Origin of the sequence: Bartonella sp. AS69XJJH, assembly GCF_042195585.1 — a bacterium.
GTDB lineage: Bacteria > Pseudomonadota > Alphaproteobacteria > Rhizobiales > Rhizobiaceae > Bartonella.
In genome coordinates, this window is sequence record NZ_JBHIOO010000001.1 from 57,672 (window position 1) to 115,342 (window position 57,671).

Here is a 57,671-nt window from a genome sequence, read left to right on the forward strand (position 1 = left end):
ATTCACTTTCAAATCAGCAATCATCCCTGTCATTGCTGCTAGTGATAATTCCAAACTCAAAGCCCCATCAAACACATATTCTTTATCTTCTTGCATATCCTTCGAATAAGCAAGGGGTAACCCTTTCATCACCGTTAACAGCCCCATTAATGCACCATTCAACCGGCCTACTTTAGCCCGAACAAGTTCGGCCGCATCAGGATTTCTCTTTTGTGGCATAATAGATGAACCCGTTGAAAAGGCATCTGATAAATGAATAAAACAAAATTGTTCACTTGACCAAAGAATTATTTCTTCTGCTAAACGCGAAAGATGCGTTGCACAAAGAGCGCCAGCGCTTAAAAATTCCAATGCAAAGTCACGATCCGAAACACTATCAATTGAATTGCGTGTAGGTTCTCGAAAGCCTAGCGCTTTTGCTGTCATAAAACGATCAATCGGAAAGCCTGTCCCCGCTAAAGCAGCCGCCCCTAAAGGCGATTCATTCATTCGCTCAAGGGCATCATGCATCCGCGATAAATCTCGACCAAACATTTCAACATAAGCCATCATATAATGACCAAATGTTACGGGTTGAGCCAATTGTAAATGCGTAAAGCCTGGCATAAAAGTATCAACATTTTGTTCTGCTCGAATAAGCAATTGCTCTATCAATCCTTTTAAAGCTTGTGCTATCTTTTGCGTTGCTTCACGCACCCACAAGCGAAAATCAACAGCAACTTGATCATTGCGTGAACGCGCCGTATGCAAACGCCCTGCTACAGGACCAATCAATTCGCTCAGTCGTGCTTCAATATTCATATGAATATCTTCAAGCTTTCGTGAAAAAACAAATTTACCGTCTTCAATTTCTTGGCGAATAAGTTTCAAACCATGAGCAATTTTTTCATAATCTGATTGTGAAATGATTTTCGTTTGCGCTAACATAGCCGCATGAGAAAGAGAACCTTCAATATCTTGTCGATAAAGTTTTTGATCAAAATCAATAGAAGCATTAATTTCTTCCATAATTGCAGCAGGACCTGCCGCAAACCGACCACCCCACATTTGGTTCTTTAACTTCTCATCTGTCATATTCTGAAAACACCTATTTAAAGGACAAAATTATGATTTTTCAAATTTTCATCAGCGAAAAAAACAATAAAAAAAGGCAACTCTCCCTTGCTTTCTTTATCATTGCATTGAGTTTATACGCAACCATAAACTACGATACCAAAAGAGAGTCTTTTCTTTTCAATTTCATTTCAGCAGCACAAGCACAAGAAATAAACATTAATAAAGCACGAACAGAAAAAATGATGGCGATACGAAAAGCAGCAAAAGGCTTTTTTAGCCACATACGATTTGCTGATACGCCCTCAGATATGAATAAACTCTCTTTCAAGGATATTCAAGGAAAAGAGCACTCTCTCAGCGAATTTACTGGAAAACCAATGCTGGTCAATCTATGGGCTATTTGGTGTGCACCTTGCCGCACAGAAATGCCCGAACTTGCGCAATTAAAACGTGAATTAGGTGGAGAAAACTTTGATGTCATAGCTATTAATATTGATAAAACTGCTTCTCCTGAAAAAATTCAGCAATTTTTACAGAATATTCATTCAGATAATTTGCTTTACTATCGCGATGAAACAATGGATATTTTCAACAATGTTAGAAAACAAGGGCTCGCTTTAGGACTCCCCGTTACATTGCTCATCGATAAAGAGGGATATCTCATTGCTTCCTTCAATGGTGCTGCTCCATGGGCCAATGACGATGCCAAAGCACTTATAAAAGCAGTTATTAAAGAAGCCCTATAATTTTAATAGCCGCGTCTTTTTAAACGTTGTATAATGAGATCCAGTGCTGATAAAAAAGCAGAACGGTCTTTACGGCAAAAAGGACGGGGACCACCTGTTATACTGCCCTGTCCACGCAAATCTTCCATCAAATTGCGCATCGCCAAAGCCTGCCCCATTGAATTTACATCAAAAATACGCCCCGTTGGCGAAAGACAAAAACCCCCAGCTTGCACAACCCGTGCTGCCAAAGGAATATCACTGGTAATAACGATACTTGCCTCATGCACATGTTCTACAATCCAATCATCAGCACCATTGAATTCACCAGCAACGACCACTCTTTCAATGAGTGCTTCATCTGGAAGAGACAAAAAACGATTTGCCACAACAAATGTCTTAAGCTGATAACGATTCATCACACGATAAACTTCATCTTTTACAGGACAAGCATCCGCATCAATCAACAAAGTGATAGCAGGCTTTATTGGGATACTCATACCTTGGCTTTCAAGCAATAATAAGCTCTTTCATTCATCTGAATGTTGCAAATCCTTGCGATAAAACATTATCGCCGCGTTTATTTCTCCTCCCAAAATAAAAATTGCACTCAATATGTAAAGAAAAATAATAGCAACCATAATAGATGCCAACCCTGCATAGGTTGAAATATAATCAAACATCGTTAAATATTGCGCAAAAGCGATAGAAGCCATAAACCATATAAACATTGTCACCACTATTCCTGGTAAAATATCTATAAATTTCCGCCGCCCTGCTGGAAGCCACTTATGAACAATCAAAAGACTAATAAACAAAATAACGATTGCAACTGTATAACGCCATACACGAATAGCAGCAATATATTCAGTCATAAAAAAAGAATGGTTTTGCATAATTTTGATCAACAAAGGCGTCAGAATCAATAAAAAGCTAATCACAACAAGACCAACAGCTCCAAGGATTACAAAAAACAGACTTTGAAAACGACAAAATAACAAACTCCGTCGATCAGTAACACGGTAAGCTTTATTTAAAGCCGTACGCAAAGCCTCTATCCCATTAGAAGCAAAATAAGCCGCTCCAATGACAGAAAGCGTCAACACACCTCCTCGATGAATGGTTAAAACATTGACAATTTCCTGAGATAAAGGCTCTGCAATAACATCAGGCAATAACTGCACCAGTGCTTTAATTTTTTGCGGTGTATAAGTAAAAGCACCTAGAAAACGAGCAAACGATGTTCCAAAAATAAAAAAAGGGAAAAATGCTAAAAGCCCCGATAGCGCAACATGGCTTGCAAAAGCACTACCATTATCACGCCAATAATGACTTACTGCGTCACCAAAAATACGATAGCTATACCAAAAGATATTTTTTAACAAAACTCAATACTTTCTGGTAAAACTCTTCCTCAGTCTATTTCAAGTTTTATAAAAATCATCAAAACTCTGCAAATAAATATTTTGCAATGTTGTAGTATAAAGGGCAATAATCAATACGGTCAAGCCTGCTTTATACCAAAACCAAAACAATAACCCACTCTATGAAGTTCTACAACGATTTCATTTTTTTGTCTCTTCTACAGATCAGTAAACTCTTCTGTACATCATATGCCCTATAGCGATCTAAGCAAGATGATCGTGCACACATAAGACCTTTTGAAGTCATGGTTATCTGTATCGAAGCAATCGCCACTCTTTTTTATTGCAATCTATGACTGAGTAGAGAAAAAACTTCTTATCGATTTCTAGAAAAAACAAACGAAATTCAACAAAAACCCCTTGCTTTTACTCACCCTTTTTTAGCAACACTTTGACGTCCAAAATCAGGAGCATCAATTTCCTGTCCAGCATCAATAATATTGCGACGTACAGCACGCGTACGTGTAAAAAAGTTAAACAGTGTCTCACCATCTCCTAAATGAATTGCCCGTTCTAAAAAAGCAAGCCCCTCACTAAAACGGCTCAACATTTCTAAAATAGCATCCTTATTATGCAAACAAATATCTCGCCACATAATGGGATCAGAAGATGCTAAACGCGTAAAATCACGAAAACCGGAAGCGGAATAAGCAATCACTTCCGAATTTGTTACTTTTTCTAAATCACTCGCTGTCCCAACAGTATTATACGCAATCAAATGCGGTAAATGCGAAACAATAGCCAAAACAAGATCATGATGTTTAGGTTCCATCTTTTCGACACGCGCACCACAAGCTTCCCAAAACGCTGTTAATTGTGTGACAGCAGCAGCATCGCTCTCAGCAAAAGGCGTTAAAATACACCAACGATTCATAAATAAATCAGCAAAACCAGCATCCGGTCCTGAATATTCCGTTCCAGCAATTGGATGCCCTGGAATAAAATGAACCGTTTTTGGCAATAAAGGTGCCATTTCCACAACAACCAACGATTTCGTAGAACCAACATCACTCACAATCGCTCCAGGTTTTAAATGATCACGAATGGTTTTTGCTACTTCTGCACTAGCCCCAACAGGAACAGAAAGAATAACCAAATCTGCTCCTTCAACAGCTTTTGCATTATCTGTCGTATAAAAGTCCCCAAGCTCCAATTCACGCGCTCTTTCCAATGTTTCTTGACGACGTGTTGCAATAGAAATCTGAGCCGCAAGTTTTTTCTTTTTAATCACTCTTGCTAAAGAGGACCCAATCAGGCCGATTCCAATGAGTGCTATTTTTTCAAACTGAATATGGGGCATCTTTCACCTTTAAAAACTCTTTGAAAACGACAACTAAAGAATAACGCAAGTTACCAATCATTACCTGCACAAGCTAACAACAGATCATTTTACCTAGAAAACACATAAAATATAAATGCACTCTCAATTAAGATAACAACGACTCTACATAAAATCCCATCAGTTTACTTTATCTTACTAATTTACTCACAAAAAAACACATAAAAAGCGTAAGCAGACACCAACTCTTCCCCAATTATCCCGATACGTCCAATTAATTTATACATTAGACCTATATAAGAACGTATTATGCCTCCACCTACAACATCAACACAAGTTTTGCGAATATTGAAAACACCGTAAAACAACGCATACAAAAAAATACCATTAAAAACATTTTCCCCTCCCGATTTCTGATACCGTAAATCAAACAAATACGAGAAAAACACGCCCTCTTAATAAAGAAAAAGTTTGATAACAAAAACACCGAATATCCCTTCAATGGAGTCACAACCCTCACGTAAAATAGAACGCCCTAAACAGAATAGATTTGGACTACAAATTCATGCGTTTATTTTAAAAAGGCATCTCGCTCCCCAGCCTATCTCACGACAGTGTTCGTAAATGTTATAACTATAAATCCATTAAGCACGACCCTCTTTACACCTAATAAAACACTATCATTATATTTGACTACCCCAAATGTTGCGAAAACCCTTGGAATTTGAGAGCATTCATAAGAGACATTTTTAGTGCTTCCTTGTACAGTTTTTATTCACACGCCCCCCCCCACTTATGACGTGCAAAAGACATTGTTCTGATTGATTCAATATGAAAAATTATGAATTATTAATAATAAACAATAGCTAGCTCTGTTTATGAAACACATTCATTGCTAAGAAATCATTTCTGTATCAAACATAAAAGTCTCCCCATAGGTACTGTCGTTTTCATCATAATCTATTTTGACTTTCTCCTCATCCCACGAAGATTCTTAATTCATACCGATCTGCAAACAATTCATTTTCTTGTCTAAAAGATTCCGCTGGATTACTATTTTAAGTGATTCAATTAATCTATAATATATTGATTTATAAAAATAATTATTTTTTTCAATTTGAATCATGACTTCGAATACTGTAAAATTCTTCCATCACAACCCCTCTTATCAATTAAAATCCCTTATCTGTACGTCACAAGAAGACATGTAAGCAAAAAATGATGAAAAACGCTCTCAATGCTAAAAACTGCAGCAACATTAGAGGCTAGCAAAGTATATAATGAATGTCGACTTGCACTTTTATTAAGCGTAACGATAGAGTTGCTCTATGGATTTTATATTCTTCACAAGGAACTTTACTTCTACACCATTCACAAACGTCGTCATAAAATAGATATGACGCACATTGAAAAATATTTCTAAGAAAGCGTATGAATTTACCATACAAGTGTCTTCTGTTGTTTGAGATGCTCTGTTTTGCATGAGGGGTGTTACCCCTATTAAGGCGCTATGAACTAGCCTAATATTCACCACATACTCACACAAAAACACCGAATGCGTAAAATTTTACCTGAGCTCTATATCACGAACCAACAGTGTTTTTCGACACAACAAAATAATAAAACCCTGTAAAAACTGCCTTTCGAAGAAAAATAATTTTTCTGAAGAAAAGTTTCTATAAAACTTTCAAGCTCTTCAAACGCATCCTCAAAAATACAACTAACCTCCACTTGATTAACACAAAAGTTTTAATTGCTGAAAATACCTCTGTGGCGTACTAAAAATAAAAAACCATCATATTTTTAAACTGTTAAGCTGCCATCTGGCGTCGTGCAATAATTGTAAGCCCTAACAAAACTTGACGAATGATAGCCTCGCCCAAAAGTGGATTTTTACGACTGTCTAAAACAGCACTCTGAATTCTTTCCATTGCATAAGAAATTTGTTCTAACTTCCAATATTTTAAAGCTTGTTCAACGATCTTTTTCCGTTGAAAAAAAATGGGAGGCCGCGCTTGAGAAACCACCGTAAAAGGTGATTTTCCTTCAACCTCTACCTGATAACGCAATAGCTGTAATTGCTGAAAATGCCTTTGAGCTGTATTCAAAATAAAAAAAAGCGCCCCATGCACTGCTGCATGTCGGTTAAAATGCGCTTCAAAGCCTGATATATCACCCAATAAAAGAGCATCAATGACTTCATCTTGAGAAAGAGCACTGACATCGCTTACAACAGCTTTTACATCTTCAAGAGTAATATGAACATTTGCAGCGTAAAGACAAAGCTTTTCTAATTCACCTCGTGATACAAGGCGATCCGCCCCTAAACTTTCATGCAACCATCTACGTGCATCCAAAGAAAGAGTCTTCTTAAACTGTCCCAAAACCTCATCAATCAAACCGTCAAGAGAACGCATATCATCTGCAAAACAGGGCAAAGCCATTGCTTTTGATGCCGTCTCAACAGCATTGCGCAACCCTGTTCCTTTTTTTAAATCCCCAGCCTCAATGAGAATAAAACAAGCCTCTGGTGGCTTCTCAATTAAAAGCTTCAAGGCAGAAAGAAAACCTTTTTGGTTAGCAGCATTAGAGATCCATATCAAACGATCTCCCCCAAAAAGCGATAACGTACGCGCTTCATTTTCCAAACGTGCGGGATCTTTATCAATTTCAGCAGCATCCAAACGAATTGTCGAAAATGGATCTTCTATTGCTACCTGTGTAAGTTTTGCAAAACGTTGTGCACGCTCACAAATAAGACCACGATCTGGCCCATAAATGAGAACAACAGGAAAAACACGCGAAAAACGCATTAAAAACTGATCAACTTCATGTGCTTTTTTCTGAACCACACTATTAATCCATTAACAGTTCATCATCATCAAGAACTTCCCCGCGAACTTTCTGAAACATGCCAATTAAATCATTGACATCCAAGCCCTTACGCTCTTCATGACAGACATCCAAAATCACTTTTCCACCATGCAACATCAAGGTGCGATCGCCATAATCAAGAGCCTGACGCATAGAATGAGTCACCATGATAGTCGTTAATTTTTTCTCTTCAACGATTTTTTCAGTCAATCGCATCACAAAATCAGCCATTCCAGGATCAAGCGCTGAGGTATGTTCATCAAGCAATAAAACATCCGCATGGGCTAATGTTGCCATCACAAGGCAAACAGCTTGACGTTGCCCACCTGATAAACTGTCCATAGGATTATGAATATATGCTTCAAGACCAATGCCTAATTGAGCAATTTTCTCTCGAAAAAATTGCCGTTTCTCATGGTTTAAAGCCGAGCGCAAACCTCGACGATTTCCTCGAAGAGCAGCAAGAGCCAAATTTTCTTCAATTGTTAAAGAACCACAACTGCCTATTAAAGAATCTTGGAAAACACAAGCAACCTTTCCAGCGCGTTCACTGACTGATTGCCTAGAAACATTTTGGCCATTGATAACCACTTTCCCTGTTGAGGGAAGCGTTGCACCCGCTAAAACACTGAGCAAGGTTGATTTACCAGCGCCATTTGAACCGATAACCGTAACAAAACTACCCTGATCAATTTTAAGGTTAATATCAATCAAAGCCTGTTTTTCCAAAGGTGTTTGCGGTTTAAATGTAACCCCAACATGAGAAAACTCAATCACGTTTACGCCTCCTAAAATAGCGTGGCACAATAAGGGTTAAAATAACCAACAGTGAAGTAATCAACTGAAGATCTGTCGACGTATCAATACCAATTCCATTTGCTTCAAATGCAAATTGTACCGCCACACGATAAAGCACAGATCCCACAATACAGCTGATTATAATCCAAAAAATATTACGCGTACGAAAGAGAGTTTCACCGATAATCACAGCTGCCAACCCAAAAACAATTGTTCCAATTCCACCGGTAATATCCGTTGCAATCGCAGTTTGAATATAAAGAGAACCACCAAGTGCAACACAGGCATTTGAAAGCCCCATACCAAAATAAATTAACGCCGACGTATGGACCCCTTGCGCCGTCGCCATGCGTGGATTAGCTCCCATTGCACGCATAGCAAGACCAATTTCACTTTCCAAAAAACGCCAAATCAAAAACGCCATAATCAGCAATACAGTACCAATGAAAAGAGGACGCACAAAAATATCAGACAAACCAAACAGATTATAAAAGGGCGTTAACGCCGTATCAGCAAGCGCTAAATTAACATTAGATCCTCCCATAATTCCCATAATACGAAGATTAACCGTATAGAGTGCTGACATTGTTAAAATGGAAGCCAAAAGATTCAAAATACCAAAACGCAAATTCAACATAGCTGTTAATAAACCAGCTACCATGCCTGCACAAAAAGCACATGCCATAGCTGCCCATGCATTAAAACCTAAAAGAATCAAGACGCCGCAGACACAAGACCCAAGAAGAAATGAGCCATCAACTGTTAAATCAGGAAAGTCCAAAACACGAAAAGAGAGATAAACCCCTATAGCCACAAACGCATAAATAAGACCTAATTCCACAGCGCCAGAAAACGCAAATATATTCATGTAAAGACAATCCCCATGAAAACTTAACGTATTTTATTGTATCAATATCCTATCAATGAAAGTTATCGTATCACTTTTGTCGCACGATCAATAACTGCCTGCGGAATAACAATCCCCGCTTTTTCTGCTGCTTTCATATCAATTCGAATGTCATTATTAGCCGCCTGCACAACATCAATATCACCAGGCTTTTCACCCTTTAGAATACGCACAACCAACTTCCCAGCATCAGCCCCTACATCATAGAAATTCACACCTTGCGTCATAAAGGGACCGCGCCCAATAGTATTAGCATCAACAGTAAATATAGGAACATTTGCTTCCTGTGAGACCTTTACTGCACCCTCCAAAACAGAAAGAACCGTATTATCAGCGGGAATAAAAATGATATCTACTTTACCGATTAAAGCCCGTGTTGCTGCTTGGACATCTGAAGGTTTTGGTGCTGATGAAGGAATGATTTCAATTCCAACCTTTTTTGCTACATCCTTTAACACTTTAAGTGTTGAAACAGAATTTGCTTCAGAAGCATTATAGAGATAACCTATTTTTTTCAAATTTGGTTTTACTTCTTGTAAAAGTTTAACACTTTCTGCAACATCTATACGATCAGAACTCCCCGTCATATTACCGCCAGGTTTGGTAAGCGAAGAAACGATTTTAGCTCCGATCGGATCAGAAATCGCCGCAAAGACGATAGGTATTGTTTTTGTTGCCGCAAGCATTGTTTGTGCTGAAGGCGTGGTAATCGCTACAATAACATCAGGTTTATCACCAACAAATTTACGTGCAATTTGCGTTGCTGTTGAAATATTGCCCTGTGCTGATAAAAAAGTAAGTTGAAAATTTTCACCTTGCTTATAACCATTTTCTGCAAGAACATCTTCCACACCTTTACGAACAGCATCCGCAGCAGGATGAATCATAATTTGTGTGAGTGCAACTTTAATGTGTTTAACTTGGTCATCCGCTTTTGCAACACTGTTCATCATAAAAACAGCTGCAATGATAATCCCTAATATATTTATTCTCTTCAACATTATACTCCACCCCTCTCTATGCAAAATTAAAAAAGGAATAATCTATTACTGAAGAATCTTCTAAAATCAATCTTTATTTCATTTTATTAAAACATGGACAAAATAAATCAAACTAAAATGATATTTTTTTGTTGCAATTCGTAGAAGCCTACGCCATACAGACAGGACATATATCGAATCGGTAAGCGGGTGTAGCTCAGGGGTAGAGCACAACCTTGCCAAGGTTGGGGTCGTGGGTTCGAATCCCATCGCCCGCTCCATTGAATTTTGTATTTATTCGTTCTTGTGTGGAGTTATAGCTTGTCATCGGTTGTTGTAGCTGTATGTACGTAGCTTGCCAGTGTAGCTTGCCAGCGGGTTTTGTATATTTTGCCACTAGGTTTTGTAGCAATTTATTTTTTCTCAAAGAGTTTTAAAGGTGTTTTCAAAGGATCTTCAAAGGTCTTTCAAAGATCATTTAAAACCTCTTCCATGAATCTTTTTTTCTTCCTCTAAAAGTCGCAATTTGAGATGATGAGTTCTTGAGCCAGAATCGGATTATTTGAGACGCGGCATTTAATTTATAAGATGCAGTGACCTCTTTTAAAATAAATTGAGTGATAATTTTTCTGTATTCTAAGCACATTATTAAAGAGAGAAATGTTTAAGCAATTCGGTCAAGTTGATCCTATTGCTCCTTTTAGCAATTGGTGCAGCTTGCACCAAATGCTCTAAATGTTCATCATCACCGATCAAAGGATCAAGTTGACCCTTTGATTTTCTGTCACTCAGAGGTTTCCTTTTCTCCTGTTTTGTTTCCCTTGTTTGGTGCTTCAAGTGTGATTTCTGTGGTATATCCGCTTTGCTTTTCATAGCGGTGGGTGACGGTAGAAGCTTTCCATGGACCACTGATTTGCCCACGAAACCCTTGCAATAAAAGAGGTTGGTCCGCCATGATTTCGGGGCGCCCCGCAAGGATCAAAGAACCACTGCCCACAGCACGACACAACCTATCCGACTCGGAAGCAGCAGCAGCCAAAGCCTCTTCCTCACAAGTGTAACAAGTCCGTAAACGCCGCACGGGACCGCTAAATCCTGTCTGATGCTTGACTTGGCATTGTTGCCCTTTTGAGCGATCAAAATAAGAAGCTTCAATGGCGCCATATTGCGTGCGTGGCTCTAACGTGAACTCCCAGTTGGAACAGTCGTGTTTATGAAGTTGGAGTGCTGGTAAATTATCTCCGCTTAAAAACAAAAACTTATTGTCCTTGATCAAAAAACGTGCCTGCATGCGGTCGGCAAGGCGGGTTAAAAAATCAACAGCCGATTGATCCGTACGAATCACATAAGGCAAAGGTTTTTTAGTGAACTGGGGACTGACCTTTGCTTGATAGCCATGGCGTTTGGCGAGTGTCTCAACAATCTCCCCAACAGTTTTGTGATCAAAATGTTCACTCATCTGTTCTTTGAGCTCTTTACGCATCGAGGCGCTTTTACCACAAAGGCGCAAAATCTCTCCATCACTGCCCCCACAATTTACAACCGATTCGACAACAAAACACCCCATAAAAGCACTGATGCTGTTCTCATAGCCAAAGATCACCTGGAGCGCACTGTTGCTCTGTGGAACCTCTAAATCATTGCCGTTATCATCAAATTCTGCTTCAAATGTATCGGCTTCATTACCGGCATGGTCCGTAATGGTTGCGGTTAAAAGACGTTGGTAAAAAACCGCGTGAACAGGTTTGTCTCCCACCTTGACCACAATAAAGGGGTGTGTACGCATTAATCCCATAGTCGCTTCACCGTGCTTTGGGGATTAGACAACACAAATTCAGGCAGAATGACCTTCAAGCCCCGCGGTAAAAGCACACCATATTGGGCAATCTCTGGATTGGCTTCCAATGTAGCTTCTAAAAAGAGGTATTGGAATAGTAATGACAAAAATTGCTATTGAGCATTTAAAAAGAAAGAAATATCATGTTATTGGTATGCAAGCCTCTCACGAGGGAATTGGCATTTATAAAAAATTGGGTTTTATAAAATTTGGTGAATTCAAAGTTTGTTCCAATAAACACATAGCGGTTTAGCTATGAACTCTTTTTTTGCTAATCTACAAGAGAATTTATTATTTTCAGCAAAACTCAAATATAGAAAACAAATCTATACAACCAAGAAAGTTTAGCCAATCTCCTTTAATACTGATAGTGAAAAGCTAACAGCAGTTATTACAAATATAATTATTTCAAATGACTCACTCAAATTTTCTTACTTTCATGATTTTCAGGGTCATTGTCTTAAAAAAGATATCTATCACAGATCTAAGCTTAACAAGTGAATTTTTTTATTTGATATGATCGATAATTTACTGTTTGTTACTCATATTTATGAAGAACTCGAAAGCAAATATTTAAAAATACAGTTGCATCATATTTTTTAGATAGTTACTCTGTTAGTCAATTAATAGAAAAAATCAATGTTAGATATATTCAATAATTTTGATACCGATTTTGGCTCATTCTGTTTTTCAACCAATATAATAAACAGCAAATATAGTGGGATCAGCCAACTTCAATATCACTTTGTAAAAGGTCTTTCCTTCTATCCTTTTTGCTATCAAATTCTGATTTTACAATTCCTAGCTTTCTTTTTTATACTCAAAATTGCCTCTGAAACAGGGTACATTAGTCTTAAAAAATATATAAAAGAAGCAAATTATAACATTTTTCTCATCCTTCTTAATACAAAATAACTGTTAAACTACAATGCGCTAATACTTATCAGTCATAAGTCCAAAACAGCATATAATGACGAAACAAATTCATAAAGTGAAGATTTTTCACAATCAATTGTTGTATTAATCTTTCCATAATGCATAAAAATGATGAAGCGGCCCTCGCCCTTTCCCTACTTTTAAAGCATTTGAAGCAGTTAAAGCGCCATGCAAATAATCTTTTGCTTGTTTAACAGCGCAATCCAAAGGTTGGGTAGGTAACAGAGCTGCAATAGCGGCAGAAATGGTACACCCTGTCCCGTGATCATGAGTGGTTGAAAGACGAGAAGCTTCAAGCACAACAAGGTTTTCACAATCACAATAAAGATCTGGACTAGAACAATCGTAATTTTCTGTACTATTTCTGCTAAGCGTATTCAAATGTCCCCCTTTTAACAAAACTGCATGACACCCTAGCGCCAAAAGTCGTGGGGCATATTGATACATAGTCTCTAAAGACCATTGCACTTCACCTCCCAATAACAGTGCAGCTTCAGGCAAATTTGGCGTGATCAAAGTTGACATCGGCACAAGAACGTCACGCATAATTTCAATTGCATCAAACTTTAAAAGAACATCACCACTTTTTGCAACCATAACCGGATCAAAAACAATGAAACGCGCTTTATGATAAGCAAGACGCTCTGCAATAACCTGTGCAATCTGAGCATTTGCAACCATACCAATTTTAACGGCATCAACATGGATATCCTCAAAAACAGAATCAATTTGATCTGCAACAAAAGAAGCATCTAATGCCTGAAAAGAACGCACACCCTGAGTATTTTGTGCAACAACAGCTGTAACCACACTCATACCATAAGTTTTCATAGCTGAAAAAACCTTCAAATCCGCCTGCATTCCAGCGCCACCAGAAGGATCTGTTCCCGCAATAGATAAAATCCGTGGAATAAAAAGTTTATCTTTTTGTAATTCCATCAACCTCTTTCCTTCTGTTTTTAAATATCGGAAAATAAGTTACCGAAAAAATAGATGTTTGAAAAAACATAAAGAAGATGTTTTCTCATGTGAGTTATATTATATATGAAGTCTTCTTATAGATATAAAATGGAAAATGTAGTGCTTATCCTTCGTTCTATTCTTTTTACGTTCGCTTTTTATACAACAACTCTCATACAAATGATTCTTTACGCTCCCGTTTATTTTTTAATGCCCCGCAAAAAGGCATGGATTGTCCCTAAAACATGGGCGCGCGTTACACTCTTTTTGCAAAAATACATCGCAGGTACAAGTTATGAGATTGAAGGTTTAGAAAATCTTCCCAAAGGAGCCTATATCATTGCTCCAAAGCATCAATCGGCTTGGGAAACTTTCAGTCTTGTTCCCTATTTAGATGATCCCACTCTCATTTTAAAACGTGAATTGATGTGGATTCCATTGTTTGGCTGGTATATGGCAAAAACACAAATTATCCCCATTAACCGTACAACACCCATCAAAGCCTTAAAAATGGTTATACAAAAAGCAAAAGAGAAAGTAAAACAAGGGCGCCAAATCTTGATTTTTCCCGAAGGAACACGCCGACAACCCGGTCAAGAACCAGATTATAAGTCAGGAATTGTCGCGCTCTATAATGAATTAGGACTTCAAGTTGTCCCTATTGCACACAATGCGGGTTTATATTGGCCACGCAATAATTTTCGCCGTTATCCCGGAACAATTCGTGTCCGTATTCTTCCCCCGATAGAGGCTGGTTTAAGCAAACGTGATTTTCTAGATCAACTTGTCCAAAAAACTGAAAAAGCGTGTGATGAACTGCTTCTCTTAGCAGCTCAAGATCCTACCCCTCCCCCTATGCCACCATACGCTGTTCAGAAGCTTCAAAAACTAAATCATCATGAAACAATGCACTAATTGGTCAGAATAACGTATCACTTTGTATATTAAACGCAGCATATGGAAAAAAATATAAGAAAGATACCTCAAACTTTCTAATTCAAAATTATAAAACACATGTACATTACAAAAAAATGATCAATGTGTGAATTTTTTTTGAGAAAGAATTCTTCCTCTCTTTAAAATCATTTAAAAAACATACATCACATTGATTTACAATGATATTTTATAGCCTTTCAACTTGAATGGGAATCCTGGATACCGTAAGATTCTCTCATTTCAAATCTATTTGATGTTGAATCAATTAGAACCATTTGCTTGCACATTACAAGCGAGGATACCTCATGTGAATAAAATGATATAAGAAAAGATTAAAATTCTTTTTACGAACCGTCTCAATCTCAAGTGCCAAGGGCTATTCTAACAGGAGGACAAGAAAAATGTATGATTATGCCGATTTGTTTCTTCCTGAGAAACATAAATCCCCCCAAATATCTGAAATCCTGCACAATCTTCATCATTTAAAAAGTATTTCTTGAGATGCTTAAGTCATCAAACCAAATTCAAGGGGAAAATAAAAGATGAGTGTTGGTTTTTATCTCTGAGACACAACGGATACAGCAATTAACCATCTTTCCTCCCTATCCTAGACTTAAAAGCTTTGTGTGCTACATTAAAACAATTCTAAATAACGAATAAGAGGGAACTCAATTTAAATTAATGCAACGTCTCTTCTATAATTTATTTTTTTCTTTCATTTTGATTTTATCCAGCGCTGTTGCTCAAGCGCAGCCTTTTATTTCTGTTGATGTTACAACGGGGCATATCTTAAAACATAATCAAGCTTTTGAGCGTTGGTATCCTGCTTCCTTGACAAAGTTAATGACCGCTTATGTTATTTTTCGTGCCATGAGCCGAGGGGAAATTTCACCAGACAAACATATCACCATCAGCGACTACGCCGCAAAAGCTCCCTCATATCGTTCAGGCTATAAAGCTGGTTCTGTACTCACACTTGATACAGCTTTAAGTATCACCATGGTTAAATCGACCAATGATTTGGCCATTGCCATGAGTGAAGCTGTTGCAGGTTCACAGAAAGATTTTGTACGTAAAATGAATAGCGAAGCTAAACGTTTAGGCATGTTTGGCACCCATTTTGCGAACGCAAGTGGTTTACCAGACCCTCAAAACTACTCCACGGCACGCGATATTGCTCTCTTAGCTGTTCAAATACGTCGAGAATTTCCACAATATGCTCATTATTTTTCTATTCCAGCCATTGATTTTGGTAATAATCGAAAAATCCAGCATAACTCAAACAATCTCATTGGCCGTTTTTATGGAATAGACGGTATGAAAACAGGCTTTATTTGTGCCTCTGGTTTTAATCTTGTTGCCTCAGCCACCCGCAATAAACGTACAATTATTGCTGTCATTCTGGGTGCTAACAACATAAGTGAAAGAGAAGAAAAAGCTGCACAACTTCTTGAAATAGGATTTTTGCACCAAGGAAGCCCCCAATTAACACTAGCAACATTAAAACCTTATGGGAGCAACATAACACAAGCCAACAATATGAGACAACAAACATGCACACCTGAAGCCATAAAAATGCATGCAAATTCATATGATGATCAAGGAAATATTATTCTCACTTCTCCTTTTATCACTGCTCCACCTTCTTTTTCTCATCCTTTATCAGTACACCTCATTCGTACGCCACAAACACCTAAAATGACAGTAAAACCACTAAGAAAACCCTATATTCCGTATAAAAGGCACGCAAACCATTCTATAAAAAACCATAAATCATAACCTTACAATTCATTATAATACTTTGATTTATAATGATAAATTAATTATTTTGTACCTTATGTCAGCACCACAAGTATGTAAAATTCTCTCATTTCAAATCTGTATTTGTTGAATCAATAAAAACCAGTCACTTGCGCGCCACAAGGTGGATGAACATGTAGATAAAATAATAAAAACAAAGAATAAAAATTCTTCCTATAAGTCCTTTCAAGAACCAAGAATTATCATAACATTGACGCTAAAAAGTGTATGATATACCATGTGCACTTAACCTTATAAGCGTAAAGATAGTGGTACAATGGATTCATAGGAGATTGACCATTATATCCCTCGTGAATACCATTATAAATTGGTTAGACGTACTAAGATATGTTTTTTTAAACAAAACCATGATTGATGATTAACATGAAAATAAAGCGCATCCCTCTCACGCTTATTACTGGTTTTTTAGGCTCTGGCAAAACAACTTTGCTCAACCGTATGCTACAAGACCCTCTTTTAAGAGAATGTGCTATTATCATCAATGAATTCGGTGAAATCAGTATTGATCACCTTCTAGTTGAAAAAACGACAGAAGGAATTATTGAGCTTGCCAATGGTTGCTTATGCTGCAATTTACGTAGTGATCTCATCGATACATTAATTGATTTAATAAATCGCGTTCAGACAGGACAGATCAAACAACTCCATCATATTATCATTGAAACCACAGGGATGGCTGATCCCGCCCCTATTTTACAAATACTTTTAAGCCACCCGTTATTTATTCAAACATTGTCTATAAATGCTGTTCTTGCAACATTTGATACATTAAGCACACTTTCCATATGTGAGCGCTATCCTGAAATATATAAACAATTAATATTTGCTGATAAAATTATTCTCACCAAAACAGATCTTAGAGACCCACAAACGCTTTCAGATACACTCCTTAACACACTTAAAACAATGAATCCTACAGCACAAATCATTGACGCCCATTCTGAAGATTTCTGTTCAAATCTATTAATAAATAACACATTATGGGATGAAAAAGTAGAAAATACAAAACTTAAACAAAATCTTACGACCACCCCACATAATCATACCCCCCATAAAACCATTCGTACCTTTTCACTAAACTGTGAAGGTCCTGTTGATTACGCCACAATTGAAGCTTTTTTAGATATTCTACAAGAGCGTTATGGTACAAAATTATTACGTATTAAAGCAATTATCGCATTGCGTGATGACCCTTATCGCCCACTTATATTACATGGCGTACAAGCATTTTTTTATCCTCCCATAAGATTGCCCGAATGGCCAAAAGGAATAAAACAAACACGTTTTGTCATCATTGCCGATGGTGTTGAAAAAGAAGCAATACAAAAACTCCTTAATGCTTTTTTTAATAAACCAGCAATAGATACTGCAGACAAAACAGCTCTCTTAGAAAACCCTCTGGTCATTCCAGGAATAAAATTTTAATTTTTTCTCCCCTTCAATGATACAACATTAAATTCATTGGCACCACCATCTTTATGCTTTTAAAGGAGCAAACCGACACCATAAAGCACTTTGCTAATCGCCAATGTTGAAATGAGAGAATCTTACGGTATTCAGGGTTCTAATTTAAGTTGAATAATACTAAATTATCTTTATAATCAATATATTATAAATTTATAAAAACCTTTCATAAATATTCCTATTCAAGTTTATTCACATAATGAAATAAAAAATAAGAAAATACACATTTTTAACAATGCTTTCTACACCATAATGCCTCCCATAAAATTATTCGTACCTTTTCACTAGACGGCAAAATCTCCATAGACTACCACAATTGAAACTTTTTAGCTCTCTTACAAAACCGCATGACGCAAAATGACCACGTAGTAAAACACTCCAGCGCTAACATATTACCTTTATTTGTAAAATAATCGCCCTCACACAAAATAGAACATCATTGTATCACGAATTCACGCATTCATTTAAAAACACCGTCTCTCAATACGCATCATCCCTATTTCAAGACGCTACCCATAAATAATATAATACAAAATTCTCCATAAAACATATAAGCCCCATTCTTCATCTTTACTCCATAAATATGCAAGCTGGTAGCCTCATGCTCTTGCCAGTTGAAAATGCTTTAGAAAACCTTGGTACTTTAGAGTACTCACGAGAAATATCTGTACTCCTTTCTTTAAGAGTTTTATTCACATACCAATCCAATTTTATGGCGTGCAAAAAACGGTTTCGATTAATTCATCATAAACAGATTTTAAGATAAAAGAATCTGATGATATTGAGTCCATCAACTCAAATTGCAAAATGATAAATTATTATAAATCAAATTGTTATGATGAAAAATTTAATATCCATCAATCTGTAATCAGATTGTTTTCTCTCTAAATGCACTTCATCTGTAAACCACTTCATGTGATTCATTTCACAAACCGATTGGACAAATTCTTGGCTCTAAAATATTCTGCTCAACTCTATGATTTACTCCAGCTAATTGAAATCAAAATCCCTGTTGAGGCAAAAAACCAAAATCAGACAGAGGCAATATCGCATTTTAAAATATGTGAATGTATCTTATATAGCAGCATGAAAGAATAAAACTCTTTGAGAGAAATAAAAAAGAGAGGTACATTTTATGTTAACTTACTCTTCACTAAAAACGAAGATTGAAACCAGTGCCGATGTGCAAACAATCCAACTTCTTTGAGAAAATTCCTCTTGGCTTCCCACTTCATCTGATTTACTCACGTAAGGCTCTATGAAAAAACTCTGCGCTTTAGAATATTGACTACTCACTTAAAAACCTTATGCGTAAAGTTTTTGCATATCCTGTATCGCCATTTATAAGTGATAGTGTTTACGGTGCAGCAGGATACTCTAACACTCACTGTATTAGAGAAACTGAAGTTTTATCAATATCGCGATTAAAAACGTAACGTTTTCCATAAACTTCAACAGTTGGAGGTTGACGATTTTTTTCAAAAAAATCATAACCTTTCTTAAGCATAACCCAGAATTGATAATGAGGATCATTGCTATGACGTGACATATTATCCTCGGTCATGCGGAAAGGAAAAGCCTGCAACTGAAACTCTCTTTGTCCTCCTTTAAAAGCATCCCGTGCAAACGCATAAATCTGAGCCATGTTCTTATCACTCATAGAATAACAACCTGCGGAAAAGCAAGAACCATGCACCATAAGATTGCTTCCTGTGCGACCATTTTCCTGATCATAAAGGTTAGGAAATCCTATATTAAAAGAAAGATAATATTTTGAATAAGGATTCATTTGGTTTGCGCTAATAGTATAAAAACCCTCTGGTGTCTGCAGATCCCCTTCTTTATATTTAGGTCCAAGCTTACCAGACCATTTGCAAATGCCATAGCGAGCAACCAAGATAAAAGGTCCTGAACGAGATTGTTTCCAAACTTCAGCAAGATTTTCTTCCTTGAAAAATCGCATTACAATTGGTGCATAAGGATCAATATCATACAAAGCCATTCTATTCCGGATTTCTTGCGGCAACGGCTGCTCAACTTTGGCACGAATAGAAGCTGGTAATCTTCCTTCACATGCCGTCAATATTCCCATTACAACCAACACACACACAGCGAGGAATCTGCTAAATGTCATCGAATAAAACTCCAATCCAACACCCCTCATAAAAAATAACCTATGTTAGAGATCGACCAATTTGAAGGTATTTTTCCCTTCGCTCTTGTTTAAGAGCTTCACCATCTTTTCCAGTCATAGCTTTTAAAGCCTCTGAAATAACATCACCCGTTGCATCAATGACAATCTCTTTGCCACGATGCGCTCCCCCTAAAGGTTCCGAAATAATGCCATCAATAATCTTTAAGCGATACAAATCTTGAGCGGTAATACGCATATTCATTGCAGCATCTTTTGCACGAGCTGGATCACGCCATAAGATAGAAGCTGCTCCTTCTGGTGAAATAACAGAATAAATTGCGTGCTCCAACATATAAACTTTGTTGGCAGCCGCGATTGCTATCGCCCCTCCAGAACCGCCTTCTCCAATAACAACGGAAACCACAGGAACTTTTAGGCGCAAAGTTGCAGCTGTTGATTGAGCAATTGCTTCCGCTTGCCCACGTTCTTCAGCGCTTACCCCAGGATAAGCACCTGCTGTATCAATAAAAGTGAGGAGAGGCAAACCAAAGCGGTCAGCCATTTCCATAATACGTACAGCTTTACGATAGCCTTCTGGACGTGCAGAACCAAAATTATAACGCAAACGTGTTTGCGTATCGTGACCTTTCTCTTGACCGATATAAGCAACGGCCTCACCTTTAAAGCGTGCAAACCCCGCTTGAATAGCCTCATCTTCAGCAAACTTGCGATCTCCGGCCAAAGGCGTAACATCACTCAATAGGCGTTTAGAATAGTCCATAAAATGGGGACGATCAGGATGACGAGCGACTTGTGTTTTTTGCCACGGCGATAATTTTTTATAAATATCGCGCAACGCTGTTTGAGATCGCGCTTCAAGACGAGCAATCTCATCGCTCATATCAAGACTGCCTTTTTCCTGAGAAATTTTTTTTAATTCAAGAATTTTCCCATCAAGATCAGCAACGGGTTTTTCAAAATCAAGATAATTATACATTTGTACCAACTCATTCAGTGTCACTTATACACTTATAATTTGCTTTATAAAGTCTTTTTCAAAAACATCACCTTTTCTTTAACGAGCCTTTTGCTCATCGGCAAGTGGATGATGCTCATTGACTAAACGATAAAGTCCCTCTTCCAACACGTGGGTATAAATCTGAGTAGTAGAAATATCAGAATGACCTAACAAATGTTGAACTGCACGCAAATCAGCACCATTTTGCAAAAGATGGCTAGCAAAAGCATGGCGCAACACATGGGGAGAAAAGCTATCACTTTCTACCCCTGCTCTTCTAGCGAGATTTTTCAACTCCCGCGCAACGACTTGACGAGCAATATATCCTGTCTCGGAATGCGCAGGAAAAAGATAAGGACTTGCGGCATCCTTCCCATGATCACGCAAATCCAACCACTGTAAAAGCACTTGGCATGCTTTTTTTGATAACAGCACCATTCGTTCTTTTTTGCCCTTACCACGAACCAAAACGCTGTACTCCTTCCTTCGAACAGACTGAACCGGCAAACTCACCAATTCACTGATGCGCAAACCCGTTGCATACAGCATTTCAATCAATAGCTGAAGACGCAGTGAACGGAAATACTCTTTGGACCCATAATCTGCTTGATTAACCTCCAACTGTGCCAAATCAAGCAATTTTATCACTGCATCTTCACTCATGATTTTGGGCAAAGGACGCCCCTGACGAGGTGCATCAATATCATGAGAGGGATCATCTGCTCTCAACCCTTCAGCATAAAGAAATTGATAAAACTGACGCAAAGTCGATAAACGTCGCGCTTGCGAAGATGCCGCAAAACCAAAAGTATGCATAAGCGACAAAAGGGTAATTAAATCTTCTTTTTGTGCTGAAAAAAGCGAAACAGAATGTGAAGACAATTCGTCTTGTGCCCACTGCAAATCATGCTGATAAGCCGCAAGCGTATGAGGTGAAGCCCCTCTCTCCGCGCTCATCATCTCAAGAAAATGATCTATCACAGCACCACTTTTCATTTCATTGATTCGCTTCTGTAGAAAGATTCCATGAATCCAAGGGAACATCAATGTACATATCCACACTTACTGGTTCAACCCAAACCACAAGAGCACCCATTATAATGAAAAGAACAGAAAGCAAAATGAAAAGAATCATCAAAAATCTGGTCAATGTTGGCATAAGACAATAACCTACCCAAAAATATTCTATCTTGTATTATGCCTCACAAAGATTAACAGGAATTGACTTTAAGATGGATAAATGCCGAAATAAAGTTATGAAAAGCAATCGACCAAAACGCGTTCCCATAACACAAATAAAGAATCAGCTCTTATCGTCCCTTGATAAAAGAGCTCTTGTCCTTGTTGGTCTTATGGGGGCAGGCAAATCAGTGATCGGAAAACGCGTTGCCACCATGCTTCGTTTACCCTTTTATGATTCTGACCAAGAAATTGAAAAAGCTGCACAAATGACAATCACTGAACTCTTTGAAATTTATGGTGAATCCGAATTTCGTGCTCTTGAACAGCGTGTTATTCTAAACCTCATGAAAAAAAGTCCCCTTGTTTTAGCAACAGGTGGTGGTGCCTACATAAATGAAAATATCCGAAAAGCCATTCACAAAAATGGTATATCCATATGGCTAAAAGTCGATCTTGATATCCTCATGCAACGTGTCTCAAAGCACCCAACACGCCCCCTGCTTCAAACAGCCAATCCTAAAGAAACCATGCAAAAACTCATGGAACAGCGTTATCCTATCTATGAAAAGGCAAATTTAACAATTAACAGCCATAAAGAAAGCCGTCATACCGTAGCACAAAATGTTATACGATCTGTACAGCACTACCTATACACAGAAATTAACAATAGGGATAACCAGCATGCAAACTAAAACAGTCACCGTTAAACTGGACAAACGCTGTTACGATATCATCATTGGTCCGGGTCTAATTGCACAAGCTGCTTCACAGATTAAAAATGCTCTTAACAAAAAAGATCCTCATCCAACGCGCTTGGCACTTGTTACAGATACAAATGTCGCGTCCCTTCATTTGGAGATACTACAAGCAGAGTTAACAAAAAATAACATTCATACTATCCCTATTATTGTAGAAGCGGGAGAACAATCAAAATCATTTTCAACCCTGCAAGTTGTCATCGATCAAATTCTTGCCGCGCGTTTAGAAAGAGGCGACTGTGTTATTGCTTTTGGCGGTGGTGTCATTGGCGATTTAGCAGGATTTGCTGCAAGTATAATCCGCCGTGGTATGAACTTCATTCAAATGCCCACAACGCTTCTTGCACAAATTGATTCCTCTGTCGGTGGAAAAACAGGCATCAACAGCCGATATGGCAAAAATCTTATTGGTACTTTTTATCAACCGCAATGCGTTATTGCTGACACCTGTGTCCTTGATACCCTATCGCTGCGCGAATTTCGTGCTGGTTACGCGGAAATGGTCAAATATGGACTCATTAACCAGCCTGATTTTTTTGAATGGCTTGAAAAAAATGGACAAGAAGTCTTTTCTAATGGCCCTATGCGAACAGAGGCCATTGTCCGCTCCTGCCAATTTAAAGCTGACATTGTAGCACGTGACGAACACGAAACAGGAGAGCGCGCACTCTTAAATCTCGGCCATACATTTGGACACATGCTTGAAACAGCAACCGCTTATGACTCAAAACGTTTAATTCACGGTGAAGCTGTATCAATTGGAATGATTCTAGCGCATCAATTTTCTGCTCAACTAAATTTAATAAGCCCCGCACTTACACAACGCATTGAAGCGCACTTCAAATCTATAGGATTACCTACACAATTAAAGGATATCCCAGGGTCTCTACCAGATTCTGAAACTTTAATGACTCTCATTGCTCAAGATAAAAAAGTTTCTCAAAACAATTTGACCTTCATCTTAACACGCGGACTTGGTCAATCATTTATTGCAAAAAATGTTTCACCAGATGCAGTTTTGACTTTTCTGGAACAAAAATTAGCAGAAATCCGTTAATTCATATTGAATATAATTGATTCGTTTTTATACTTCTATTAAAGGTTAAATATGATGATGTCTGCGTAGCTCAGTAGGATAGAGCACAGGATTCCTAAAGAAATTGGGCACTTTAAGGAGAAATCCTCAAAGTGGATCTGCTCAAATTCGGGGAAAGCTTCATGGGAAACTATATGCCAATCCCGAGCCAAGTCTCTCTTAAAATGAGAGAAAGGTGTAGAGACTGAACGGGCAGCACCTAAAGAGCTAAAAGCTTCAAGGTGAAGAGACAGTCCAGACCACAAACAGTCGATAAGGCTGGCGGTGAAAATCGAAGTGGTATGAATCCTGGGGTCGCAGGTTCGAATCCTGCCGTAGACACCATCGTATCAATCAATTATTCTTTGTGCGCAATATAGGAATATAGGGAAGCATCATGAAAAAAACTTTACACTTTTTAGGATTTTTCACCGCTTTAAGTTTATCGCTCTTCAGCTCAAACAATAGCTTAGCTGGTTCTTTAATCATTGAAGTACCAGATAATCCAGAACCAACAACCCAGACTGTTACCTACCAATGCGATACTGGAACAACTAAAGAACGCGTTGAGGCAGTCTATCTTAATGCTGACAATATTTCGTTGGTTGATTTCAAATGGAAAGGTGATCGCGTCATTGCTGCTAATGTCATCGCTGCGACAGGAGCAAAATTTGCAGGAGCTCAGTATATCTGGTGGGAGAAGAACAACGAAGTCACGCTTTATGACCTTGCTCAGGATCCAGAAGAAAAAACACCTATCCTCTGTAAAGATGAGTCAACATTATTATTTTAAATAACACGGGAAATATTATGAAAAAAATTTCTTTTACTAAACAATTTTTCATTACGTTAAGTGTGTTCCTCCTAGGTTCAATTAATGCATTAGCAAGTTCTTTAGTCATTGAAGTACCAGATGATCTAGAACCAACAACAGAGACCGTCTCCTATCAATGCGATATGGGAACAAGCAAAGAGCATGTTGAGGCAACTTATCATAATGCTGGCAATATTGCGCTTGTTGATTTAAAATGGAACGATAAGCGCATCATTGGTTCTAATGTAATTGCCGCTTCTGGAGGAAAATATGTGGGTGGTCAATACATTTGGTGGGTAACTAAAAATGAAGCCATATTTTACGATCTTATTAATGATCCAAAAGAAGAAAAGCCCATCCACTGTGTAGAAGAAAAAAGCACAGAATAAGGAAGGTTCTTACATTTCAAGAACCGCGCTGGCTCTCATCGCTTGATGTTCCTTCTGACATGGATAATTTTTCCTCCGTCTGGTGTGATAAAAGAGCCAGCGGTTTTTCTGACTGTTCTTCTGAATGATGTCGATAAGCTGCTGTATGTGAAAGCAACATAGAAGCTACTGGTGCTGTTAAAAACAAAAAAAACATCAGCAAAACTTCATGAAAAGCAAAATAATGATCCACAAATATTGAATAAAGAAATGAAGAAATGAGAATGCTATAAGCGCCCCAACTCGTACATATTGAAAGCATATGCAAACGCTTATAAAAATTGGAAAAACGCACCAAGCCTATCGTTGCGATCAGAGTCAGTCCAGACCCTAATATTAAGAAAACTGTGATAGCAATAGCAACTACAAGCGATACATCATCTTTCATTCAATAATCTCCCCCCGCATGAGAAATTTCGCCAAAGCAATACTCGAGACAGGACCCAACAACCCAATAATGAGAGCTGCTACGAAATAAATGGTTGTTCCTGAACGGATATCGAATGTAAGAAATAAAAGAATAGTGGTTATATAAAGAGCATCCAAACCAACAATCCGATCCTGCGCCCGCGGACCACGAATCAACCGAAACAGCGCGAAAATCACCGCTAAACTTAAAAAAAACTGTGAAAAGAAAAGCCCCCAATAAAGAATCACCATACTCATTAAAAAATCTCCAAAAGCAATTGCTCATACCGTTGTTTGATCAACTGTTTGTAATCATACCCATTTTTAAAATTTAAGACATGGAGCAAAAGTTCACCCTTTTTACTATTATAGGCAACCCAAGCCGTTCCAGGAGTTACCGAAAGGATGCATGCTAAAATAGCCAAAGCAGTGCGATTATGAAGCAGAAGAGGTACTACAATAAAACCAGATTTCTGCTCTCGAGACCTCTTTGTTAAAACAAACCAAGCCACCGAAACATTTGAGAATATAGAATCTATAAATACTCGAAAACCCAGACGAAAAACCGCACTCCAGCTTTTAATAACAGCCTTCTCTGGCTCCAGAAGCCATATCATCCAACCACAAAACAAAGCGGTTAAAATCCCTAAAAGCAATTGCCCTAAACTAAAACCATTTAAAATAAGCCACATAAGGACAATGACACCGCTGAAAAAGGGGGAAGGACAAAAACGATTCATTTATTCATCTCCCTATTTTCGAGAGAAAAATCCGTTAAAACGCCCTCAATATAATTTTGAGGTTCATACAAAGACTTAGCGGTTTCAGACATATAATGACTAACAGGACCGGCTACAATTGTTATAAGAAAACACAAAGCAAGGAGAACGGCAATAGGTGCAAATTCTATCACCTGCACACGGGGAACGCGCCCTTCAAGAGAAACCCAAAAAGTTCGGATACCCGTTCGTGTCAATGCAATCAAAGCCGCAAAACCAGAAAGAGTGACAAAAACAACAAAAAGCCAATCTTGGTAAACTGGAAGAGAAGCAGAAAAATCCTCTCTACTGTGGTTTAAAATTGCCATGAACATCATAAGTTTAGCAACAAAACCAGAAAAAGGTGGCAACCCAACAATCAAAATGGCACAGATACCAAAACACGCTCCAAGAATTGCTAGGGTTACTGGAAAATAGGTACCAACTTCATCCTCTTCCTCCTCTTCATCGTCACCATACACCTCCATTGTAACAGCAAGAACATTAGCAGCCACATCTTGACAGCGTTCAACCAACTCTACCAAAAGAAAAAAAGCTCCCAGTGCTAAAGTTGAAGAAACAATATAAAAAAGTGCGCCTGCTGTCAGTGCTGCATTGCCGATCCCGATCGCAGCCAACAATGTACCAGAAGAGACAAGGACACTATAAGCTGCCAAACGCACCAAAACTTGACTCGCTAATACCCCAATAAAACCAACAATCATAGTGGCAAGCCCACCATAAAACAAAACCGTATGACCAAAATGGTTAAAATACACACTTTCAGGACCAAACCATAGCAGCGTTAAGCGTAAAATAACATAAATACCAACCTTGCTCAAAAGTGCAAAAGAAGCTCCAACCGGCGCTGCTGCTGCACTGTAAGTTGGCACCAACCAAAAATTAAGCGGCCACATACCCGCTTTAAGCAAAAAAGCAATACCTAAAAGTGCAACACCTATTTCGAACAAAACAATATCTGTAGAAGATATATATTTTATTTTAACAGCCAAATCGGCCATATTAAGAGTACCAACGACTCCATAAATGAGCGCTATACCAACTAAAAAAAATAATGAAGCAACAAGATTAACCACGACATAATGCAACCCTGCGCGCACGCGTGTCTGACCAGAACCATGCAAAGCAAGCCCATAGGAAGCCGTTAACATAACTTCAAAAAACACAAATAAATTAAATAAATCGCCGGTCAAAAAAGCGCCATTTATCCCCACCATAAAAAATTGCATCAGTGACTGAAAATGAGAACCAGCTTTGTACCAATGAGCCCGCGCAAAAACCAACACGCTAATCACCAACAAGCTGGAAAGTAAAAGCATCATAGCGCTTAAGCGGTCAAGGACTAAAACAATTCCGAAGGAAGAAGGCCAATTGCCAAGTCGATAAACATCGCAAGCCGGTGCTATTTCAAGAGTACGCATAACCAATAAAATGGCAGTAACGACCAACAGTCCAGCAGAAGAAAGACTGATGAATGATTTAAATTTTGCACGACGTTCATCATAAAAAAGAAGAAGTGCTCCAGTGATTAACGGCAAAAGAATAGGCAAAATAAGGAGATGATGCACGCCTACTTCCATTATTGCACCTCACGTCCATCAACGTGATCAGAACCCGTTAAACCACGTGAAACCAGAAGAATAACTAAAAATAAAGCTGTTGTTGCAAAACCAATCACAATCGCAGTTAAAACTAAGGCTTGTGGGAGAGGATCGACATAATTAGCTGGATTAATAACAGTGTTAGGATCAACAATTGGGGCAGCATTACTACGCGGTCTACTCATTGAAAACATAAAAAGATTCACACCATAGGAGATCAAAGACAAACCAAGAATGACTTGAAAAGTACGTGGACGCAAAACAAGCCAAATACCTGATCCAACAAAAACACCGATACCTAAAGAAAGAACAATTTCCATTAATTTTTCTTCTCTTTTAAAACAGGTTTCTTACCGATTCGGTAACTCCGAATTGACTGGTGTGCAAGTGCAATTAAAATGAGAACAGTTGCCCCTAACACAAGAGAAAGCACACCAAAATCAAACAAAAAAGCAGATGCCATGGGAACTTTTCCAATTAACGGAAGATGAATATATCGAAAAAAGGATGTTAAAAAAGGATATCCAAAAAACCAAGAGCCCATCCCCGTTACGACTGACAACAATAAGCCAAAGCCTATCCAACGCAAAGGTAAAACTCTCAAATGTGTTTCTACCCACCGAATATCGCGTGCAAGATATTGTAAAATAAATCCTATCGCCAAAGTAATACCACCGACAAATCCGCCTCCTGGCAGATCATGCCCTCGCATGAATAAATAAACTGCAAAAGCGATAATAACCGGAAAAAACCAACCCATAATGACAGCAGGAACAGTAAGATAATTCAACACCGTATCCCCTACATTTCGATTAGGCTGTGCTATATCAAAAGCTTTCTGAATACGCTGTTGAAAAGGCGCATCAATACTCTCAGGCGCAGGACGAAAACGTCGTAAGAGGGCAAAAACAGTAAGGGAAACAACACCCAACACCACAATTTCTCCCATGGTATCAAAACCACGGAAATCAACCAACAACACATTCACAACATTGCGACCACCAGCATCTGAGTAAGAATGTGTTAGAAAAAAATCAGAAATCGTTGTACCTTGAGGGCGTGTCATCACTGCAAAAGAGAGCCATGCTACACCAGCACCTCCCACAAGAGCTATGATAAAATCACGGATACGACGCAAGCGAACCCAAAAATGAACAGGCGTTGGAGTAGGATTATGCAAGCGTTTAGGCAACCACCGTAAACCAAGCAATAATAAGACGACTGTAACAACCTCAACAACCAATTGTGTTATTGCTAAATCAGGGGCAGAGAGCCATAAAAAGGTTGCACAAGTCATCAAACCAGCTCCTCCTAAAAGCATAAGTGAAGCAAGACGATGAAACTTTGCTCGCCAAGCAACTAACAGCGCACATAATCCGCCAACCAACCAAAGAGCGAGAAAAGGAATATCAACTGGAAAAAGCGGTAATGCCCCCACTGAAATGAACCCATCGCACCAAAGTAAAAGACCAACAAATGCAAAACACACCCAAAAAATCCAGTGCAACTGTATCTGCAAACGGCGTGTTGACAAAACAGATTCCACCGCACGTGCCCATTTCCAAGAAATAATCACGAGAATGCGTTCAAAAATACGCGGTCCCTTTAAGTGACGGAAAAAAGGAGCCCCATCATCACAGGATAAAAAATAACGATGCCCGACAGCATAGAGCAATCCGCCTCCTAATAATGCAACAAAACTCATCACTAATGGAGTGTTAAACCCATGCCAAACAGCCAAACTATAAGGAATTGTCATTGGTCCTAAAACAGACCCGACCGCATTATCTAAAATAGGTCCTATTGTTAAATTAGGAAAAATACCAACTGCTAAACAAATAAACACCAAAAGCTCCATTGGTAAACGCATAAAATGCGGTGGTTCATGGGGAATCTTGGGTAAATTTTCAGGCTTTGGTCCTAAAAAAACACCATGAATAAACCGTATAGAATAGGTCACACTAAACAGACTAGCTAGAGTTGCCACATAAGGAGCAATCCAATCGAGCCATGATTCCATATGCGTTTCAACAGCTTCAGCAAAAAACATCTCTTTCGATAAAAAACCATTCAACAAAGGAACCCCAGCCATCGCTGCACTCGCAACTAAAGCAAGAGTTGCTGTAATAGGCATAGAACGATAAAGCCCTGACAGTTTACGCATATCACGTGTTCCCGTCTCGTGATCAATAATGCCGGCAGCCATAAATAAAGAAGCTTTAAAAGTAGCATGATTGGCCATATGAAAGATCGCTGCAACACAAGCAAGTGGACTACCAAGGCTTAAAAGCGTGGTAATCAAACCAAGATGACTAATAGTCGAGTAAGCAAGCAGTCCTTTCAAATCTTGCTGAAACATGGAAAAATAGGCACCAAGAAGAAGAGTTGAGAGTCCTGAAAAACCAACCAGCCAAAACCAAGATTCTGTTCCAGAGAGCACAGGCCATAAACGAACAAGCAAAAACAATCCTGCTTTTACCATTGTTGCCGAATGCAAATAAGCCGATACGGGGGTTGGAGCAGCCATCGCATTGGGCAGCCAAAAATGAAAGGGAAATTGCGCGCTTTTTGTTAACCCTCCCAATAAAATACAAATAAGGATAGGACTATAAAGAGAACTTGACCGGATCATATCTCCAGACTGCAGCACCTTATCCAAATCAAAACTGCCAACAATATACCCAATCAATAAAACCCCAATAAAAAGGGCAAAACCACCAAAACCTGTGATTGTTAGAGCCATACGTGCACCCTCACGCGCACTTGCATTATGATACCAATAGCCGATCAACAAAAAAGAAAAAATACTGGTGAGTTCCCAAAAAATAACCAAAAAGACGAGATTGCCTGATAAGACTATTCCCGTCATTGATCCCATAAAAGCCAAAAAAAAGGAAAAAAAACGCGGTACAGAATCTGCTGGATCCATGTAATAGCGCGAATAAATGACAACAAGCAGCCCAATTCCTGTAATAAGCAAGCAAAAAAGCCACGACAAACCATCTATACGGAGAATCAAATCGCTCCCCCATTCTGGAAGCCAAGAAATATCTAAACGCACTATGTGGTTTCCGCGAACTTCTGGATAAAGCATTATTGTAAAAATAAGACAGAAAAGTGCAACAATCCCAGCAAACCACGCTTCATTATTTTTTGCTGTCGAACGAAAAAAGCCAATGACAGCACTTCCACCAAAGGGAAGCAAAACGAGCAATACCAACATTGCTTCCCGTGTTGTCATTCTTTAAACTCCATTTTGCCTTAATATTTTGTCATCGACAAAACAAAAACTTATATTCTCACCCCCCCCATTCCACACTTAATGATAATAAGATTTAATAAAACTTAAAAGCATTTAAATTTTAAAAAAAACAATGCTTGCATAACAATACTGCGCACCACACAAGTTTTCTCTTTATTGTAAGAACAATAACGCCCACGACAAGAAGCAATTAAAATTTTATTTAATTTCTATCCTTTAAAAAAGCGTGATAAACACTGCTTACGCCCCCCATGAAAAGGCTGAAAACTATTATCAATTTTATTATAAGAGCGATAACGCGCACGGCAAGATTCAATATGTTGTTTAAGCATCCATGGCTCTTTTTTTTCTAATTTTTCCGAAGAAGACGTTAAAAATACTTTTTTAGCATTTGATACAACTTTTAATGATGCGCCTTTTGTGCTTAAGTGCGGTGATGTAACAAATGCCATTTCAGGATACCACCAATTATCACTGTATTTACGATAACCACGCCGATAATGACGATAACCTTTAAAACCATTAATTTCTCTACGCCCCGTAAAAATCAAAGGCACCGAACTATCTTGGACAGAAGTCTGAGTAACCAGTTTGGCTTTAGCATCACTCCTATTTTGCCCCCAATTAACAAGAGTGGTTGTTATAATGAAAAAACTGCTAACAAATACAAAAGCTAAAGCGTAACATAATTTTTTTTTCATACTCATAACAAAAAACTCAACATAATAAATAACAGTAATTACAGAAAGCCTTTCTCTTGCTAGACAGAAACAGATTCTTTTCTTGAGACATTCTGTTACTCTTTGTACTAAACGTTGATCTTGGCAATAAGATCCTTCAAAAAAGAATGAATAAATGATGATAAAAACCCCCTATTACCTTATAGACAAATCGAAACTCATCAAAAACATGCAAACAATTTCTCGTTTACGGGAAATGTCCGGAGCTAAAATTTTACTTGCTTTAAAATGTTTTGCCACATGGAGTGTTTTTGATTTAATGTCTGAATTCATGGATGGAACCACATCATCATCTCTGTATGAATTGCGTTTAGGAAGAGAAAAATTTGGCAAAGAAACCCATGCCTATTCGGTTGCTTGGGCCGATCATGAAATTGATGAAGCCTGTGGCTATGCAGACAAAATTATCTTTAACTCAATCCAACAGCTTCAACGTTTTTCTGATGCAACAAAAACCATTCAAAGAGGTTTAAGGTTAAATCCAGGAATCAGCGCATCCAATTTTGATCTTGCCAACCCTTCCCGCCCTTTTAGCCGCTTAGGCGAAACCAATCAAAGCGCTATAAAAGAAGTTTTACCTCTCATAAATGGCCTGATGATCCATAATAATTGCGAAAATGCTGATTTTAATCTTTTTAACCAAATGCTTGGGTATATGGAAGAAAAATTTGCAGAACTTTTCGCTGCGGTTGACTGGATAAGCCTTGGCGGTGGTATCCATTTTACGGCTGAAAATTATCCTCTAGAAGCTTTCGCAAAACGCTTAAAACAATTTTCTAAAACCCATGGTGTTACTCTTTTTCTAGAACCAGGAGAAGCTGCTATTACCAAAAGCACCACATTAGAAGTCAGTGTTCTTGACACATTGTATAATGAAAAGAATCTAGCCATCGTCGATAGCTCCATTGAAGCTCATATGCTTGATCTTCTCATTTATCGTGAAAATGCCAAATTAGAACCCAATCAAGGACCACACGAAATTATGATTTGTGGAAAATCTTGTCTTGCCGGCGATGTTTTTGGAACATTTCAATTTCAAAAACCTCTTAAAATAGGCGATAGACTGTCTTTTCAGGATGCAGCAGGTTATACAATGGTCAAGAAAAACTGGTTTAATGGCGTTACAATGCCTGCTATTGTTCTCAAAGAGTGCGATGGTACATTAACACTTCAACGCCAATTTAGCTATAACGACTATCAGGAAAGCCTTTCATAAAGATCAACCATAAAAACGTCATGCAACAGTATTAAAAAGGAGATAAACCTACAATGAAAAAAAATGTTCTCATTATTGGTGCTGGAGGTGTTGCACAAGTTGTTGCACACAAATGTGCTCAAAACAACGATATTTTTGGTGAAATTCATATTGCTTCACGAACACTCAAAAAATGTGAAGCCATCATTGCTTCTATTAAAGAAAAAAACACAATGAAAGAGCAAGGTGTTCTCAAAAGCCATTCGCTCAATGCCATGAATGTAGAAGAAACTATAAAGCTCATCCAAAAGACCAAATGCGAAATTGTCATTAATGTTGGTTCTGCCTTTCTTAATATGTCTGTTCTTTCAGCTTGTATTGAAACCAAATGCGCTTATATCGATACCGCAATCCATGAAGACCCATTGAAAATTTGTGAAACACCTCCTTGGTATGGCAATTATGAATGGCCTCGGCGTCCAGAATGTGAAAAAGCTGGTATAACCGCTATTTTAGGAGCAGGTTTTGACCCAGGTGTAGTGAATGCTTATGCAGCATTAGCGCGCGATGATTATTTTGATAAAATCACAGATATTGATATTATTGATATTAATGCCGGAAATCATGGGCGTTGGTTTGCTACAAATTTTGATCCAGAAATTAACTTCCGTGAATTTACAGGACAAGTATGGTCATGGCAAAATAAAAAATGGACTTCCAATAAAATGTTTGAAATCAGCCATGAATGGGATCTTCCCGTTGTTGGAAAACAAAAAGCCTATATGACAGGACATGATGAAATTCATTCACTTTCCAAAAATCTTGATGTAGAGAATGTTCGTTTCTGGATGGGATTTAGTGATCGTTATATCACTGTTTTTACGGTTCTAAAAAACCTCGGACTCTTATCTGAACAACCCATTAAAACGGCAGAAGGTCAAGAAGTCGTGCCCTTGAAAGTTGTGAAGGCCGTCTTACCCGACCCTTCCTCTCTCGCCCCAGACTACACAGGAAAAACCTGTATCGGAGATCTTATTAAAGGCGAAAAAGATGGACACTCGCGAGAAATTTTTATCTATAACATAGCCGATCACAAACAAGCTTTTCATGAAACTGGAGCACAAGGCATTTCCTATACAGCTGGCGTACCAGCAGCCGCAACAGCCCTTCTTATTGCCACAGGCGAATGGGATGTTAAAACTATGGTCAATGTAGAAGAATTATCACCCCGCCCTTTCCTTAAATATCTTGATCATATGGGGCTTCCCACTTTTATAAGAAAACAACAAGAGGATACAAAATTAGAATTTTAACTTACACCTATAGAAAGCATATGCTTGATTCTTTAAGTTATCATAAAACAACCTACTGAAAACAAATTTAATATTCTCATGTAATTATGGTTTTCAAAAAATTTTAGCTATTCGTTATATTTTGGCAACATTGCGATTTCTTAACAGCCTTAAAGAAGAGACATATCATCTTTTTAGACATAGCGATGATCAAGAAAAACAGAGAAGAAAAAGCTAATTTAATCATACTGTATAACTTGTCATTATCATCAAAAAGATAGTGTCATAAACAAAAGATATAAAAATACCGCTCTTTTAAAGAAGAGCGGTATTTTGTAGAATATACAACCCCTCCCCTCTTCATCTTAAATGACAAAGATCCTTAACCCACACCAATCATTAAACAATTCAATTTCTTTGAACAAATTCCTCTTGTCTTCCCTCTTTATATGATTCATCATCATATATAACATGTTGATTTATAACAATAAAACATCATTTTAACTTGATTCATAACGCTGAATACTGTAAGATTCTCTTAATCACAAACTCTCTCACATTGATGCAATTAAAATATTTTGTCTGCACATCACAAACAAAACGAGCGTGTGAGGTAAAATGATAAAAGAACAGAATAAAAATTCTCTTATGAAAACTCTCAAATAATAAAGAGCTTTAGCAATATTGAGAACTGAAAAAGTGTATTATAATGCCAGTGTGTACTTTTACTAAACAGAAAGATGATAGTGCACAATAGATCTTATAACAGTTTGAATGCAATTTATATATTTCAAGAGGAACTTTACAGCGATACCATTCACGATCACCATCGTGAAGTGGATTTGTGCATTTTGAGAGATGTTTTCTTAAAACAAAGCACGCAAATAAACTCAGAATCCTATCTTAAATATTTTATAACAGTATAAAAACCACCCTATATGTAAAACTTTACATAAACCAAACACCACCGCTCTAAACAATAGTGTACAACAGGATAATCAATCAAAACTATACAACAGAGTTCTAAAACAGTAATTATCGAAAAGCATACAACAAATGGAACACTTCAATACAATTGGTTATATTCCTTTTTAAAGTTTTAAAATATTGTTGCATGCTTCACAAATATTTTCTGCTCCCAGAACCTTTTAAAATGTACTTTCTAAAAGCTTTTTAAATATGAAGTGGTTTAGCAAATGTTGCCAAAGCTGCCTCACGCACGGCTTCTGATAAGGTAGGATGCGCATGGCAACAACGTCCCAGATCTTCTGATGAACCACCAAATTCCATCAAAACTGCAATTTCATGGATCATTTCACCAGCACCAAACCCAAGAATATGCCCCCCTAATACCCGATCTGTTTTTTTATCAGAAAGGATTTTAACGAACCCATCACTCTTTTGCATTGCACGTGCACGACCATTGGCCATAAAAGGAAACTTGCCAACATTATATTCAATACCAGCAGTTTTTAGCTCTTCTTCTGTTCTGCCTACACTCGCAATTTCCGGCTGTGTATAAACAACACTAGGAATAACATCAAAATTAACATGCCCTTTTTGACCTGCCAAAATTTCTGCCACCGCAACGCCTTCTTCCTCTGCTTTATGCGCTAACATTGGCCCTTTAACGACATCACCAATCGCATAAATTCCTGGAACATTCGTCTGCCAATGGGCATCAATTGCAATAAAACCACGTTCCTCTAACTGAACACCAGCCTCTTGTAAGCCAAGCCCCTCTGTATACGGAGAACGCCCAGTAGCAATGAGCACAACATCAGCCTCTAAAGTTTCAGCTGCACCACCTTTGACGGCTTCAAAAGTCACCTGAGCAGTTGAGCCAGATTGTGTAATAGCTGTTACTTTTGTTCCCGTCTTATATTCTATTCCCTGTTTTTCCATTAATTTCTGAAATTGCCGTGAAACTTCACCATCCATTGAGCCCAAAACTTTATTAAGATACTCAATAATGGTTACCTTAGCACCTAAACGGCTCCAAACTGATCCAAGTTCTGAACCAATAACACCAGCACCTACTACAATCATATGCGCTGGTACTTTTTCAAGTGAAAGAGCTCCCGTAGAAGAAACAATAGTCTTTTCATCAATTTCAACATTCACCCCTGGAATGCCTGAACTTTCTGAACCGGTAGCAATAATAATATTTTTTGTTTCAATTGTTTGTTTATTACCATCTCTGGCAACAACTTCCACATGACCCGCACTCAAAATTTTGGCTGTCCCAAAAAAAGTATCAACTTTATTTTTTTTCATCAAAAAGGAAACACCACTTGTATTGGCTGTCACCACAGCTTTCTTATGAACCATCATTTGTTCAAGATTAAGCTTAGATTTACCAATAGAAATACCAAGCGTTTCAAAACCATGCTGGGTTTCAGAAAACACTTCTGAAGCATGCAACAACGCTTTAGAAGGAATACAACCAACGTTGAGACATGTTCCTCCTAATGTTGTACGCTTTTCAATAATCGCTACTTTAAGTCCTAGTTGTGCCGCCTTTATTGCTGCTACATAACCACCTGGACCTGCTCCGATCACAGCCACATCATAAGACATCCGTTTCTCCTTTCATCCTGAAAACTGTATTTTACAAATCAAGAACAAGGCGTTCCGGATCCTCTAAGCTTTCCTTAACACGTACAAGGAAAGTTACAGCTTCTTGCCCATCCACAATACGGTGATCGTAAGAAAGCGCTAAATACATCATGGGGCGGATCACAACTTGGCCCTCAACAACCATTGCTCGCTCTTTAATCGCATGCATTCCCAAAATACCAGATTGTGGTGCATTCAAAATCGGTGTTGACATCAACGATCCATACACACCACCATTGGTAATGGTAAAAGTCCCGCCCTGCATATCAGAAACGGCTAATTTTCCATCACGCGCAAGGCGCCCCAAACGCCCAATTTCTTTTTCAATCTCTGCCAATGACATTTGATCTGCATCTCGCACGACTGGAACAACAAGCCCTTTATCCGTTCCAACAGCAATTCCAACATTGACATAGTTTTTGTAAACAATATCTGTCCCATCAATCTCGGCATTAACAGCAGGAAGTTCTTTTAATGCATGACAAACAGCCTTGGTAAAAAAACCCATAAAACCAAGTTTAACACCATGTTTCTTTTCAAAAAGATCCTTATAACGCTTACGCAAATCCATCACAGCTGACATATCAACCTCATTAAATGTGGTTAACATTGCTGCTACATTTTGTGCATCTTTAAGACGGCGAGCAATTGTTTGACGCAATTTCGTCATGCGAACCCGCTCTTCACGTGTTTCTTGGATAGGAGTTGCCGAAGAACTTGTCGCAGAAGAAGAGGGTGTAGGGGCATTTGTACTTTGTTTTAATCCACCAAGAACATCTTCTTTAAGAATTTGTCCACGTTTTCCAGAACCTGAAATATCGCTTTTTGTAACATTATTTTCAGCCATCAATTTTGCTGCTGAAGGAGAAGGAGGCATTGTACTGCTCGAAGCAGGCTTCTCCGATTCAGATGCAGCCGCTGGAACAAGTGTAGCAGAAGGTGAAAATGATTGGGAGACACCAGCTTCTCCAGCTTTCACCACTCCTAAAAGAGCCTTTACTTCAACCGTATCGCCTTCTTTTGCAATGATTTCAGATAATTTCCCCGCAACAGGAGAAGGAACTTCAACGGTTACCTTATCAGTTTCTAATTCAACCAAAGGCTCATCCATAGCGACAGCTTCGCCAAGTTTTTTAAACCATTTGCCAACCGTTGCTTCGGTAACCGATTCGCCCAAAGTAGGAACACGAATTTCAGTAGTCATAATATTTTTCCATACATCAGAGTAGTAATAAATTAAGAACCTAACGCGTCTTTAAGAAACGCAGCCAGTTGTTCAAGGTGTTTCACCATTAACCCAGAGGCTGGTGACGCACTCGCAGGACGTCCTGCATAACGAGCACGTGAATATTGCGCATTAATATGCGTCAAAACCCATTCCAAATAAGGCTCAATAAATGACCAAGCCCCCATATTTTTTGGTTCCTCTTGGCACCAAAAAACTTCCGCCTGCAAAAAGCGCGACAACACATTCACCAAAACTTTTGCAGGGAAAGGATAAAGCTGTTCAACACGAAGGAGATAAACATCATCAATACCCTTTTTTTCACGTTCTTCATAAAGGTCGTAATAAACCTTACCAGTACAAAGAACGACACGGCGAATTTTATTATCTTTTTGCAACTTAATGACAGAATCTTTGAGACATTCTGCATCATCAAGCAATACACGACAGAAACTTGTTTCTGGCCCCATTTCATTGAGAAGTGAAACAGCTCGCTTATGACGCAAAAGTGATTTCGGTGTCATTAAGATCAATGGCTTACGGAAATCACGCTTAATTTGTCGACGCAAAATATGAAAATAATTTGCAGGGGTTGTACAATTAGCAACCTGCATATTATCTTCCGCACAAAGTTGAAGAAACCGTTCTAAACGTGCAGAAGAATGCTCCGGCCCTTGCCCTTCAAAACCATGAGGCAATAAACACACAAGACCAGACATACGAAGCCACTTACGCTCTGCAGATGAAATAAATTGATCAAAAATGACCTGTGCACCATTAGAGAAATCACCAAATTGTGCTTCCCAAAGTGTTAATCCTCGTGGTTCAGCAAGAGAATATCCATATTCAAAACCAAGAACAGCTTCTTCAGAAAGCATAGAATTAACAACGTCATAAAGCGCTTGACCCTTTTGTAAATGATTCAAAGGAATATAACGCGCCTCATTTTCTTGGTCATAAAGAACGGAATGGCGTTGTGAAAAAGTTCCCCGCTCAACATCTTCACCGGAAAGACGAACCGGTGCTCCTTCCAAACAAAGTGAACCAAAAGCTAAAGCTTCAGCGGTTGCCCAGTCAACACCTTCACCAGTTTCAAAAATTTTAGCACGATTATTTAAAAAACGTTGAATGGTTTTGTGAACATGAAAATCTGACGGAATTTCAACAATTTTCTGACCAATTTCCTTTAAAATTTTTAATTCAACACCGGTTGTTCTAGAATGCTGCTCATCAGAACTACTAAAAGCTTTGAGTCCCGTCCAGCTTCCATCAAGCCAATCAGCCTTATTAGGTTTATAAGAAGCACTTGCTTCAAGTTCACCTTCAAGCTTATCGCGCCATAATTTTTTTTGTTGCTCAATCTCTTCTAAAGAAACCACCCCTTCTGCTACCAATTGGTCACTGTAAAGTTGAAGTGTTGTTTTATGATTACGAATTGCTTTATACATAAGCGGCTGCGTAAAGGAAGGTTCATCACCTTCATTATGCCCATAACGGCGATAACAAAACATATCAATAACCACTGGTTTATGGAAAATTTGGCGAAATTCTGTTGCTATTTTGGCAACAAAAACAACTGCCTCAGGATCATCGCCATTTACATGGAAAATTGGTGCATCAATCATTTTTGCGACATCTGATGGATAAGGCGAAGAACGCGAAAAACGTGGAGATGTTGTAAAACCAATCTGGTTATTAATAATAACATGAAGTGAGCCTGCAACACGATAACCTTTAAGACCTGAAAGACCAAAAGTTTCTTGGATAACGCCTTGTCCTGCAAAAGCAGCATCACCATGAATAAGCAATGGCATCACTTTTGAACGCTCACTTAATGGGAGTAAATCAGTATGCGCAGGCCCCATAAGTTGATCTTGTTTAGCACGTGCTTTTCCCATAACAACCGGATCAACAATCTCAAGATGAGATGGATTGGCCAACAGCGATAAATGAACTTTTTTACCATCAAAGTCCAGATCAGCGGTAGTTCCCAAATGATATTTAACATCACCGGATCCCTCCACATCATCAGGCTTATAAGATCCTCCTTTGAATTCATGAAAGATAGCCCTATGCGGCTTGGAAAGAACTTGTGAAAGAACATTTAAACGACCACGATGTGCCATTCCTAAAATAACTTCCCTAACCCCTAAAGCACTACCACATTTGATAATCTGTTCAAGAGCGGGAATCAGCGCCTCACCACCATCGAGTCCAAAACGCTTTGTACCTTTGTATTTAGTATCTAAAAACTGTTCAAATCCCTCTGCCTGAATAAGCTTATTCAAAATAGCTTTCTTGTCTTGTTGTGTGAAAGAATTTTTTTTATCTCTTCCTTCAATGCGTTCTTGAAGCCATGCTTTCTGAACCGGATCAGAAACATGCATATATTCCACACCGATTGTTGAACAATAAGTACGGTTGAGAATTTCAAGCATTTGTGGAATAGTTGCATATTCCAACCCTAAAACATTATCAATAAAAATGGGACGCTCGTAATCAGCTGGAGTAAAACCATAAGCTTCTGGAGAAAGTTCCTTATAATCTTCTTGTTTTTCGGCCAATTGAAGAGGGTCTAGCTTTGCCCGAAGATGCCCCCGTGCTCGAAACGCACGAATCATCATAATTGCATGAACGGAATCACGTGTTGCACGAATAATATCTTGCTCGCTGGAAGTTTTTCCCTTTTGTGCAGCACCTGTTATTGCTTTTTCCTTTAATTTATCACCAAGATATTTTTCAAGAGAAGACCAATCACCATCAAGAGCAGAAACCAATTCTCCATTTGCCTTTACTGGCCAATGATCACTTTGCCATGTCGCCCCTTCAGCATTTCTGAGAACATCTTCTTTATTATCGTGAAGTCCTTCAAAAAAAGCACGCCACTGTGAATCAACACTGGTAGGATCTTTTTCATATTGAGCATAAAGTTGATCTATATAATCCGCATTGCCACCATAAAGAAATGATGTCTGTGCAAAAAGGCTATTTATTTCGTCCTGCCTTGCCATATACCTCTCCGGAACATCTATTCCGTCTCCTTATATCTCTTTTCGACCTTTAAATGCTTACAAAACAAGCAATGATTCGAACATTTAAAAAAGTTTTACCTTTTTATACTCAAGTTTTTTTCACCTGAATCTAAGAACTTTTTCTTATCCAGGTGAAATTTTCTTTTAGCCTTTCAAAACTGACATCAAGGTCTTACCTATCTGTGATGGTGAAGGAGACACTCGAATCCCCGCTGATTCCATTGCCGCAATTTTATCTTCTGCTCCACCTTTACCACCAGAAATAACAGCACCAGCATGTCCCATTGTACGTCCTGGAGGAGCTGTACGGCCAGCAATAAAGCCAACAACTGGTTTTTTACGACCTTTTCTTGCTTCATCTTTCAGAAACTGTGCTGCTTCTTCTTCAGCAGAACCACCAATCTCCCCAATCATAACAATAGACTGAGTTTCATCATCCGCTAAAAACATTTCCAACACATCAATAAATTCAGTGCCCTTAACAGGATCGCCACCAATCCCTATCGCAGTTGTTTGCCCGAGACCTTCCTGACTCGTTTGAAAAACGGCTTCATAAGTTAAAGTTCCCGACCTCGAGACAACACCAACAGAACCTTTTCTAAAAATAGAACCAGGCATAATACCAATTTTACATTCATTTGGTGTAAGAATACCGGGACAATTAGGTCCAATAAGACGAGACTTTGAATTTTCTAATCGCGCCTTCACTTTAACCATATCCATAACGGGAATACCTTCCGTAATACAGATAATTAAACGAACTTCAGCTTCTATAGCTTCTATAATAGCTGCTGCAGCCCCTGCAGGAGGAACGTAAATAACGGAAGCGTCTGCGCCTGTTTTTTCTTTTGCTTCTGCAACATTAGCAAAGATCGGAAGAGTTTCGTCTTTTGAACCTTCCCATGTTTCTCCACCCTTTTTAGGATTAACGCCACCAACCATTTGCGTACCATGATAAGCAAGCGCCTGTTCTGTATGAAATGTTCCTGTTTTTCCTGTAAGCCCTTGAACTAGAACTTTTGTCTCTTTATTCACAAGAATCGACATAGCTTAAGCTCCCTTCACGGCTGCAACAATCTTTTGGGCAGCATCATCTAAATCATCAGCAGGAATAACATTCAAACCACTGTCATTGATAATTGCTTTACCTTGCTCAACATTAGTGCCTTCAAGACGAACAACCAAGGGAACCTTTAAACCAACCTCACGAACAGCAGCAACCACACCTTCAGCAATGACATCACAACGCATAATACCACCAAAAATGTTAACCAAAATGCCCTTAACATTTGGATCGGCCGTAATAATTTTAAAAGCAGCTGTCACTTTTTCTTTTGAAGCTCCACCACCAACATCAAGAAAATTTGCAGGCTCAGCTCCATAAAGCTTAATGATATCCATCGTTGCCATAGCAAGACCTGCACCATTAACCATGCAACCAATCGTACCCTCAAGAGCAACATAAGCAAGATCATGCTTTGACGCTTCTATTTCCTTTGGATCTTCTTCTGAAAGATCACGCAACTCTAAAATATCTGGATGACGGAACAAAGCATTATTATCAAAAGAAACTTTAGCATCAAGAACACGTAAACGACCATCCTTCATCACAATAAGCGGGTTGATTTCTAAAAGGCTCATATCTTTTTCGCAAAATACCTTATAGAGAATTGGAAAAAGCTTTTCACCATCTTCTCGCGCACTACTTTGTAGTTTCAACGCATCACAAAGTCTTGCACAATCAGCAGAAGTAACACCCTCTACAACATCAATGGGAAGCGTGAATATTTTTTCTGGTGTCTCTTCAGCAACCGTCTCAATATCCATTCCACCTTCTGTTGAAACAACAAAAGCAATTCGACCAACACTACGATCAACCAAAAGCGAAAGATAAAGCTCCCGTTCAATATCGGCACCGTCTTCAATATAAAGGCGATTGACCTGCTTACCTTCTGGACCTGTTTGTTTGGTTACCAAAGTTTTTCCAAGCATTTCTTGAACATTTGCAACAACTTCTTCAACAGATTGTGCAAGCCGAACACCACCCTTTGCATCAGGACCAAGTTCTTTAAACTTACCCTTACCACGGCCACCAGCGTGTATCTGACTTTTAACCACATAAAGAGGTCCGGGCAATTTTTCCGCCCATTTTTCAGCTTGCTCTACAGAATAAACAGCGACACCATTTGCAATTGGTGCTCCATATTCATGAAGCAGACGTTTGGCCTGATACTCATGGATATTCATGCATTTGTCCTTTTCTTTTATGGATCATTATTAATCCTAAAGTTTTAATATTCTAAATACTTATTTTAATGAATTAAATCTTGTTCAATTTACTTGAGACTAGGCACAAGAGCAATACAAGCTTCACAAAGCTTTTTAACCGCATTTACTGAATGATCAAAAGCACCTCTTTCTTCTTTATCAAGATCAATTTCAATGACTCGCTCAACACCACCTGCACCCAGTACAACAGGAACACCAACGTAGGTATCATTAACTCCATATTCTCCTGAAAGATAAGCTGCAACAGGCACAACACGCTTAGTATCCTTTAGATAGGCTTCAGCCATAGAAACAGCAGAAGCTGCTGGTGCGTAATAAGCAGAACCTGTTTTTAACAAACCAACAATTTCTGCACCGCCATCACGGGTACGCTTGATAATTTGATCAATTCTTTCCTGTGTTGTCCAGCCCATTTTTACAAGATCAGGCAAAGAAATACCACTAACCGTTGAATAACGCATGAGAGGAACCATTGAATCACCGTGGCCCCCTAAAACAAACGCTGTCACATCTTTAACAGAAACCTTAAATTCCTCAGATAAGAAATAACGAAAACGTGCTGAATCAAGAACACCGGCCATACCAACCACTTTATGAGTAGGGAGACCTGAAAATTTTTGCAATGCCCATACCATCGCATCAAGGGGATTGGTAATACAAATAACAAATGCTGAAGAAGCGTATTTTTTAATTCCAGCGCCAACTTGTTCCATAACCTTTAAATTAATGCCCAAAAGTTCATCACGGCTCATACCAGGTTTTCGCGCAACACCTGCTGTTACAATAACAACATCAGCGCCTTCAATTGCTTCATAAGCATTAGCACCTTTTAGACTGATATCAAAACCGTCAACAGGTGAAGATTCGGCGATATCTAGAGCCTTACCTTGTGGTACACCTTCCGCAATATCAAATAAAACAACGTCACCAAGTTCTTTAAGCCCAATAATATGTGCTAAAGTACCACCAATCATACCTGAACCAATGAGAGCTATTTTTTTTCGTGCCATTTTATTTTTTCCTAACTTTTAGATAATTCAGCGCACACCCATCAGCGTCCCTATACTGAATATTTTTGACTTCAACCATATTCAAACAATATCATAAAAAGGAGTAAAGAAATGAAATTTACAAATTTTTCTCCTTACAGAAACAACAACCCTCCGCTGAAACAACTATTAGAAAATTATCACGATGTATCGATAAAGTGAATTTAAAAAAAATACAACAGAATTATTACATTTCTTTAATTTCAAAGAGTTATTGTTTTTACAGTTTACGTAAAGGTAAAAGTATAATCAATGCTTCTTCTTCAAAAGAAAATGTTCTTCCCAAAGTTTTAAATAATCGTGACTTTGCATTTCAAAAAGACGTGACTGTGTTCTTTGAAATTCAAATGTTTCCGTAATTTGCGCATGCCCTTTATACAAATCCCCCACCTCTGCCGCTGCCGACATAAATAACCGTATGTGGCGCTCATAAAGAATATCAATAAGCAAAATAAACCGTTTTGTTTCATTGCGACATGTATCATCCATAACCGGTACATTATCAATAAAAATCGTATGATAACGCTCCCCTAATACCAAATACTCAGCCGCTGCCAAAGGCTTTGCACATAAATCTCTATAATCAAAGCGTGCACATCCTGCACCAACGCGCGGAATAGGAATAAGGCGCCCTTTTATAGAAAGCTCATCAGATATCTCCTTATGTCCTTGTAATACAAGTGCCCATGCTTGATCCATATATTCATTTGCTTGAACCCCCAACGGCGACACATACACCTGTTGTAGATTTGATTTTTCAAGGCGATAATCTGTTTTTGCATCAAGATTAACAACACGAACATATGCTTTCAAAACTTGAATAAAAGGCAAAAAGAGTTCACGATTTAAACCATTACAATAAAGGTTATCCGGCGCCACATTTGAGGTCGCAATAAAGAAAACTCCTTTATCAAACAAAGCAGAAATAAGCCGTCCCAATACCATAGCATCAGCAATATCCGTTACACTAAACTCATCAAAACAAAGTACCTTTGCTTCTCGTGCAAGATCTTCAGCAACAGCTAAAATAGGATTATCTTGTTTAAATTTTGCACACCCAGATTCTTGACGATAAAAATTAATACGTTCATGCACATCAGCCATAAAATCATTAAAATGGGCACGCTTTTTATGATCTTTAGGCAAACAAGAAAAGAACAAATCCATCAGCATGGTTTTACCCCGCCCTACTTCACCATAAATATACAATCCCTGAAAAAAACCTGTTTCATCTCCTTGTTTTACAACACAAGAAATACTTTGTTTTTTCCTTTTAAATATTCTATTAAAGAAAGAGAAGAATATCCAAGTCCAAGGACGAGAGATGTTTTGTTCTGCTATTTTTTTTAATAAATGATCAAAATATTCTGTTATAGCTAATTGAGCGGGATCAAAACAAATCTCTCCTTTAGAGACAATCTCTTTATAACGTTTTGAAACGAGAATCATCCAAAAAACCTTTTTCAAACCGATCTCAATGAAAAATACAAAGACTTTTCACGAATCTGTCCGTCTAACTTATTTTTTTGATAAACGATCAAAAATGATTTAACGACTTAAAACAACGGGATGATCATCAAGTGTACGTCCCTCAAAACGATCAACATTTGAAGAATAAAGGACAAGGATAACACGTCCAGAGTTATTATAAAAATATAATCTTTTTCCTTTAACAGCCCACGATCTCACTTGGGAAGCAATTCCTGGACAGTGTAAAGGACCAGCACGGTACCCTTGTCCAAACTTTGTTTGTGGAGTTGCAATCCGGCAAACTTTTCCTCCCATAGAAAGATTCCATACGCCAGCAATACTTGCAGGAAATAAATCAGTAGCATTACTTGGCAATTCGAGACTAGCCATTCGTCCATCGCTCTGAGAATCTCCTTTTTCATACATCGAAGCGTTTGCATCTTCAGATATTGACGAAGAAGTAGACGACAGATCAGACGCTTCCAATATTGTCATTTGTTGAGATGGATAAAAAACTTCTAATGCGTTACTATCGTCATTACCGTCAAACCGTGTTGTTGAACATCCCCCTAAAAGCATTACAGTTGATAGTGCAACGAAAAACGAAATTTTTGAAAACGACATATCTGTACTCTCTCCCACGACAATAAATAAGTTCACAAAAAAATTAAGTGAATATTTGTTATAGTTACAAAGATAAATTAACAAATTAAAAAAAACAGGTTAAAATCGCTTATTTTAAAAGAAATAATTTATGTACCTGATTTTATATTTATTAAACACTAGAAATTTATAAGATTTTCAGCCATATATCCCTTTATAAGTAATCATTAGAAATAGAGAAGTTTCATGAAAACGCCATTTAGCAAAATGGACGGTCTTGGAAATCAAATTATTGTTGTTGATATGCGTGAAAGCACTCATGCTCTTACACCACAAGCAATCCTTGCTTTGTCAGCAGATCCTGAAATGCATTTTGATCAAATCATGGCTATCCACACACCAACCCAGAAAAAAGCCGACTTCCGGGTCGAAATATGGAATACCGACGGATCAATGGCTAAAGCTTGTGGTAATGGTACCCGCTGTGTCATTGCATGGCTTAAAGATCACAATTTTGGTGAAAAATTTCGTTTAGAAACTCCCACTGGAATTATTGAAGGGAAATACCAAACCGATAATCTCATTTCTGTTGATATGGGATGCCCAAATTTCAATGCAAAAGAGATGCCTGTTTCACGTGAAATAGTCGATACCAATCACGTAGAAATTACGGCTGGTCCCCTAAAAGATGCTTGTCTCATATCCGTTGGCAATCTCCATGCTATCTTTTTTGTTGAAAATGATATTCAACATATTCCATTAGAAAAATATGGGCCAAAACTTGAACATGATCCCCTGTTTCCAGAACGGTGCAATATTTCCATTGCTTGCATAACGTCAAAGAAAAGTCTAAATTTACGTACATGGGAGCGAGGAGCAGGATTAACACAAGCATGTGGGAGTGCTGCTTGTGCAAGTGCAGTGGCTGCTTATCGTCGTGGTCTTACACAACGCCATGTTGATGTAAACTTACCAAAGGGAATACTTAATATTTTTTACCGAGAAGACGATCACGTTATTATGACAGGACCAATAAAATATCAATTTAGTGGTTTTTTAAGCCCTTTAACAGGGTGCTACAAAAAGGATCACTCCTGATGGCTATAGAAATTGTAACTTTTGGTTGTCGACTTAATAGTTACGAATCGGAAATCATTCGCAAAGAAAGTACTTCTTCAGGGCTAGATCAGCTTAAAGATGGTGCTATTATCTTTAATACCTGTGCTGTCACTGCCGAAGCCGTACGACAAGCAAAACAAGCTATCCGCAAAGCACGACGTGAAAATCCTCATGCGCGTATCATTGTAACGGGGTGTGCAGCCCAAACAGAAACACAAAATTTTGCCTCAATGACAGAAGTGGATCTCGTTTTAGGAAACGAAGATAAACTTCACGCCCATTCTTATCGTCAACTTCCTGATTTTGGTATTAACCATTCTGAAAAGGTGCGTATCAATGACATTATGGAAGTACAAAAAATTGCTCCACATATGGTCAGTGCAATGCAAGAGCGCACCCGCGCTTTTGTACAGGTACAAAACGGATGTGATCATCGCTGTACATTTTGCATTATTCCTTATGGAAGAGGACCATCTCGTTCAGTTCCCATGGGCGCTGTCATAGAACAAATTAAAAAGCTGATAGATGACGGTATCCAAGAAGTGGTCCTTACAGGTGTTGACCTTACAAGTTATGGCCACGATCTTCCTGGAAAAGCTACTCTAGGAAAATTAACTTCAGCAATTTTGCATCATATCCCTGACTTAGCGCGATTACGCCTCTCATCTATTGACTCTATTGAAGCAGACGAAGAACTCATCAATCTTTTAGCTTATGAAACAAGGATTATGCCCCATTTGCATTTATCTTTGCAAGCAGGTGATAATATGATTTTAAAACGGATGAAACGGCGACACTTACGCGAACATGCCATTCAATTTTGCCAAGAATTGCGTGCCAAACGTCCTACTATGGTTTATGGTGCTGACTTAATTGCTGGTTTTCCTACAGAAACAGAAGAGATGTTTCAAAACAGTCTTGTTTTAATCAAAGATTGTAATTTAACCCATCTCCATGTCTTCCCCTTTAGTCCAAGAGAAGGAACACCTGCCGCACGTATGCCACAAATCAACCGCAAAATAGTTAAGATGCGTGCTGAAAAATTACGTAAAGCAGGTGAGGAAGCTTACCAAAAGCATCTTACTCATTTACAAAACAGCCTACAAACAATTCTCGTTGAAAAAGATGAAATCGGACGAACAGAAGATTATACTCTTGTACAAGTTAAAGGTGCAAAAGCAGGAACAATTGTTCAAGCCCTTATCGTTAATCATGACGGCGATAAACTGATTGCTGTCCTTCCAAAATTAAACGCTGCTTGAGCAGGAAAATTCTTATGGCTAAATCTTTTATAAAAAAAATATTCTCTTTTAACAAATCTCAAGAGCAGGAAATGGAACAACAGATTTCTATTCCTGATAAAAGCGATATAATAGAAGAGAATAAAGACAAAAATGAAAGGACAAAAAATAACCAAATCTCTATAGACACAGAAAAAGAACAACAAACAAAAAATCAAGAGTCAACACTTACAAAATATGATGAAAAATCTCCATTTCTAGAATCCCATTCTGATAAAATTCCCTTTTCTGGTAAAATTATTGTCACAGACAACATCCGTGAAAAAAAGAATGAAGAAATTTTATCTGAGCCTTCTGTTGAACAAAAAAAGATAGTGTGGTTTGGGCGCCTTAAAAAAGGTCTGTCCCTTTCTTCACAGCGCCTAAGCGGATCAATTAGCGATCTCTTTGTTAAAAGAAAACTTGATGAAGATACATTGCAAGAGCTCGAAGATATTCTTATCCAAGCTGATCTTGGGGTAGAGACAGCAACACGCATCACAAATGCTTTAGCTTCCAATCGTTACGGAAAAGACCTCTCCCCAGATGATATTCATACTATTGTAGCTGATGAGGTTAAAAAAGTTCTGGAACCTATTGCAATGCCATTAGAGCTTGATCTCAGCTATAAGCCTCATGTTATTTTGCTGGTAGGTGTAAATGGCACTGGAAAAACGACAACAATCGGAAAACTTGCAGCAAAATTAACAGCAGGGGGATTAAAGGTCATGCTGGCAGCTGGTGATACTTTCAGAGCCGCAGCTATTGAGCAACTACATATTTGGGGTAAACGTACTGATTCTCCTGTTATTTCGACAAAATTGGGGGCAGACGCTGCCAGCTTAGCCTTTGATGCTTATGAAAAAGCAAAAAAAGCAAACAGTGATGTCTTAATTATTGATACAGCAGGGCGTTTACAAAATAAATCTGAATTGATGGATGAGTTGGCAAAAATTATTCGTGTTTTAAAAAAACACACACCCCAAGCACCCCATACAATCCTTCAAACGCTCGACGCAACTACCGGACAAAATGCACTTAACCAAGTGGAAATTTTCCGTGAGATTGCTGGTGTTAATGGTTTAGTTATGACAAAGCTGGATGGAACCGCACGAGGAGGAATTCTTGTCGCTATCGCAGCAAAATATAAATTACCCGTTTATTTTATCGGTATAGGAGAAGATATTGAAGACCTTCAACCCTTTTCTGCTTCTGACTTTGCCGAAACTATCGCAGGAAAACATACATGAAACAGCCTTTATCTAACCCTAATTCACACAATAATTCTGAAAAAAATATGAATAACAATAAGAAACCCTCTCTCTCACCAACATTTAAGTTTTTTTTGGAAATGGGTCCATTGGTTGCCTTCTTTTTTGCCAATTATAAGGGAGAGTGGCTGATAAAAAACATTGGATTTTTTCAAAACTTTAACAAATCTATTTTCCCTGCAACAGCTATTTTCATGGTAGCGATTATTATTTCTCTAAGCTTATCATGGATCCTTGCAAGACAAATTCCTATTATGCCTCTTATTTCTGGAATATTTGTTTTAGTTTTTGGCTTTCTAACTCTCTGGCTTCATAATGAAACTTTCATAAAAATGAAACCAACAATCATTAATAGCTTATTTGCTTTTATACTTTTTGGTGGGATGTTTTTTAAAAAACCACTTTTACGTTATGCTCTTGATTCTACCTTAAAACTTGATGATTTAGGTTGGCAAAAACTTACCTATCGTTGGGCGTTTTTTTTCATTTTTCTTGCCCTTTTGAATGAAATAATTTGGCGTAATTTTAGCGATAATTTCTGGACAAGTTTCAAAGTATTTGGCGTCATGCCTATAACAGTCCTTTTCATGCTTACCCAAATGCCTATAATTATAAAACATTCAAAAGGACTTTTTACAGAAGAGGAAAAATCTGATTCTTAAAAAATCACTACTACCGATTATTTTATAGATTCATCACCAAACACTGTTCGGGAGAAAAAATATGTTGATTGAACAGTTTATTTGTCGAGAAGACAATTTCGGTGTACTCATTCATGATGAAAAAAGTGGTATGACAGCTGCAATTGATGCGCCTGAAAGTGAAGCAATTCATAACGCCTTAAAACGTCGTAACTGGACACTTCAGACTATTTTTGTAACTCATCATCATCATGATCATGTAGAAGCCCTAGAAGAATTAAAACAAGTTTATAAGGCTATCGTTATTGGACCAGAAGCAGAGAAAGAAAAGATTAATCATCTTGATCGAACACTTCAACCTGATGAAAATCTTTTCTTTGGCACGCACCCGCTTTTAGCTCTTTCAACACCTGGTCATACTTTAGGCGCATTATCTTATTACCTTCCCGAGAAAGGTGTACTTTTTGCTGGAGATACACTTTTTTCACTTGGTTGTGGACGTCTTTTCGAAGGAACAGCTGCACAAATGCTAAATTCTTTAAAAAAACTTCGTAACCTTCCTGATGAAACACTTCTCTATTGTGGACATGAGTATACAAAAAACAATGCTTTTTTTGCGCTAACAATTGATCCACATAATAAAAAGCTCCACCAAAGAATAGAGGAAGTTTTTTTATTGCGTGCAGGAAATGCCATGACTTTACCTGTCACTTTAGGACAAGAAAAAACAACAAATCCCTTTCTTCGTTGGGATAATCCTGCAATCAGAGAGAACCTCTCAATGACCAATGCTACAGATGAAGAAGTTTTTGCTGAAATTCGAAAAAGAAAGGATAAATTTTAACCATGCTTAAGTTCGTATTACGTTTGTTTCTCTTTTTTCTTTTCGTGATACATATTCAACTAACAATGGCAGAAGAAAAGGAAACAAATAATTCTTCTCTTATATCACCTCTCATTGCAAATTATCCCTTAACAGAAGATTTTCTTTTAAAGCTGGAAAAAATCGAAAAAGAATGTAAAAATTTACTTCCAGAAACAAAAAATGATCTTATCACTTATGATTCTATTATCCACTCTAGTATTGAAAACTATGCTACTTATATTTCTAGTAAACCAAAATTTGTAAATATTTTAAAAGAAAATAATATCACGCCAAAAGATTTTGCTGCAGGAACCTTAGCACTCAAAGAAATATCAACGCTTCTTACATTTGTACCTGAACAGGAATATTCTACTGAGAAAAATACTATCTTTTTAAACAATATTGAATTTGTTAAAAAACATTTTTACAAAGCAACATTTCTTTTAGATAGCTGTGAAAAACTCATTTTGAGCAACTAATCAGTTATGAAAGGTTAGAAAATATCATCCCACTAATCTAATAAAGAAGTCAGTGCATCAAAAAATCACAGTGTTTTTATCATTCCAAATAATTGCTTTTATTTTGATTATATTTACAAGCGTTTTTCTACAAATAACGAATAACCGACGAAAAAATCTTTATTGAAATTCAAAAAAGAAAGGATAATTTTTAGTCATGTTTAAATTTTTAGTGTGTTTTTTCTTCATTTTTCCTTTTGCATCATACGCTCAAGAAAATAAACAAGAAATAGATGATCCTTCTTTTATACCACCTTTCATTGCAAATTATCCCTTAACAGAAGATCTTCTTTTAAAGATGGAAAAAATCAAAGCAGAATGTAAAAAATTACCTTCAGAACCAGAACAAACAAATACAAAAAGTGATCTCAGTACTTATGATGACAATATTGAAAAATACGCTGCCTATATTTCTAATAATCCAAAACTTGTAAATATTTTGAAAGAAAATAATCTCACACCGAAAGATTTTGTTGTTGCTCACCTAGCTCTTCAAGCTACATTGTATGTACTTACTGATGAGGAAAAATCTACTTATGAAAAAAACGTTTTGCCTTCAAGCAATATAGAATTTGCTAAAGAGCATATGTATAGAATAATCAAAATTTTAAAAGATAACTGTTAAAAAAATCTTTTTAGAACAATTGATTAACTTTGTAAACGTCGACAAATTTCATCTAATTGTTCTAATGAAGAGTAATGTATTTTTAAATCGCCACCTTTCTTACCATGTCGAATAATAACTTTCATTCCTATCACATCTGCAAGTAATTTTTCTAAAGATTTTGTTTCAGTATCTTTTTCCGTATTGGTACGCTTTTTAGCTTTAGGATTGGCTTTCTCATATGCAAGTATTTCTGTTTGACGTACTGAAAGCCCTTCACTAATAATTTTCTCAGCTAAATTTTGTGGATCATCAACGGTTATAAGACAACGTGCATGACCTGCAGAGAGTTGTCCATCAATTAAGAATTGTTGTACTTTTTCTGGAAGTTTTAACAAACGAAGCGTATTTGCAACATGACTACGACTTTTTCCAATAACTTGTGCTAAATCTACTTGTGTATAATCATGTTCATTTAGGAGCATATCATATCCCTTTGCTTCTTCTATAGGATTAAGATCTGCACGCTGAACATTTTCAATAATAGCCAATTCCAAAGCAGTTTTATCATCTACATCTCGAACAATAACCGGTAATTTATTTAAATTGGCTCGCTGTGCAGCACGCCAACGACGTTCACCAGCGATCAATTCAAACCGATGAGGATAATCTTTTAAAGGTCTTACAATAACAGGTTGGACAACACCGTGCTGACGAATTGATTGTGCTAAATTATCAAGTTCTGAATCAGTAAAATGGCGTCGCGGATTATGTGGATTGCATGAAATAGATTCAAGTGGAACAAATCGTTCAGAAATAGGAGAAACTATATTGGACTCTATAAATTTGTCAGTATTTGATGAACGTGTAAGATCATTGTTTAAACTGATATCCCCAATTAATGCCGCTAATCCACGACCCAGTCTTTTTTTTGATTGATCATCATTCATAATTTTGCTCTTTGAGTTTTCTTATAATTTTTTTCCATTTTTAAGCAGCAGCACGTGCTTGTTTTTCACGTTGAATCATTTCTGATGCTAGACGCAAATAAGCTTGGCTCCCAGCACATTTGAGATCATAAAGCAATACAGGTTTTCCAAAAGAAGGCGCTTCTGATACTCTTACATTTCGTGGAATAACAGTACGATAAACTTTATCTCCCATAAAAGAACGTACATCTTCAACAACTTGATTTGAAAGATTATTACGTCCATCATACATTGTTAGAACAATACCTTGAATTTCTAAAGATGGATTAAGTACGGATCGCACTTGTTTTACTGTTTCAAGTAATTGACTTAAACCTTCAAGTGCTAAAAATTCACACTGCATAGGCACTAAAACAGAATCTGCGGCTCCCATAGCATTAAGTGTTAAAAGATTAAGGGAGGGAGGACAATCAATTAAAATATAATTGAATTTTTTTTCCATTTCCGGATCATCATAGAGAGCCTTACGTAAGCGTTGTATGCGATCTTGTGATGAAGAAATTTCCATTTCCACCCCCAAAAGATCAAGTGTAGAGGGAACTATATAAAGATTGGGTACTGCTGTTTTTAAAGCCGCCTGTGTAATTGAAACGCCCGAGACCAAAACATCATAAGAAGACAAAGGACGGTTATTACGATCAATCCCTAAACCTGTACTAGCATTACCTTGTGGATCAACATCCATAATCAGGACATTTTCACCAATAGCCGCTAAAGCTGTTGCAAGATTAATTGCTGTGGTTGTTTTTCCGACTCCACCCTTTTGGTTTGCAATAGCGATAATTCGTGTTTCGCTCATTTTGCTCTACCCTCTATATGATCTAATATGAGAAATTTCTAAAATAACAGAATTTTCATCAACTTTACTTTTATGTTTTAACAGATCAAATCGCCAATTGGCAGAGGCATTTTTTATTTCTGTATCGTAATCCCGACCTTTTTGCAAAAGAGCGATTGTTTTTTCTGTTAATAACGGAAAAATAAGTTGTAAAAGAGTATTGAGCGGCGCTAATCCCCGTGCCGTTATAATATCAAATATGGGAATTTTTTGATATATATCTTCAATTCTAGCGTGATAAACTGTTGCTGGAAGATTAAGTTGAGCAATAACTGTTCGCAAAAAAGCAACTTTTTTTCCATTGCTTTCAACAAGATTAATATGTCCTGCTCTTTTTTCTTTCAAAAAGATAGCAATCACAATTGCAGGAAAACCTCCTCCTGATCCTAGATCACACCAATGCAAAGAATGAGAATACAAAGGAAAAATTTGTGCTGAATCTAGAATATGCCGTGTCCATAGATCTGGTATTGTTGTAGCAGATATCAAATTAATATGCGCATTCCATTGAAGTATTAAAGACTCAAACTGAATTAAATTTTCCATCGTTTCACGTGAAACAGAAGGAACAATATTTAATAATTGTTGATATTTTTTTTCTGTAGAAAAATTCATTAAGCTATTTTAGCCTTTTCACGTCGTTTACGTTGAATATATGTAATAATAAGCGATAACGCGGCGGGTGTCATACCATCAATTTTTTGTGCATCAGCAATTGAACGCGGCGACACTTCTTTAATTTTTGATTTAAGTTCATTTGAAAGACCTGAAATTGCTTGAATATCAAGAGAAGAAGGAATTTCTAAACGCTCATCTCTCTGAAGAGAGGCAATATCTTGTGCTTGTTTATCTAAATAAACCGCATATTGTGCTTCAATTTCTAAAGATTCTGCTGTTTTAGAATTAATTGTTCGTAATTGTGGCCAAAAATCTGAAAGACGCTCTAAAGTCATATGAGGATAAGCAAGAAAATCATAGGCCGAACGTCGAATTCCATCATGATTAACGTGTAACCCATGAGCAGAAGCTTCATTAGGTGTTAAAAAAAGATTTTGACATATTGATCGCGCTTGATCAAGCCGTTGTTGTTTTTTCTGATAACATTCCCAACGTATTTTACTAACAATACCCCATTTTTGTGCCAAAGGTGTTAAACGCGCATCAGCATTATCAGATCGTAAAGATAAACGAAATTCAGCACGTGATGTAAACATCCTATAAGGTTCACAAACACCACGTGAAACCAAATCATCAACCATAACACCAATATAAGCAGTAGAACGACTTATAAATATTTCATCTAATTTACCTACTTTACGTGCCGCATTTAATCCAGCTAAAAGTCCTTGTGCTGCTGCTTCCTCATATCCTGTTGTACCATTAATTTGGCCTGCTAAGAACAAACCAGGTAAAGAGCGTAATTCTAAGCTTCTCGTTAATTGTTGTGGATTAACAAAATCATATTCAATAGCATAACCAGGTTGTAAAACTATAGCATTTTCCAATCCTTCAATGGTTTTCAATAGAGAAATTTGCACATCTTCAGGAAGAGAAGTAGAAAGACCATTTGGATAAACAGTATCATCATTTAATCCTTCTGGTTCCAGAAAGATCTGATGTCCATCACGTTCTCCAAATTTAACAATTTTATCTTCAATAGAAGGACAATAACGTGGTCCTAACCCTTCAATATTTCCAGAATATAAAGCAGAACGATAAATATTCTCGCGAATAATTTGATGTGTTTTCTCATTTGTACGTGTTATTGCACATTCAATTTGTTGTTGTTCAATTTTCTCTGTTAAAAGAGAAAAGGGAATGGGATTTTCATCTGCTTGTTGTTTTGGAAGATGATCCCAAGCAATTGTTTTTTTACTCAAGCGAGCAGGAGTTCCTGTTTTTAATCGACCAAGTTTTATATTATAATTTTTTAAACGTTTAGCAAGTTGCAAACTTGACTGATCTCCCATCCGTCCAGCAGCCCATGTTTTATCACCAATATGAATAAAACCATTTAAAAATGTCCCTGTTGTTAAAACAACAGCTCCAGATAAAATTGTTGCTTGTTTTTTTAAAATAACACCTGATACACAATTATTTTTAACGACCAGATCAATAACTTCATCCTCAATAAGAGTAAGATTTTCTTGTTCTTTTAATAATTCTTGAATTGCTTTTTTATAAAGTCGTCGATCCGCCTGTGTCCGTGGTCCTCTTACTGCCGGTCCTTTACGTCTATTAAGTAATCTAAACTGAATTCCAGCAGCATCTGCTGCTCTTCCCATGAGACCATCCAACGCATCTATTTCACGAACTAGATGCCCTTTTCCAAGACCACCAATAGCAGGATTACACGACATTGTTCCCAGTGCTGATATTTTATGTGTAATAAGCGCCGTTTTAGCTCCTACACGCGCTGAAGCTGAAGCAGCTTCACAGCCAGCATGACCACCGCCAACAATAACAACATCATATGATTGCATTTTATTCATTCCGTAGAAAATATTCTAAGGTTTCACGTGAAACAGTATATAAATTACATAATCTTTATAATCTGTCTATGAAATAATCAATGT

The 57,671-nt window shown here is 37.8% G+C and carries 50 protein-coding genes, 1 tRNA gene and 1 pseudogene (1 of these 52 only partly in view); 19 read left to right on the top strand and 33 right to left on the bottom strand.

The window, feature by feature from the left end; all coding sequences use genetic code 11:
* Positions 1-1,074 carry the 5' portion of an argininosuccinate lyase gene (argH, locus tag ACFIK6_RS00240; protein WP_375677263.1) on the bottom strand. It extends 327 nt beyond the left edge of the window, so 1,074 of the gene's 1,401 nt are visible here — the first part of the coding sequence; it begins with the start codon at positions 1,072-1,074; its stop codon lies beyond the left edge, outside the window.
* 32 nt (positions 1,075-1,106) lie between these two features.
* Here argH and ACFIK6_RS00245 point away from each other — a divergent pair, with 32 nt between their 5' ends.
* On the top strand, positions 1,107-1,802 hold the full coding sequence (locus ACFIK6_RS00245; protein ID WP_375677264.1) for a TlpA disulfide reductase family protein: 696 nt from the start codon (positions 1,107-1,109) through the stop codon (positions 1,800-1,802).
* Positions 1,803-1,804: 2 nt separating this feature from the next.
* Here ACFIK6_RS00245 and ACFIK6_RS00250 read toward each other — a convergent pair whose 3' ends face one another.
* From ACFIK6_RS00250 to ACFIK6_RS00280, 7 genes are all read right to left on the bottom strand, one after another.
* A complete protein-coding gene (locus ACFIK6_RS00250; RefSeq protein ID WP_375641435.1) occupies positions 1,805-2,281 on the bottom strand; it encodes a YaiI/YqxD family protein in 477 nt (158 codons plus the stop codon).
* 30 nt (positions 2,282-2,311) lie between these two features.
* On the bottom strand, positions 2,312-3,166 hold the full coding sequence (locus ACFIK6_RS00255; RefSeq protein WP_375641199.1) for a YihY/virulence factor BrkB family protein: 855 nt from the start codon (positions 3,164-3,166) through the stop codon (positions 2,312-2,314).
* A 409-nt stretch (positions 3,167-3,575) separates the two neighbouring features.
* Positions 3,576-4,505: a prephenate/arogenate dehydrogenase family protein gene (locus ACFIK6_RS00260; RefSeq protein WP_375641201.1), complete on the bottom strand. Its 930-nt coding sequence runs from the start codon at positions 4,503-4,505 to the stop codon at positions 3,576-3,578.
* Between the two features lie 1,790 nt (positions 4,506-6,295).
* Positions 6,296-7,336: a DNA polymerase III subunit delta gene (gene holA, locus ACFIK6_RS00265; protein WP_375641203.1), complete on the bottom strand. Its 1,041-nt coding sequence runs from the start codon at positions 7,334-7,336 to the stop codon at positions 6,296-6,298.
* Positions 7,337-7,340: 4 nt separating this feature from the next.
* Positions 7,341-8,135, bottom strand: a complete 795-nt coding sequence (locus ACFIK6_RS00270; protein WP_375641204.1) for an ABC transporter ATP-binding protein — start codon at positions 8,133-8,135, stop codon at positions 7,341-7,343.
* Positions 8,128-9,024, bottom strand: coding sequence for an ABC transporter permease (locus ACFIK6_RS00275; protein WP_375641205.1), 897 nt, complete (start codon positions 9,022-9,024; stop codon positions 8,128-8,130). Before ACFIK6_RS00275 ends, ACFIK6_RS00270 begins: the two co-directional genes overlap by 8 nt.
* 62 nt (positions 9,025-9,086) lie before the next feature.
* Positions 9,087-10,064 carry an ABC transporter substrate-binding protein gene (locus tag ACFIK6_RS00280; RefSeq protein WP_375641206.1) on the bottom strand — a complete coding sequence of 326 codons (978 nt, stop codon included), beginning with the start codon at positions 10,062-10,064 and terminating at the stop codon, positions 9,087-9,089.
* Positions 10,065-10,249: 185 nt separating this feature from the next.
* On the opposite strand from ACFIK6_RS00280, the gene ACFIK6_RS00285 reads away from it, so the two are divergent.
* Positions 10,250-10,324 (top strand) — tRNA-Gly (locus ACFIK6_RS00285).
* A 503-nt stretch (positions 10,325-10,827) separates the two neighbouring features.
* Here the strand turns inward: ACFIK6_RS00285 and ACFIK6_RS00290 are convergent.
* Both ACFIK6_RS00290 and ACFIK6_RS00295 read right to left on the bottom strand, forming a co-directional pair.
* Complete coding sequence (locus ACFIK6_RS00290) at positions 10,828-11,829, bottom strand: phage late control D family protein (protein WP_375641436.1); 1,002 nt, start codon at positions 11,827-11,829, stop codon at positions 10,828-10,830.
* A pseudogene (locus ACFIK6_RS00295) lies at positions 11,829-11,963 on the bottom strand (tail protein X); the annotation flags it as partial. The pseudogene ACFIK6_RS00295 and the gene ACFIK6_RS00290, both read right to left, overlap by 1 nt.
* Before the next feature lie 17 nt (positions 11,964-11,980).
* Here ACFIK6_RS00295 and ACFIK6_RS00300 point away from each other — a divergent pair.
* Complete coding sequence (locus tag ACFIK6_RS00300; RefSeq protein WP_375641208.1) at positions 11,981-12,133, top strand: hypothetical protein; 153 nt, start codon at positions 11,981-11,983, stop codon at positions 12,131-12,133.
* A gap of 767 nt (positions 12,134-12,900) precedes the next feature.
* Here ACFIK6_RS00300 and thiD read toward each other — a convergent pair.
* Positions 12,901-13,755 carry a bifunctional hydroxymethylpyrimidine kinase/phosphomethylpyrimidine kinase gene (gene thiD, locus ACFIK6_RS00305; protein ID WP_375641209.1) on the bottom strand — a complete coding sequence of 285 codons (855 nt, stop codon included), beginning with the start codon at positions 13,753-13,755 and terminating at the stop codon, positions 12,901-12,903.
* Positions 13,756-13,884: 129 nt separating this feature from the next.
* On the opposite strand from thiD, the gene ACFIK6_RS00310 reads away from it, so the two are divergent.
* From ACFIK6_RS00310 to ACFIK6_RS00320, 3 genes are all read left to right on the top strand, one after another.
* The gene (locus tag ACFIK6_RS00310) at positions 13,885-14,691 is read left to right on the top strand and encodes a lysophospholipid acyltransferase family protein (protein ID WP_375641210.1); all 807 of its coding nucleotides are present in this window, start codon (positions 13,885-13,887) and stop codon (positions 14,689-14,691) included.
* Positions 14,692-15,393: 702 nt separating this feature from the next.
* A complete protein-coding gene (locus ACFIK6_RS00315) occupies positions 15,394-16,491 on the top strand; it encodes a D-alanyl-D-alanine carboxypeptidase family protein (RefSeq protein WP_375656321.1) in 1,098 nt (365 codons plus the stop codon).
* A 405-nt stretch (positions 16,492-16,896) separates the two neighbouring features.
* Positions 16,897-17,958 carry a CobW family GTP-binding protein gene (locus ACFIK6_RS00320; RefSeq protein ID WP_375677265.1) on the top strand — a complete coding sequence of 354 codons (1,062 nt, stop codon included), beginning with the start codon at positions 16,897-16,899 and terminating at the stop codon, positions 17,956-17,958.
* A 1,423-nt stretch (positions 17,959-19,381) separates the two neighbouring features.
* On the opposite strand, the gene ACFIK6_RS00325 is transcribed toward ACFIK6_RS00320, so the two are convergent.
* The 3 genes from ACFIK6_RS00325 to ACFIK6_RS00335 all read right to left on the bottom strand — a co-directional run bounded on the left by ACFIK6_RS00325 (position 19,382) and on the right by ACFIK6_RS00335 (position 22,145).
* Positions 19,382-20,131, bottom strand: a complete 750-nt coding sequence (locus ACFIK6_RS00325) for a L,D-transpeptidase family protein (protein WP_375641213.1) — start codon at positions 20,129-20,131, stop codon at positions 19,382-19,384.
* Positions 20,132-20,171: 40 nt separating this feature from the next.
* Entirely contained in the window at positions 20,172-21,128 is a 957-nt protein-coding gene (locus ACFIK6_RS00330) for an acetyl-CoA carboxylase carboxyltransferase subunit alpha (protein ID WP_375641214.1), read from the bottom strand.
* A 78-nt stretch (positions 21,129-21,206) separates the two neighbouring features.
* Positions 21,207-22,145 (bottom strand): site-specific tyrosine recombinase XerD, encoded by a 939-nt coding sequence (locus ACFIK6_RS00335; protein ID WP_375641215.1) that lies wholly within the window; start codon positions 22,143-22,145, stop codon positions 21,207-21,209.
* A gap of 260 nt (positions 22,146-22,405) precedes the next feature.
* On the opposite strand from ACFIK6_RS00335, the gene ACFIK6_RS00340 reads away from it, so the two are divergent.
* From ACFIK6_RS00340 to ACFIK6_RS00355, 4 genes are all read left to right on the top strand, one after another.
* The gene (locus ACFIK6_RS00340; RefSeq protein ID WP_375677281.1) at positions 22,406-23,023 is read left to right on the top strand and encodes a shikimate kinase; all 618 of its coding nucleotides are present in this window, start codon (positions 22,406-22,408) and stop codon (positions 23,021-23,023) included.
* Positions 23,013-24,146 (top strand): 3-dehydroquinate synthase, encoded by a 1,134-nt coding sequence (gene aroB / locus ACFIK6_RS00345; protein ID WP_375677266.1) that lies wholly within the window; start codon positions 23,013-23,015, stop codon positions 24,144-24,146. The genes ACFIK6_RS00340 and aroB overlap by 11 nt, the downstream gene beginning before the upstream one ends.
* Positions 24,147-24,561: 415 nt before the next feature.
* On the top strand, positions 24,562-24,957 hold the full coding sequence (locus ACFIK6_RS00350) for an MliC family protein (RefSeq protein WP_375641217.1): 396 nt from the start codon (positions 24,562-24,564) through the stop codon (positions 24,955-24,957).
* Positions 24,958-24,974: 17 nt separating this feature from the next.
* Positions 24,975-25,367, top strand: coding sequence for an MliC family protein (locus ACFIK6_RS00355; protein WP_375641218.1), 393 nt, complete (start codon positions 24,975-24,977; stop codon positions 25,365-25,367).
* 16 nt (positions 25,368-25,383) lie between these two features.
* On the opposite strand, the gene mnhG is transcribed toward ACFIK6_RS00355, so the two are convergent.
* The 7 genes from mnhG to ACFIK6_RS00390 form a co-directional block, all read right to left on the bottom strand.
* Positions 25,384-25,794, bottom strand: coding sequence for a monovalent cation/H(+) antiporter subunit G (gene mnhG, locus ACFIK6_RS00360; RefSeq protein ID WP_375641219.1), 411 nt, complete (start codon positions 25,792-25,794; stop codon positions 25,384-25,386).
* A complete protein-coding gene (locus ACFIK6_RS00365; RefSeq protein ID WP_273790147.1) occupies positions 25,791-26,072 on the bottom strand; it encodes a K+/H+ antiporter subunit F in 282 nt (93 codons plus the stop codon). Before ACFIK6_RS00365 ends, mnhG begins: the two co-directional genes overlap by 4 nt.
* Complete coding sequence (locus tag ACFIK6_RS00370) at positions 26,072-26,554, bottom strand: Na+/H+ antiporter subunit E (RefSeq protein ID WP_375641221.1); 483 nt, start codon at positions 26,552-26,554, stop codon at positions 26,072-26,074. Before ACFIK6_RS00370 ends, ACFIK6_RS00365 begins: the two co-directional genes overlap by 1 nt.
* Positions 26,551-28,173 (bottom strand): monovalent cation/H+ antiporter subunit D, encoded by a 1,623-nt coding sequence (locus ACFIK6_RS00375; RefSeq protein WP_375641223.1) that lies wholly within the window; start codon positions 28,171-28,173, stop codon positions 26,551-26,553. Before ACFIK6_RS00375 ends, ACFIK6_RS00370 begins: the two co-directional genes overlap by 4 nt.
* Entirely contained in the window at positions 28,173-28,514 is a 342-nt protein-coding gene (locus ACFIK6_RS00380) for a Na+/H+ antiporter subunit C (RefSeq protein WP_375641225.1), read from the bottom strand. Before ACFIK6_RS00380 ends, ACFIK6_RS00375 begins: the two co-directional genes overlap by 1 nt.
* Positions 28,514-31,435: a monovalent cation/H+ antiporter subunit A gene (locus ACFIK6_RS00385; protein ID WP_375677267.1), complete on the bottom strand. Its 2,922-nt coding sequence runs from the start codon at positions 31,433-31,435 to the stop codon at positions 28,514-28,516. Before ACFIK6_RS00385 ends, ACFIK6_RS00380 begins: the two co-directional genes overlap by 1 nt.
* A gap of 230 nt (positions 31,436-31,665) precedes the next feature.
* Positions 31,666-32,163 carry a BA14K family protein gene (locus ACFIK6_RS00390; RefSeq protein WP_375641228.1) on the bottom strand — a complete coding sequence of 166 codons (498 nt, stop codon included), beginning with the start codon at positions 32,161-32,163 and terminating at the stop codon, positions 31,666-31,668.
* Between the two features lie 151 nt (positions 32,164-32,314).
* Between ACFIK6_RS00390 and ACFIK6_RS00395 the strand changes: the two genes are divergently transcribed.
* On the top strand, positions 32,315-33,412 hold the full coding sequence (locus ACFIK6_RS00395) for a carboxynorspermidine decarboxylase (protein ID WP_375641438.1): 1,098 nt from the start codon (positions 32,315-32,317) through the stop codon (positions 33,410-33,412).
* A 53-nt stretch (positions 33,413-33,465) separates the two neighbouring features.
* Positions 33,466-34,704, top strand: coding sequence for a saccharopine dehydrogenase NADP-binding domain-containing protein (locus ACFIK6_RS00400; protein ID WP_375641230.1), 1,239 nt, complete (start codon positions 33,466-33,468; stop codon positions 34,702-34,704).
* Between the two features lie 1,152 nt (positions 34,705-35,856).
* Here the strand turns inward: ACFIK6_RS00400 and lpdA are convergent.
* From lpdA to ACFIK6_RS00440, 8 genes are all read right to left on the bottom strand, one after another.
* Complete coding sequence (gene lpdA, locus ACFIK6_RS00405; RefSeq protein ID WP_375641232.1) at positions 35,857-37,263, bottom strand: dihydrolipoyl dehydrogenase; 1,407 nt, start codon at positions 37,261-37,263, stop codon at positions 35,857-35,859.
* A gap of 31 nt (positions 37,264-37,294) precedes the next feature.
* On the bottom strand, positions 37,295-38,506 hold the full coding sequence (odhB, locus tag ACFIK6_RS00410) for a 2-oxoglutarate dehydrogenase complex dihydrolipoyllysine-residue succinyltransferase (protein WP_375641234.1): 1,212 nt from the start codon (positions 38,504-38,506) through the stop codon (positions 37,295-37,297).
* A 32-nt stretch (positions 38,507-38,538) separates the two neighbouring features.
* Positions 38,539-41,538: a 2-oxoglutarate dehydrogenase E1 component gene (locus ACFIK6_RS00415; RefSeq protein WP_375641236.1), complete on the bottom strand. Its 3,000-nt coding sequence runs from the start codon at positions 41,536-41,538 to the stop codon at positions 38,539-38,541.
* Positions 41,539-41,703: 165 nt separating this feature from the next.
* A complete protein-coding gene (gene sucD, locus ACFIK6_RS00420) occupies positions 41,704-42,606 on the bottom strand; it encodes a succinate--CoA ligase subunit alpha (RefSeq protein ID WP_375641238.1) in 903 nt (300 codons plus the stop codon).
* 3 nt (positions 42,607-42,609) lie between these two features.
* A complete protein-coding gene (gene sucC, locus ACFIK6_RS00425) occupies positions 42,610-43,806 on the bottom strand; it encodes an ADP-forming succinate--CoA ligase subunit beta (RefSeq protein ID WP_375641240.1) in 1,197 nt (398 codons plus the stop codon).
* An 89-nt stretch (positions 43,807-43,895) separates the two neighbouring features.
* Positions 43,896-44,858, bottom strand: coding sequence for a malate dehydrogenase (gene mdh, locus ACFIK6_RS00430; protein ID WP_375641242.1), 963 nt, complete (start codon positions 44,856-44,858; stop codon positions 43,896-43,898).
* A 288-nt stretch (positions 44,859-45,146) separates the two neighbouring features.
* The gene (gene zapE, locus ACFIK6_RS00435; RefSeq protein WP_375641244.1) at positions 45,147-46,346 is read right to left on the bottom strand and encodes a cell division protein ZapE; all 1,200 of its coding nucleotides are present in this window, start codon (positions 46,344-46,346) and stop codon (positions 45,147-45,149) included.
* A gap of 99 nt (positions 46,347-46,445) precedes the next feature.
* Positions 46,446-46,991 carry an AprI/Inh family metalloprotease inhibitor gene (locus ACFIK6_RS00440; RefSeq protein ID WP_375641246.1) on the bottom strand — a complete coding sequence of 182 codons (546 nt, stop codon included), beginning with the start codon at positions 46,989-46,991 and terminating at the stop codon, positions 46,446-46,448.
* 225 nt (positions 46,992-47,216) lie between these two features.
* Here ACFIK6_RS00440 and dapF point away from each other — a divergent pair, with 225 nt between their 5' ends.
* The 7 genes from dapF (at position 47,217) to ACFIK6_RS00475 (ending at position 53,289) form a co-directional block, all read left to right on the top strand.
* Positions 47,217-48,068, top strand: coding sequence for a diaminopimelate epimerase (gene dapF, locus ACFIK6_RS00445; RefSeq protein ID WP_375641248.1), 852 nt, complete (start codon positions 47,217-47,219; stop codon positions 48,066-48,068).
* Positions 48,068-49,351 carry a tRNA (N(6)-L-threonylcarbamoyladenosine(37)-C(2))-methylthiotransferase MtaB gene (gene mtaB / locus ACFIK6_RS00450; RefSeq protein WP_375641250.1) on the top strand — a complete coding sequence of 428 codons (1,284 nt, stop codon included), beginning with the start codon at positions 48,068-48,070 and terminating at the stop codon, positions 49,349-49,351. The genes dapF and mtaB overlap by 1 nt, the downstream gene beginning before the upstream one ends.
* Positions 49,352-49,365: 14 nt before the next feature.
* Complete coding sequence (ftsY, locus tag ACFIK6_RS00455) at positions 49,366-50,619, top strand: signal recognition particle-docking protein FtsY (RefSeq protein WP_375641252.1); 1,254 nt, start codon at positions 49,366-49,368, stop codon at positions 50,617-50,619.
* Complete coding sequence (locus ACFIK6_RS00460; RefSeq protein ID WP_375641254.1) at positions 50,616-51,302, top strand: septation protein A; 687 nt, start codon at positions 50,616-50,618, stop codon at positions 51,300-51,302. Before ftsY ends, ACFIK6_RS00460 begins: the two co-directional genes overlap by 4 nt.
* Before the next feature lie 61 nt (positions 51,303-51,363).
* A complete protein-coding gene (gene gloB, locus ACFIK6_RS00465) occupies positions 51,364-52,125 on the top strand; it encodes a hydroxyacylglutathione hydrolase (protein WP_375641256.1) in 762 nt (253 codons plus the stop codon).
* Between the two features lie 2 nt (positions 52,126-52,127).
* A complete protein-coding gene (locus ACFIK6_RS00470) occupies positions 52,128-52,625 on the top strand; it encodes a hypothetical protein (protein WP_404977316.1) in 498 nt (165 codons plus the stop codon).
* Between the two features lie 196 nt (positions 52,626-52,821).
* On the top strand, positions 52,822-53,289 hold the full coding sequence (locus ACFIK6_RS00475; RefSeq protein WP_375641259.1) for a hypothetical protein: 468 nt from the start codon (positions 52,822-52,824) through the stop codon (positions 53,287-53,289).
* A 23-nt stretch (positions 53,290-53,312) separates the two neighbouring features.
* On the opposite strand, the gene ACFIK6_RS00480 is transcribed toward ACFIK6_RS00475, so the two are convergent.
* The 4 genes from ACFIK6_RS00480 to mnmG are packed head-to-tail and all read right to left on the bottom strand — an operon-like array spanning position 53,313 to position 57,578.
* Positions 53,313-54,218 carry a ParB/RepB/Spo0J family partition protein gene (locus tag ACFIK6_RS00480; protein ID WP_375641261.1) on the bottom strand — a complete coding sequence of 302 codons (906 nt, stop codon included), beginning with the start codon at positions 54,216-54,218 and terminating at the stop codon, positions 53,313-53,315.
* A 40-nt stretch (positions 54,219-54,258) separates the two neighbouring features.
* Entirely contained in the window at positions 54,259-55,056 is a 798-nt protein-coding gene (locus tag ACFIK6_RS00485) for a ParA family protein (RefSeq protein WP_273722360.1), read from the bottom strand.
* A gap of 6 nt (positions 55,057-55,062) precedes the next feature.
* Positions 55,063-55,710 (bottom strand): 16S rRNA (guanine(527)-N(7))-methyltransferase RsmG, encoded by a 648-nt coding sequence (gene rsmG / locus ACFIK6_RS00490; protein ID WP_375641263.1) that lies wholly within the window; start codon positions 55,708-55,710, stop codon positions 55,063-55,065.
* Positions 55,710-57,578, bottom strand: a complete 1,869-nt coding sequence (gene mnmG, locus ACFIK6_RS00495; RefSeq protein WP_375677268.1) for a tRNA uridine-5-carboxymethylaminomethyl(34) synthesis enzyme MnmG — start codon at positions 57,576-57,578, stop codon at positions 55,710-55,712. The genes rsmG and mnmG overlap by 1 nt, the downstream gene beginning before the upstream one ends.
* Positions 57,579-57,671: the final 93 nt, after the last annotated feature.

What these genes read in the sequence shown, in the direction of transcription:
- ACFIK6_RS00340 (WP_375677281.1), top strand. Translation starts at nt 22,406, where the DNA reads ATGAAAAGCAATCGACCAAAACGCGTTCCCATAACACAAATAAAGAAT.
- ACFIK6_RS00370 (WP_375641221.1), bottom strand. Translation starts at nt 26,554, where the DNA reads ATGAATCGTTTTTGTCCTTCCCCCTTTTTCAGCGGTGTCATTGTCCTT.
- ACFIK6_RS00395 (WP_375641438.1), top strand. Translation starts at nt 32,315, where the DNA reads ATGATAAAAACCCCCTATTACCTTATAGACAAATCGAAACTCATCAAA.
- ACFIK6_RS00475 (WP_375641259.1), top strand. Translation starts at nt 52,822, where the DNA reads ATGTTTAAATTTTTAGTGTGTTTTTTCTTCATTTTTCCTTTTGCATCA.
- ACFIK6_RS00290 (WP_375641436.1), bottom strand. Translation starts at nt 11,829, where the DNA reads ATGCGTACACACCCCTTTATTGTGGTCAAGGTGGGAGACAAACCTGTT.
- ACFIK6_RS00415 (WP_375641236.1), bottom strand. Translation starts at nt 41,538, where the DNA reads ATGGCAAGGCAGGACGAAATAAATAGCCTTTTTGCACAGACATCATTT.
- ACFIK6_RS00400 (WP_375641230.1), top strand. Translation starts at nt 33,466, where the DNA reads ATGAAAAAAAATGTTCTCATTATTGGTGCTGGAGGTGTTGCACAAGTT.
- ACFIK6_RS00330 (WP_375641214.1), bottom strand. Translation starts at nt 21,128, where the DNA reads ATGTATAATTATCTTGATTTTGAAAAACCCGTTGCTGATCTTGATGGG.
- ACFIK6_RS00310 (WP_375641210.1), top strand. Translation starts at nt 13,885, where the DNA reads ATGGAAAATGTAGTGCTTATCCTTCGTTCTATTCTTTTTACGTTCGCT.
- odhB (WP_375641234.1), bottom strand. Translation starts at nt 38,506, where the DNA reads ATGACTACTGAAATTCGTGTTCCTACTTTGGGCGAATCGGTTACCGAA.
- ACFIK6_RS00390 (WP_375641228.1), bottom strand. Translation starts at nt 32,163, where the DNA reads ATGAGTATGAAAAAAAAATTATGTTACGCTTTAGCTTTTGTATTTGTT.
- ACFIK6_RS00335 (WP_375641215.1), bottom strand. Translation starts at nt 22,145, where the DNA reads ATGAAAAGTGGTGCTGTGATAGATCATTTTCTTGAGATGATGAGCGCG.
- gloB (WP_375641256.1), top strand. Translation starts at nt 51,364, where the DNA reads ATGTTGATTGAACAGTTTATTTGTCGAGAAGACAATTTCGGTGTACTC.
- ACFIK6_RS00365 (WP_273790147.1), bottom strand. Translation starts at nt 26,072, where the DNA reads ATGAGTATGGTGATTCTTTATTGGGGGCTTTTCTTTTCACAGTTTTTT.
- ftsY (WP_375641252.1), top strand. Translation starts at nt 49,366, where the DNA reads ATGGCTAAATCTTTTATAAAAAAAATATTCTCTTTTAACAAATCTCAA.
- mdh (WP_375641242.1), bottom strand. Translation starts at nt 44,858, where the DNA reads ATGGCACGAAAAAAAATAGCTCTCATTGGTTCAGGTATGATTGGTGGT.
- rsmG (WP_375641263.1), bottom strand. Translation starts at nt 55,710, where the DNA reads ATGAATTTTTCTACAGAAAAAAAATATCAACAATTATTAAATATTGTT.
- ACFIK6_RS00250 (WP_375641435.1), bottom strand. Translation starts at nt 2,281, where the DNA reads ATGAGTATCCCAATAAAGCCTGCTATCACTTTGTTGATTGATGCGGAT.
- ACFIK6_RS00350 (WP_375641217.1), top strand. Translation starts at nt 24,562, where the DNA reads ATGAAAAAAACTTTACACTTTTTAGGATTTTTCACCGCTTTAAGTTTA.
- ACFIK6_RS00315 (WP_375656321.1), top strand. Translation starts at nt 15,394, where the DNA reads ATGCAACGTCTCTTCTATAATTTATTTTTTTCTTTCATTTTGATTTTA.
- ACFIK6_RS00385 (WP_375677267.1), bottom strand. Translation starts at nt 31,435, where the DNA reads ATGACAACACGGGAAGCAATGTTGGTATTGCTCGTTTTGCTTCCCTTT.
- sucD (WP_375641238.1), bottom strand. Translation starts at nt 42,606, where the DNA reads ATGTCGATTCTTGTGAATAAAGAGACAAAAGTTCTAGTTCAAGGGCTT.
- ACFIK6_RS00470 (WP_404977316.1), top strand. Translation starts at nt 52,128, where the DNA reads ATGCTTAAGTTCGTATTACGTTTGTTTCTCTTTTTTCTTTTCGTGATA.
- lpdA (WP_375641232.1), bottom strand. Translation starts at nt 37,263, where the DNA reads ATGTCTTATGATGTGGCTGTGATCGGAGCAGGTCCAGGTGGTTATGTA.
- ACFIK6_RS00280 (WP_375641206.1), bottom strand. Translation starts at nt 10,064, where the DNA reads ATGTTGAAGAGAATAAATATATTAGGGATTATCATTGCAGCTGTTTTT.
- zapE (WP_375641244.1), bottom strand. Translation starts at nt 46,346, where the DNA reads ATGATTCTCGTTTCAAAACGTTATAAAGAGATTGTCTCTAAAGGAGAG.
- mnhG (WP_375641219.1), bottom strand. Translation starts at nt 25,794, where the DNA reads ATGAAAGATGATGTATCGCTTGTAGTTGCTATTGCTATCACAGTTTTC.
- ACFIK6_RS00245 (WP_375677264.1), top strand. Translation starts at nt 1,107, where the DNA reads ATGATTTTTCAAATTTTCATCAGCGAAAAAAACAATAAAAAAAGGCAA.
- ACFIK6_RS00480 (WP_375641261.1), bottom strand. Translation starts at nt 54,218, where the DNA reads ATGAATGATGATCAATCAAAAAAAAGACTGGGTCGTGGATTAGCGGCA.
- ACFIK6_RS00380 (WP_375641225.1), bottom strand. Translation starts at nt 28,514, where the DNA reads ATGGAAATTGTTCTTTCTTTAGGTATCGGTGTTTTTGTTGGATCAGGT.
- ACFIK6_RS00440 (WP_375641246.1), bottom strand. Translation starts at nt 46,991, where the DNA reads ATGTCGTTTTCAAAAATTTCGTTTTTCGTTGCACTATCAACTGTAATG.
- thiD (WP_375641209.1), bottom strand. Translation starts at nt 13,755, where the DNA reads ATGGAATTACAAAAAGATAAACTTTTTATTCCACGGATTTTATCTATT.
- aroB (WP_375677266.1), top strand. Translation starts at nt 23,013, where the DNA reads ATGCAAACTAAAACAGTCACCGTTAAACTGGACAAACGCTGTTACGAT.
- ACFIK6_RS00460 (WP_375641254.1), top strand. Translation starts at nt 50,616, where the DNA reads ATGAAACAGCCTTTATCTAACCCTAATTCACACAATAATTCTGAAAAA.
- ACFIK6_RS00275 (WP_375641205.1), bottom strand. Translation starts at nt 9,024, where the DNA reads ATGAATATATTTGCGTTTTCTGGCGCTGTGGAATTAGGTCTTATTTAT.
- ACFIK6_RS00355 (WP_375641218.1), top strand. Translation starts at nt 24,975, where the DNA reads ATGAAAAAAATTTCTTTTACTAAACAATTTTTCATTACGTTAAGTGTG.
- mtaB (WP_375641250.1), top strand. Translation starts at nt 48,068, where the DNA reads ATGGCTATAGAAATTGTAACTTTTGGTTGTCGACTTAATAGTTACGAA.
- mnmG (WP_375677268.1), bottom strand. Translation starts at nt 57,578, where the DNA reads ATGCAATCATATGATGTTGTTATTGTTGGCGGTGGTCATGCTGGCTGT.
- ACFIK6_RS00320 (WP_375677265.1), top strand. Translation starts at nt 16,897, where the DNA reads ATGAAAATAAAGCGCATCCCTCTCACGCTTATTACTGGTTTTTTAGGC.
- ACFIK6_RS00325 (WP_375641213.1), bottom strand. Translation starts at nt 20,131, where the DNA reads ATGACATTTAGCAGATTCCTCGCTGTGTGTGTGTTGGTTGTAATGGGA.
- ACFIK6_RS00260 (WP_375641201.1), bottom strand. Translation starts at nt 4,505, where the DNA reads ATGCCCCATATTCAGTTTGAAAAAATAGCACTCATTGGAATCGGCCTG.
- ACFIK6_RS00485 (WP_273722360.1), bottom strand. Translation starts at nt 55,056, where the DNA reads ATGAGCGAAACACGAATTATCGCTATTGCAAACCAAAAGGGTGGAGTC.
- ACFIK6_RS00375 (WP_375641223.1), bottom strand. Translation starts at nt 28,173, where the DNA reads ATGGAAGTAGGCGTGCATCATCTCCTTATTTTGCCTATTCTTTTGCCG.
- sucC (WP_375641240.1), bottom strand. Translation starts at nt 43,806, where the DNA reads ATGAATATCCATGAGTATCAGGCCAAACGTCTGCTTCATGAATATGGA.
- dapF (WP_375641248.1), top strand. Translation starts at nt 47,217, where the DNA reads ATGAAAACGCCATTTAGCAAAATGGACGGTCTTGGAAATCAAATTATT.
- ACFIK6_RS00300 (WP_375641208.1), top strand. Translation starts at nt 11,981, where the DNA reads ATGACAAAAATTGCTATTGAGCATTTAAAAAGAAAGAAATATCATGTT.